This is a genomic window from Pedobacter sp. BAL39 (genome assembly GCF_000170795.1).
In the GTDB taxonomy this organism is placed as follows: Bacteria; Bacteroidota; Bacteroidia; order Sphingobacteriales; family Sphingobacteriaceae; genus Pedobacter.
Window position 1 is genome coordinate 1 of sequence record NZ_ABCM01000006.1, and the last position, 56,577, is coordinate 56,577.

The window sequence follows — 56,577 nt, forward strand, 5'->3', positions numbered from 1 at the left end:
ACATCATCTTATCATAAGCATTTCTGTTGCGCTGCGCAAAACGGACCATATTTGCATATTCTTTCTTCAGCTGTCCCAGTTGTCCCTTCAATGAACGCACTTCATTGCTGTTTTCGTGGATCTGGTTATCCAGGTTTTTCACTTCAGAGTTGATTACAGAAATCTTATTTTGCATCAGCCTGATTTTTGCATTTACTGCCCTGATCTGACCAAGCGTCATCCGCTTCGTGCTCGATGTGGCATTCAGGTTTTTCTGTAACAGATCGATCTCACGCTGTAAAGCTTCCTTGTTCCTTTTGAGCTCAGCACTGGTCTGGGCAAAGGTAAGCTGAGCAAAGCAAAGAAAAATGAATAGTAAGATTAGTCTCCGGAACTTCATGATCAAATAATATCTCCATATCCACGTCTTATGAGACGCATTATACACAATGTATTTTTAAAACTATCGAAAACCTCAATGAAATGCAAATAGATTCATTCTGAAGATGGAAAAACAGTGATAAACAAAGGATTATAAATCTGCATTTAATTGATAAAAACAAATCCCGGCCCTTGCTGTTATTTTTTGACACCATAAATATTGCAGCCATGGAAAATCAAAAAGATCATACAGAGCCACGCAAAGAGTTTGGTTCAAACCTCACAGGAACAGCTATCCACGGAAAACCCGGACATGAAAGGGATGTGATTACAGAGGACGATTTCGTTCCACATAAACACATGCCTGAAGAAGATGCCCCCGATGCGGAAGCACTAAAAAAACATATAGAAACAAAAGAAAGTGAAAATCAGACGGCACGGCAGCCTGGAGAAAAAGGTGTCAATTAATCTCTTTCGTAGATCAATAGTTCCCCCTGTCCATTTTCTGCGTATTCTTTAATGATCTGATTTCGTTTCAATAATAAGTCTTCCATATAGTTATACAAAAACAGGTAGTTTGCCAGCCTGCCCAGCAGCCCAAAAGGCGCGTCATAGCTGAAAATGTCGGTCATTACCGTAAAGTCTTCACGCAGGATAAAAAGATGTTCGTGTCTGAACGACTTAAAAGCACCGCGTACCATCTCGTCTACAAAATAATCAGGGCGGTCAAAGGAGGTGATGCGTGAAGTCAGCCGTTGTCGTATCCCAAGATGCCTGGCTTCCCAGGTAACACTTTCGCCCATTTCGATCATACCGGATTTCCGTCCTCCCACCACCTGTTCGCCGGTTTGCGAGGTGGAAATCCGGTGAAGGTCTACACTTCTTGATAAATCAAAAACAAGATCTGGCGCAGCCCTTATGCAGGTTTTCAAGCGAATTGTCGGCATGGTTGATATCAATTTAAGTCAATAACAGCAGCCTGCCCAATTTCGATACAGGAGAGCGCGTTATCAAATCAATAAGTAATGGTAAATTATCCTTCCCCAAGATAGTATTTTTTTATGGCTAAAAAATAAAGATGGATAAAATCAGGCAATACTTCCCCTGATTAACAATTACATAACCTACAAAAGATCTATAAATATTGTAATTAAATAATAAATTCAAATAAATGAAAATAAATACATTTTGTTGAATACAAAATCAATAAGTAACTTAGAAAAATGTATACATGTATTGTAGTTGATGATGAAAAATATGCAATTGACGAGATTTCAGAATATATTCATTCCCTCAGCACGCTTAAGTTAATCAAAACTTACTCAGATCCTATCCAGGCATTGAACGAGATTCTTGCGGGAGAAAAAGTAGACCTGATCTTCATGGATGTGGACATGCCGGGCATGACTGGTGTGGAACTCTCCCAAACCATCCGTCAAAAAACGGACAAGCTCATCTTCACCACCGCACATTCCAAGTATGCATTTAACGCCTTTGAGGTTTCTGCTGATGCCTTTTTACTGAAGCCATTTTCATTGGCCAAATTTGCCACGACTGTAAATAAAGTACTGCCTGCAAAGACAAGCCCTAAGCCTTCAGTGACTGAAGATCCCCATGATTTTTTCTTCGTGAAGGATAAAAACAACCTCAAACTCATCAAAATCCGGTACCAGGATATGATTGCGGTGGAGAGTCTTGGCAACTATGTTCAGATTCATACCGCCAAGGATAAGGTCATTGCCTACCTCAGTCTGCAGGAAGTCAACGTCCTCTTACAGAACAACAACAACTTTGTGCAGGTGCAGCGCTCATTTATCATTTCAAAGAATAACATTGAAAGTATCGACGGCAACATTATAAAGATGAGCAATGAACTGCTCATTACGATGGGTGGGCATTACAAGGAGCGTCTCGCCAGCTTCATCAAAGCAAAGACTATAAAAACAAATAGAAAATAATCGCAAGATCCGGTTTTCCGCTCAGGAGTTTTTGATCTTATTCATAAACAGGGCGAGTTCCCGTGTATAACTGTCCAGAGCGAGGGCAGCTCTTCTGATAGAGCTCAGCATCATGCGGAATTCCTGCTCCGAGGCCGCATTCTTTTCCAGCAGCTCTGAGAGCCCCAGAATCTGGGCCACCGGTTGCCGCACCTCATGGGAAACCTTAAACAACATAGACTCAATTGCAGCCACATGTTCTTCATGAGCCTTCTCCTCCTTTGCCTTTCTTTCTGAAATCAAGGTCCGCAGCGACAAATATTGGATTGGCTTTCCCTGTTTGTTCTTGATAGGGACAATGACACTATCCACCCAATAATGTCCGCCATCCTTCGCTTTATTCTTAATCTCCCCATGCCACACTCCACCATTCGCGATCACCCTCCACATCTCCCTGAAAAAGTCCTTTGAATGAAAATCAGACCTGATGATATTGTGGTCCTGCCCAATTAGCTCTCCTGCCGTATATTTAGAGACGTCACAAAACCGCTCATTGACAAATGTAATCCTTCCCTTGACGTCGGTGATGGAAGAAATCACGCTCTGATCCACTGCCTGCCGGTAAGCCGACAAAATTGACAACAATTCTTCCTGTGAATCTGGCGCGCTACTAATTCCACTCATTATGGCTGTTATGAACAGTAAATTTACATTTTTAAAATAAACATTTAGGGAGTAAAAAACAAAAAACCATCCTACGCTATGGCTGTTTATAAGATGATACATCAGGATGAACCCTTAAAAAAATAGGATGAACAAAGCAAAACCACAATCTACGAAGGCATTACTGCTGCTGCTTGCAGCTGTGCCTCTGGCAGTTGCCTGTACTTCAAATCAGCAACAAACCAATACACAAACAGATTCGCTGCAGGCAGATAGCAGTCAGCAGTCCAGTTTGCCAGAACCTGACACCAATGCCTCAAAAAACAAATTCAGTAAAGTTATCGGATGGCCTGAAGGCAAAACACCTGTTGCACCTGCAGGTTTTACGGTAACGAAATATGCCAGTAACTTCAAAAGTCCGAGAAACATTTATGTAGCGCCCAATGGGGACATCCTCGTAGTACTCTCCAACTCTGAACGTTCTACAAAGGAAAAGATCGCCAATGCGATCAGTGGAAAGGCAAAAGCTGAGGTTGCCGGGGAAAGTGCAAATAGTGTGGTACTCCTACGCGATAAAGACCGCGACGGCAAACCTGAACTACAAACAAATTTCCTCAGCGGACTGAACCAGCCTTATGGCGTGCTGATCATCGGAAATAATTTTTACGTGGCCAATACCGACGGCTTATATCAATACCCTTACAAAGCCGGTGACACAAAAATTACCGCACCAGGCAAAAAAATCCTTGAGCTCCCGGCTGGAGGTTATAATAACCACTGGACGCGTAACCTCATTGCCAATGCGGATAACAGTAAGATTTACGTTTCTGTGGGTTCGGGAAGTAATGTTGGTGAAAATGGTATGGAACATGAAGTACGAAGGGCAAACATTCTAGAGATCAATCCTGATGGATCGGGCGAAATCATCTATGCATCAGGTCTGAGAAATCCGGTAGGCATGTCTTGGGCACCGGGAACATCTACTTTATGGACGGCAGTCAATGAACGTGATGGCCTCGGTGACGACCTTGTTCCGGACTACATCACCAGCGTTAAAAAAGGCGGATTTTACGGTTGGCCTTATGCTTACTACGGACAACATGAAGACCCAAGGATGAAGGGCCTAAAACCTGACCTGGTTGCCTCCACCCTGGTACCTGATGTAGCTGTTGGTGCGCATACCGCCTCATTAGGACTTGCCTTTTATACTGGTAGCAAATTCCCTGAAAAATATGAGAACGGCGCATTTATCGGTCAGCATGGCTCCTGGAACAGATCTGTAATATCAGGTTACCAGGTGGCCTTCGTTCCTTTCAAAGATGGCAAACCTGCTGGCAAGCCAGAGGGTTTCCTCACCGGCTTCATTGCCAATGAAGAAAAGGCGGAGGTATATGGCCGTCCCGTGGGTGTAGCTGTTGCTCCAGATGGTGCACTCCTCGTTGCTGATGATGTGAGCAATACTGTATGGAGAGTAGCGGCCTCAAAATAAGCCAAAATAAAAACCTGCAGCTTTACCTTTCCTGATGGAAAGTGTAAAGCTTGCAGGTCAAAACAACACTCCTATGAAAAATTTTTAAAACTCAGATTTACACACTGGCGGAAACACCAGCAATGGTATCTTTGATCTTCTGGCCATCTTCTGACTTTGACTGCCTTTGAAAATCTGATCCAGCAGGTCATGCCTCCTGTGCACCATCACAATCATGTCTACCATCCCACTTTCCGTCAGCTGATATAACCCCTCGGAAATGTGGTCGTTGAGCAAGTGCCGAAAATAGATCTCCGAATAAGCTGTGCGCTCCGAAACGGCTTTCAAAAACTCATCTGCTTTCTGTTCGTAAGCAAACTCGTTAAACCGGTTATCGGTAATATTCACAATGAGGATTTCGGCTTCAAAATGTTTCGCCAGCTCCGCGACTTTAGCAATCAGTTCCGCATCCCCTCTGCTCATATCCGTAGCAAAAGCAATCTTTCGTATCTTCGAGAATACCGCATTTGCTGGCACCAGCAACGTAGGCAGGATATAAGCATCAATCAGGTCGCGGCTGGTACTACCCAGAAAGAACCTGCTCAATGAGCCCGCGCCAGAGGTCCCCATCACAAGTAATGGAATATCCTGCTTGCAGGCCTGCACCTTGATGATGTCCGTCAATGAACCAATCTCACATATATGTTCAACAACAGGTTTACGGTTTTCATGTACGGGAATCTCCTGTAATGCGGCTGATAAAACCTCCAACTCCTCTACCGCATCACTCTTCAGGCCGTCGTAGTCCACCCAGCCATACTGTGGAGCAACCGGCGTCTCCATTGCAATCTTTACAGCATGACACAGAATGACATCCGATCCAATATTTTTTGCCAGGTGAAAGGCATACTGTGTGGCCGAATCAGAAGCAACTGAAAAATCCGTGGGTACCAATATCGTTTTCATCAATCAAAGATTTAGTTCTACCATTTGATAAGATGAAGTTCCGCTAAAAACCCATCCTGCCAAATGACGGAAATCACCTCATCTGCTGATCTAAAACATAACTGCAAAAAAAAGACCGGGCCATAAGCCCGGTCTCCGTATGTAATTGAAAGATTATCCTAGAATATAGGATCGGCATCCATCTGAAAATCTTCGTCATGCAGGTAAACAACCTCCATACTTTTCTCGTAGTTGGTAGATTTCTTGGAGAAGAAATCGTGCTGCGTGGTCTCCACATTCAATCCATTCAAAACAATTGCATTGATGGGCTTCACCTCAAAAAGTTCCTCAAACCCAAGGTTCATCATCGCCTTGTTTGCGTTGTAACGCACATATTCCTTTACTTCAGCAGTCAGGCCCACTTCAGTATACAATTCATCCGTATATTTAAGCTCATTCTCGTAAAGCTCCATTAACAGGGCTTCCAGCTTCGCCTTGCATTTCTCCGGATTTGGCAGTTTCTTATAAACGTCCTGTGCAAGCAGCCCTACAAACACACCATGGATAGACTCATCGGCAACAATCTTTTTGATAATGTCTGCACTAGCTACCATCTGCCCCTGGCCAGCAAGCCATAAAGGCATGAAAAAACCGCTGTAGAACAAGAAGGATTCCAGCAATACCGAAGCTGCAAGTCCCATAAACAACACTTCATTGCTCACCTTGGGCACATCCAGCGCACGGTAATATTTATCAATCGTCGAAGCCTTGAACTGCAGGAGTTTATTGTTCTCCACCCAATCAAATAGCTCGTTGATTTCCGGAGTGCTGTTTACTGTCGTAAAAATTGTGGAATACGACTTGGCATGGATGGCTTCCATCATACACATGAAAGACAACACCGCCTTGTTCTGTAAACCATCGATATGGTCCAGTAATTTCGGCATTCCGGTATGGCTCTGCAGGGTATCCAGGAGAGTTAGTCCGCCAAGCGCTCTTTTATAAACCTGCTGAATTTCAGGGCTCAGCGATTTCCAGCTGTCGATATCTTTGGAGGGGATATATTCGGTATCCACCCAGAACTGGCGAAGGTTCTGCTCCCAGAACATGCCTGCATAATCATTCTCAGGGGTATTCCAGTTTACTGCTTTATATTGATTCATTATTTCTTTTTAATTATGCTGATGGTTGCTTAAAACTAAACGGAACAGGATACACACTCATCAATAGATGCTTTCCTTGTACGGGTATAATACAGAGATTTCAATCCCATCTTATGCGCATAGATGTAATATTTCGCGATGTCCCTGGTATTGTCCTTTGTATTGGTATGGAGAATCGTAGAGATTCCCTGATCTACGTGTTTCTGAATCACGGAAATCAGTCGCAATACATTCTTCTGGTCCATGTCATAAGCTGATTTATAGAAGAAGTAATTATCATTATCCAGGTATGGCATTGGATAATAAGTAGTACTATCGCCATACTCACGCACCTCAATCACATCCACCACTGGCATTACAGAAGCCGTAGCATTCATGATGTAAGAAGTCGACTGGTTTGGTGCGATCGCCAGGCGATACGCATGGTACAAACCAAATTCCTTTACATTTGCCATCAGCTGTTTCCAGTCTTCCGCAGTAGGAATTGCCATGCCTTCAAAAAGTTTCGCAATCTTATCATTTACCGGCAGGATGTCTTTCGCAATGTACTGGCTAAAATAATTGCCATTTGCATATTCAGACTTCTCAAAACCAACAAAAGTTTCTTTTTTCTCTTTTGCAATTTCCATAGAACTCTGAATAGAATAGAAATTGACCATCATAAAGAATACATTACAGAAGTCGAGGGCCTCTTTACTTTCATACATGATGAAATTCTTTGTGAGGAACCCATGCAGGTTCATTGCACCCAGCCCAACGCTGTGCAGCTCTTTATTCGCTTTCTGCACAGAGGGCACCATGGCAATATTGGTGAGGTCGGAAACTACGGTCAATGACCTCATTGCTGTCGTCACCGCCTCTTTTATCCTTTTGTTCTCCATCACCGTAGCGATATTCAATGAACCCAGGTTACAGGAAATGCCGTATTTAATCTGGTCTTCTCGACCATAGATCTCGATATCCGATACCTCAGACACCTGCATGATTTCTGTACACAGGTTAGAGAACTTTACATTACCGATGTCTTTCAGGGCGTGTCCTTTATTTGCATTGCCTTTGAAGAACAGGTATGGATAACCACTTTCTTTCTGTGTCTGCGCAATTTTCACCATCAGGTGACGTGCGTTGATCTTTTTCTTTTTGACAGCAGAGTTGGTCAGCAGCTCCTCATACATTTCATCCATGTCCATCTCATCCAGGTACTTGCCATAAGCTTTGTAAACTGTATGCGGCTGGAACAGGTAACAAGCCTCATCTTTTTCTGCTAGTTCCATGAACTTGTCAGGAACAATCACACCAATAGACAAGGATTTGATCCTTACTTTTTCATCGACGTTTATCTTTTTACAATCCAGGAACTCTTCAATATCAGTATGAAAAACGTTCAGGTAAACCGCTCCTGCACCGGGGCGTTGCCCTAACTGATTGGCATACGAGAAAGTATCTTCCAGGATTTTCATGATTGGTAATACCCCACCCGCACGGTTTTCGACATCCTTAATGGATTCGCCCCTACCACGGATTTTAGAGATATTGAAAGATACACCACCTCCGATAGAAGAAAGTTTCATTGCCGAATCAATCGCATAACCGATCCCGTTCAGGTTGTCGCCGATTTCATCAAGGAAGCAGGAAACCAATTCTCCGGAACGTTTCTTACCTGAGTTCAGGAAGGTCGGTGTTGCCGGCTGATACTCCTGGTTGATCAACAGTTCTGCATATGCTTTGGCGTGGTCCACATTTCCCTGACCAAGGAAAAGGGCTACGGCCACTACGCGGTCTTCATACCGCTCCAGGAATTTCTCACCGCTGTCATCTCTCAATGCATAGCTCTGAAAAAACTTGAAGGCGCTCATGAACGACTGGAACCTGAATTTCTTGGCATATACCATATTGTATACTTCTTCCATCTGTTCGAAAGTATACCATTGGTAAAAGTCTATATAATATTCCTGCTCAATCAGGTAGTCGATCTTTTCCTTTAAGGTGTAAAAGAAAACCGTATTTTTATTTACATAATCGAGAAAATACGAACGTACGGCTTCTTTGTCTTTGTGAAGGCTGAATTCGTCATCTTCTTTGGTCATGATCTCGTTGTTCAACAAGATCCATTTTTTTGTTATCATATATTTAGCCTTCTATATTTTCTATAAATTTTCTGATGTCTTCACCAGTACCACTCAGCTCAAACTGCATGAGTACGGGAAGCTTAAACTTCGCTGCAATCTTGGTTGCAGCCATCGCAAAATTAGGGCCCCAGTTTTTATTGCCACTGGAAGAGACCGACTTGATCATGCTGCTGTTCTCCTCTAAAAAACGAAGTGTCGCAGCGGGGATCTCGCCGATGCCTGTGGTATAAGTAATCAGGTGTCCTTCCTGCAAAGGCTGCGATATCTGGTCGATCTTTTGAATGTCCCAGTCGCGCTGCAGCCTCAAACGGTTAATGAAGCGTTCAACATTACCCGTCTTACTATCGTAGTAGATACAGGTCATCGCCATAATTCCCTATTATACCGCCAGTGCAGATAATTCTTCAGGTTTGAAGCCGATGATGCGGGACATCTCCTGATCCTGCTCCAGAACAATCACCGTAGGAACGGAACGAACTCTGAACTGCATCGCAACTTCAGGCTGATTGAAAGGATTGATGGTTTCGTAAACTACACCTTTTCTATCCAGGAACTCAGAGACCATATTGCAAGGGCTGCAATCGTCTTTCTCAAATTTGATTATTCTTTTTGTACTCATCTTAAGGGGTCTTTATGATTAAAAATATCAGCGTACAAAGCGCTGTTTTTTGGAGCTTCAAAAATGCAAATTAATTAGGTAGGCTCGCTCCAGACATTATCAACATCCGGTGGAAAAGCAATTGAAATTTATGACAGACGACTTACTTTACTCTCTGATATTATAGGTATCCTAAATCAACAGTTTTCCTAACCCTTTCTCATCAAGTAGTTTGCGAAAATAAAATGAAAGAAAAGATGCCACACGCATTTTTCATTTAACAATAGTCATGTCTATAACTACCCTGTGAAAAACTTAATTTAAGGTCTCAATCCCCCTAGTGCGAAGGCAGTCCCGGTTCCCAATGCAGCACCTGCCACTACGTCCGTAGGATAGTGTACCCCAAGGTAAAGTCTGGAAAAACTGACCGAGCCGGCCCACAAATAGGAAGGTGCGATAATGTACCATTTCGGGTAGGCCCTGGACAATGCCGTAGCGGTAGTGAACGAGGTAGAAGTATGCCCGGAAGGGAAAGAATAATGACCTGGCTGATAGACAGAAACGATCTTCACATTATGAAAGGGTCTTGGGCGTTTCACGATCTTTTTAATGGCCATGGTCAGCAAGGTATTTACCGCTGAGCTGCTGGCTACATATAATGCATTCTGACGCATCTCCTTGTCGTTACCGATGACACCGGCAGCAAGCAGGCCCACCGGCACACCAACATTTACCAGATCGTTGTGTTTCGACAAAAACATAAAAAAGCCCGTGCGTTCTGGTGTACGGTGATGAGAAAGGTCAATCAGGATCTGGTCGTCCAGCTGCTGAAGTTTATTCTGTGCGTGTCCCCGCAAAGGTAAAATGAATAACCAAAAGGATAATATCGGGAAGTATCTTAGAAAGGTAGATTTTCTAATGTTCATGAAGTAAAATTACGTTATTTTTTTTTAAACCATTTTCAGCATCCGTTGTTTTTACTACACAATTACATTGAACATCATGAAAAGTAACTCCACTCCGCCCGCACAAAAGGAAGCTATTCCTTCAGAAAAAAGCTTAGCAACTAAGCTTCAAGATAAAACAAAATCCGTTAAATCTGCAACACCTAAAAGAAGAGTAAACCCGCGTCTTTTAATTTTGTAAATGATTTATTGCCGTACTGCTCCTGAAATACAATGAAAACTCAGGAGCAGTAATTTGCAGGTCTGCATGCCAAACGCCTCCCCGCAAACACTAGTTTAAAATCTTGAATATAGTGCCAGCTGCAGGATATTGTTCATCGTATTGCGCTGCACACCTTTTGACGACTGGTTCATATATCCCAGTTCAACATCCAGTTTTTTATGAAACCGGTAACCTAGAGCGCCATAAGCCCTGTTCTGGTCGAACACTTTCGTATTCAGCTCCTCCTTATTCTGAAGATTCAGAAAGACCTCATTCTGAATGGCCGCGAAAGGGCCCTTTTCAAAAGCCGCAGTCTGTTTTTTCAATGGTACAATAAAACGGAAAAAATACCGGAAGCGTTGTGAAAATAGTTGATCATCACCATAACGTTCGATGAAGCGTTGCTCCAGGCGGAACCTATGACTACCACTAATGCTGGCAATATTATGTTTAAAAATATACTGCTCCCAGATCCGGTGTTCCACCAAGGTGTAGTCGTCGGCAGCATCAGGTTTATTATGGGTAGTATTCAGCAGATAGCCCAGTGTAAGGTCATTTTTATCGTTTATAAAATAGGTAATCCCGGGTCGGAACATAAAATTCCTCAGGTATCCCCATTCGTCGGCCGACCGGAGTTGCACATCGAGGTGGCTACCCCATTTCTCATTGAATTTATGACTACTCATGAGAAACAGCCAGCCGCTGTTCTGTGTAGTCGTCTGCGCCCTGATCGCAGTGCCCCATAAAATGAGCAGAAGTAAGGGATAAATGGAATAACGCATAAATACTGTTTAATTCGTATGTGTAATCCGCAAATTAACAAGATTTAGGAGAACACAAAAAAAGCACCGTCTAAAAGTATCGTACTTTCAGGCGGTGCTCCTCAGCTTTATCGCTCAAACACGATCAATTTAAAGCTTTTTTTATTTCCTTTTGATCTCAACGCGACGGTTTAATGCCCTACCTTCTTCGCTGTCATTTGTAGTGATTGGCTTGGTAGCACCGAAACCTTTAATGCTCAGGTTTGCTGCAGGGATCCCCGCATTCACCAGGTAAGATTTTACCGAATTCGCACGGTCAACAGAAAGCGAAAGGTTGTGTTCAACACTACCTTCGGCAGAAGAATTGCCATTCAGCACGAAACCGACAGTAAGGTCTTTTTTCATTTCTCTAACCACCTGGTCGAGAATTTCAAACGAAGCCGTTTTCAATACATCAGAATTGAACTCGAACTGGATATTGTTGAAATTGTAGCTGGCTTTTTCAGGAACTGGTGCAGGCTCAGGTGCCGGTTCCGGTTCAGGCTGTTTTTCTTCAACAGGCTCAGGTTTAGGCGCGACAACAGGAGGTGTAGGTTTTGCCACTACTTTTTTTGATTTACAAGATTGTAGGGAGATGCCGAACAGCAATACCGCTGCCAGCAATAACTGTGGTTTAAAAAACTTCATTTGTGATTTATTTTAATTGTGTCCGTAAACATAACTAACGTTCTTTATTTCTGTACCATTAAACTTGAAATAATTAGGAAAGTATTACCAACTAAACGCATGATCAGGTAAAATAGTACCTTATTTTTTTACATCCGGAGCAACCCCATCATCATTGTCACCGTTGCCGGCATTGCTGATGTTTAGTTTCAGTCCGAGGTCCTCTGCTTGTTTCTGATGTGCTTTCAGTGCGGGCAACGCCTTGGCAGCGAACTGTTTGACATCAGCGTTTTCATAGGTGGTGGCGCGATCAAAAAGATCCACCGCAGTACGGTGTTCATTGATCAGCATCACCAGATATTTTTTATCCAGCTCGTCTGCAGTTAGTGTTTCCAATCGACTCAACTCATCTCTTTTGGATTGCGGAAGTGCTTCCGGCAGACTCATTCCTTTGCCATTGGCAATCAGCGAAAGGTCTGTTGCCATCTTTGTATGGTCTTTGATCATCATTTCAGCAAGAGACTTAATTTCCGGGCGCTTCGTTTTTCCGATAATCATTCGGGCGGCGCTGATCTGCGTCATGCCGGTCACTGCAGCGTTTAAGAGAAATGACTTTTCATTACCAGTAAGGTCCACATCAGCCGTGGCTGCCTGCGCGCGCAGGGTGGTATCCAGTGCCGTATCCGCCTGGACAGTTGCCGGGTCGTCACGATCTTTTCTTTCGCTATTTTGGCAGGACTGCAAGGCCATGAAGGCCGCAGCACAAAAAGCCAGTTTCACATAGTTTTTCATAGGAAGTTGTTTTTTATTTAGGATATTCTCCATGAATAACAAGCCATCTTAGAAATCGTTTTCATTTCCAGCTTTAAAACCAGACTTTAAGGGGCTGTCCGGGCGTGTTGTCCCTTTTTCGTTTGCACCGGTATACTCAATTCTTTTCTTTGGCAATGCTTCCGGGAAGTTACTCCGGATGAAATCAATCATATGTTCCCTCACATCGCAACGCAAGTCAAAAGCCTCTCCGGAACTGCGGGCACTCATCAAAAAACGGATTTCTATATAATCTGCTTTATTATCGGTCACCTGCACCACATTGACCCTTTTGTCCCATAGCGGATGTGCAGTCAAGACGGCGCTAAGTTCCTCCCTTAGCGGCGGAACTGGCACCGTGTAATCCAGGTACAAGAAGACCGTACCGAGGAGTTCTGCAGAAACCCTTGTCCAGTTTTGAAAAGGTTTTTCTATAAAATAGGTAATCGGCAGAATGAGTCGCCGCTGGTCCCAGATGCTCACCACCACATAAGTAAGTGTAATCTCCTCTATCCTGCCCCATTCCCCTTCGACGATTACGACATCGTCAATCCGGATAGGTTGTGTAAAAGCGATCTGAAAACCTGCCAGCAGGTTTCCCAGGGATTTCTGTGCAGCGAAACCAATGATGATACCTCCGATCCCGACTCCCGTCAACAGTCCTGCCCCCACCTTCCGCATACTTTCAAAGCTTAGCAGCACAATACAGATGGTGATGATGATGATCAGGGAAACGGTAAACTTACGTACAAACTGCATCTGCGTACGTAACTTCCGCTCCTTGAGGTTATCAATCTTGTTCAGATCATATTTATGATAAAAATAATCTTCAAGCACTTTGATGATGCGGATCAGCATCAGAGAAATTAAGATGGTAAGGGTAATTTCCAGTAATTTATCAAATGCCGAATGCCACTGCGGGCGCATTTTCATAAAGCTCAGCGAGATATTGAGCATCAGCAGGGGCAGGAAAACATTTACCGGACCCTGAAGATGTTTGATGATGGAATTGATCACAAAAGTCAGCCAGAACCGGGAAAAGATCATGAAGATCTTCCGGATAAGAAAGCTGATCAGCATCCCTGCGAGAATGGCGGCAGCGGCGGTGATCAGGTTATGTAATATCCCGGAAAACTGATAGTTAAGTAGTCGATCCAAATCCATAGGCTGTTCAATAAAAAGAGGAGTAACTGCCCCCTGTAAATGAACAATCCTGAACCAGGATAGTTTGTATTTTTAAAACGAAAAGCGCTACTTTCTGATGTTAAAGTTATATAAAGACGAGGTTTTCCATCGGATGTACCCCAGCTTATCACATTGATCAGCCACGGCCTGACTGATGAAATCAGGAACATCATTTACAATCTTCCACCTGATGTTATACTTGCTATTGTAACTCATGTAAACTACTATATCCTGCATCAGGGGTTCAACAGATTCCAGTTCCTTCAGGTGCACCTTTTGTAATTCTGCAGCAAGACGCTTCAACCTTTCATTCATTACGGTGGACAGCGGAGCAGCTAGGGAAACGTCAGTTTCTGTAATTGCGAGTACGGTAACGGTCATATCTATCTGGGTGTAATACTACAAATATTAGCAAATATAAAAATTCTAATTGAGTATTATCCTTCAGAACGATAAAAAACAGAGTTTAATGACACTGCTCAGCTATTTTCAAGAGATAAAAATCGCTTAAAAACTACGAAAAACACCTCCACATCAGGCATTAAATACCTGACAATGAACGTACAAAATCATGTGCCTTGTGCTGCACGGGGATTCCTTTCTGAGCCATATTTTTCATAGTCTTACTTTTTGGTGAGACTTTCACGTAACCATTTGAATCTGAGTACGCATACTCAGAAATTTTCTTTAAGAGTTTGATATCGAGCATTTTCATAGAGCTAAAGATACAAACTTCGATTTAATCATTCCCAAAATGTTTAAAAAAAATATCTGTTTTTTCCATATTTCCGAAGAAATAACCATTACCAAGAAGTGTCCTAAAACTGAACGTCACTGTGCAGCTCAGTGTGCAGACCAAAAAATAGAATAGTATAAATTTTGATATTTTCAAATCTTTTAAAAAAAATAAAAAAACATTCAAAAAACCTCTTAAAACGCTTTAAATGGCAACTAAGGCATAATAACGCTCCTAATATTTGTAAAAAAATGTTAAATAATTATAATTTCTATATTATTTTCAGTAAACAAATCCTATTTTTTTCTCGAACTGGTACACAAATTGTAAGTATTTTGTTGAACAGATTTAAACAATCCATCAACAAATTTCATCTACCTATGAAAAACATCACCTTCAATTATCAGATTTATGACCACAAGTCATCTCTGCAAAATTTCGCCATGAATTTCACAAAAAATGTTGAAGACGCTAATGATTTGGTGCAGGATACGATGTTAAAAGCCATCCGTTATTCCGCCCTTTATCAAAAAGGTACGAATTTGCGCGGTTGGCTGTTTACCATCATGAGAAACACTTTCATCAATAACTACAGAAGGATGTCCAAAAGACAGTCGGTCATTACCACGACTGAAGACCTATCCTCCTATCAGCTGACCAGCAGTGCCTCCAACAATCAGGGAGAAAATAAGATGATGATGGAAGATATTCAAAAAGCACTGGAAAAACTGCAGCCTGAATATTACACGCCATTTATTAAATATTTTGAAGGATATAAATACCATGAGATTGCAGACAAGCTGGGCATTCCAATTGGAACAGTAAAAACACGCATCCATGTGGCACGCCAGGTACTCAAAGGAAATTTAAAAATGTACAGCGAGGAATTTAAAAGGACCAGCAGATACGCATAAGACACCATACATCATCTACCTAGAAGGCAATTGTTATGAACGACATTGCCTTTTTTCATTTTAAGCCCATCATGAGACAGCCTGTTCATCCGATCAGAAATAATAAATCCATTTATAGTGCCCTGGCGGCCAACCTGCTGATTGCCATTACCAAATTTATCGCAGGGGCTTTCAGCAACAGTTCTTCTATGATCTCTGAAGGCATCCACTCCCTTGTAGATACCATCAACCAGGTGCTTCTGCTTTACGGATTGAAAAGAAGCCGCAGACCCGCGGATGCCGGTCGCCCTTTTGGATACGGTAAGGAACTCTATTTCTGGTCCTTTATTGTGGCCATCATGATCTTTGGACTTGGCGGCGGAATCTCCATCTACCAGGGTATCGATCATATCATCGAACCTGAACCACTCGGAGATCCTACATGGAACTACGTTGTCATCGGACTTTCCATTCTCTTTGAAAGCTCTTCCTTATATATTGCCATCAAAGAATTCAATGCGCTTCGCAATGGACTAGGATGGTGGAAGGCGATTGTCAAAAGTAAAGACCCTTCCAGCTTTCTAGTTCTGTTTGAAGACAGCGCGGCCGTTATGGGTCTGCTGATCGTATTGGTCTTCATGATCATCGGGCACCATTACCAGCTGCCGTTTATGGATGGCGTAGCCTCAGTCTGTGTGGGCCTATTATTAGTGTTGGTTTCAGCAATACTGGCCCGCGAAAGCCGCAGTCTGCTCATGGGTGAAGGGATCGCCCCTGAGACTCAACAAAAAATTACCTCCATCATCACCGGGCATCCCGCTGTCGAGAAAGTGCTTCATATCATGTCTACCTATCAATCTCCTCAGGATGTCTTATTGATGGCCATCGTTGTTTTTAAAAGCGAAATGAATACAGCAGCAATTACGGATGCCATCACCGTCATCAAAAAAGACATCGAGGCCAGCTTCCCCCTGGTACATTACATCATCATCCAGCCCTCTGCAGATCAATAAAAACAGGGAAATAAAAAAATGACAATAAAGTCTATAATATTAGTAGACTTTATTATATTTGTATCGGAGGCACCGAACAATGATGCCTTCAATTCTATAGTCATGTGGCCGAGTGGTGAGGTGAGGGTCTGCAAAACCCATAACGGCGGTTCGAATCCGTCCATGACGTCAAGTAACAGAAAAGAGGCTTTTGCCTCTTTTTTATTACTACATCCTATCGTCACATTAGCTTTATTTACAGATTGCTAAGTTCATCAATGGGGAATTTCTGTTGGTCTGTATATCCAAGGACAAATCACTCATCAATCGTCAAACAGACGCAAAAATATCTGCTGGGTACGCGTGCGAAATCTGAATGGCAGCCAAATTGCGTAATAACAATTACATACAGACTGATGAAGAACGATAACGAAAAGGACAGATCGCTGGCTGCAGAGCGTTTTATGTCCCTGCAAACCAGCAGGGAAGAAGAGTTAAAAGAGATTGTAACGTTTGCCTCAGTGCTCTGTGGAACGCCTATTGCCCTGATTACGATGGTTGGCGAAGACACGCAACATTTCAGGATCAGCTTTGGTACCTCTCTTGAAGAAACACCAAGGGCACACGCTTTTTGTGACCACACGATACAACAGGATGGAGTTATGATGATTTCCGACACAGGAAAAGATGATAGGTTCGTAGAAAATCCACTTCGTAAAGGGGAAATAAATGTACAATTTTATGCAGGCGCCCCTTTAAAAACGAAAGACGGATTAAATGTTGGCAGTCTTTGTGTAATTGGACACCAGCCCCAGATCCTGGAACCACAGCAACAGCAGATGCTGAGTATCCTCGCCAAACAGGTAGTCAGTATATTTGAATTGGAATACAGCATGAAGCTGCTACAGGAGCAATACCAACAGGCAAGGGAGAATGCGCTGAAGCTACAGACATTTTCCGAAAGTTCCGGCGCATGCCAGCTGTTGCTCGATAGGAACCTGAACATTATCCACTTCAACAAACCACTGTCGGACTTCATGACCGACATACATGGTATGAAGATGACAAGCGGTGCGCCCATTGAAAATTACCTCGGGCCGGATTTCAAATCTGAGTTCCTGGAAAATGTAAAAAGGGCGGGTCTCGGTGAGCACATCAAAAATGAAAACCAATTGCAGCACAATGACCTGAAAATCTGGTGGCAGTTCAATTACGCGCCCGTTTATAACACGGACCATGAAATTGTTGCCATAGCCTACAGCGCCTGGAATATATCAGAACTTAAGAATTCACAGGAAGAAATCATCAAAAGAGAACAGGCACTGCAAACCATTGCCTACATGCAGTCACATGAATTACGCAAACCTGTTTCTTCGATTATGGGACTAATGAGTATCTTTAAGGCCAATCAGTACCTGGCCAGCAAAGAGGAACTCATGATGCTTGAACGCGCGGTTGATGAACTGGAGGAGAAGATACAAGACATGATCACGCACGTTAACATTTAAACATGAAATTCAGTGAAAGGTGGAGCATTCCGCCAGTTCTGGCTGTTCTATTGGCCATCATCAGCGTACAAGGTGGCGCAGCAATTGCTAAAGGACTGTTTCCCATATTGGGTCCCACTACTACCGCTACTTTACGCATTGGCTTGTCAGCCATCATCCTCCTGGCTGCCTACCGTCCTGACTTCAGAAAAATCAGCAAGGTGCAATGGCAGGCTGTGATTCCTTACGGACTCACCCTGGGCGCCATGAACATCATCTTTTACATGGCCATCAAACGCGTCCCTTTGGGTCTGGGTGTAGCACTTGAGTTTGTCGGCCCCCTCCTATTGGCCATATATGGATCAAGAAGAGCAATAGATTATTTCTGGGTACTACTTGCAGCAGGTGGCATTGCCCTCATCAGCCCATGGTCTGCCAATGGTGTGGATTTGCTCGGCGTACTACTTGCGCTTACTGCCGGTGGATTCTGGGCAGCATATATTGTCCTGGGTGGAAGAATCTCAAAACTGATGCCCGATGGGCAGGCCGTAGCTGTAGGAATGGTTTTCGCCACAATGCTGGTGTTACCCTTTGGGATCAGCAGCGGCGGATTTCCTAAAGTCACCCCTCAGTTGTTCCTTGCAGGAGCAGCATTGGCACTGTTGTCGAGCGCCATCCCATTTACCCTGGAAATGAGTGCGCTACGTCGAATTCCCATGCGTACCTTCAGCATATTGATGAGCATGGAACCTGCAGCAGCAGCGATCTGCGGCATCATCTTTCTCAAAGAACACCTGAACTTCTTTGAATATACAGCCATCGTCATGATCATCATTGCCAGTGCAGGATCTGCAATGAGCGCGAAAAGCAGTAAGCTACACGCTACAGATTAAACAAGGATTTTGGTACTGGTACCAAGGAAGCTGGCAAGCTCCTCCTGTTCTTCCTGTTCCAGCTCGACAACGCCAGCAATGATGTGGAACAGCTGATCGCGCCCGGAGGAATTCAGCAATACCGAGATCAATCCAAATAAAGTCTTTTTCTGATCAATACTGAGTCCGCTAAACAATTTGGGCTGGATCTCATAGATCACCTTCAGGGTCTCAATAAAATCCACTCTTTTTGGATCGTCAGGATTGCTGTATTTGGGCAGCAGACCGTCAGACTCAAACTTGTCAATCAGCCTGCTGGAAAATTCTTTCAGGAAAGGTTTCCTCCTCGACCGCAGCAGCGCATTCACCTGCTTGATCAGAAATTTATATTCGGGTGCAGATTTCGTGCGACTGTACAATTTTACCTGCCGCTCATGCTCCGTACTACTGAAATCAAATTCTTCAAAAAACTCGCTTTCAATAAATACACTATGGTAATATTCATCCGCTTTTTTATTCAGGGTGGTGTAATCCTTGTGCACCTCCTCCCCTTTCCTATTGATGAAATAGTTCTTGGACAGTTCCTTATGCACAGATTCTTTCCATTGGATAAATTTTACCTTAAACAGCGTCTGGCTCTCGGGATAACGAAACTCAATCTGATCATCATAATCAAGGATATTATCCTCATATGATAATGGTGTACCATTGATCACTATTGAGAACCCCCTGTTTTTATTGAGCTCCAGGAACCAGCAGAACTCCGCTTGCAGATAGGGAATGATGACCTGCTCCAGGTCTTCTTTAGAAATCTTAATATTGGAAAAAGAAACCGTTGTCCCTGTTTTTGTAATGCCCATGTTCTCCTCCAGCAGTCTGGAATCATAGTCGTTCAGCAAACCACCGGAAACCTTGATGCTTCCATTTTTAAAAACTCCGTTGTCTTCATAAGTCGTATTCCACTCCGCATCATAAGCAAATGTAAAAAACGTAAGCCTACCCACACCATTTTTGCCATGCATGGTCGACTTGTGACGGTGTACCCTTTGTTCTATGGCCTTCTCCGATTCGTAAAATGGATTAAACTTGTCCTTCAGCAGGGAAAAATTAATGCCATAACCATTGTCCGACACACTCAGGCTTTCCAACGTACCCAGCTCATTATGCGCGTAATCAATATGGATGGTATCTGCCCTGGCATCAAAGCCGTTCCATATATATTCCGCAAGTGACTGTTGTTCATTGTATAAGCGAAGCACCTTCTTGATGCCTGTAGAAGTAATGTTGACCTGATTTGACATAGTTAAGTGGTATAATGATAAAGTTAATGATTTTTCATTTCTGTTTGTCGAATAAATCGGCCAGTTGATCGATTTCTTTCCACAACTGGTATAAAGAAGCAGAATCACTTGCAACGTTCTTACATATACCGCGTCTTATCAACAAAACGAATAAAAACTTATCACTTAAATCATAGAAAGAAATGAAAACTGCTATCAAAAAATTAATCGCATCAACCTTTGTCGCTGCTGCCATTCTAACCACCACAGCAGGCAGCTTTGCCCAAAGCAAAATCAAAATGGAAAAAGGCCCCCTTCAGCCATTCAACAAAGTAATCGTCACCGGCAACGCCAATGTAGTTTTGGTACAGTCGGAAAAAGAAAACATCAGGATCCACGACTATTCCGACAGGGAGCAGATCAAGATCAGCCAGAAAGGTTACAATCTTTACATTGATAGTAAAAACAACGATCCGGCGGTAATTTATGTATATGTAAAAGACCTGCACAGAATTGATGCCTCCAGCAATGCAAAAGTAAAAACTCAGGGTAACTTCAACCTGAATGTACTTCAGATCTTTTTGCAGGACAATGCCAAAGCCGATGTCAATGCCAACGTAGCCAGCCTATACACCAACATGAAAAACAAATCTAACCTGAAACTGGCAGGCTCATCAAAACATCATACTTTAATCAAAACAGATGTCATCAAATTGAAAATGTCTGATTTCGCAGCCTTAAAAACCGACAGCACCACAGTTGCAGAAACACAAAATATTGCTGCCATCACTTCGGTGAGTAAATAGCCGTTCTCTCCCTCAATGCCATTAAACAGCCTGTATTCTAGCGAATGCAGGCTTTATTTTTATCTACGCTGTTATTTTATCATTGCCGTCCTTAGAGCAGGTCATTGGCCAGGTTAGCCAGTTCACTTCGCTCTCCCTTATCCAGCGTAATGTGTGCATACAATGGATGTTTCCTGGCATTTTCAATCAGGTAAGAAAGTCCGTTACTCTCCGCATCCAGATAAGGTGTATCAATCTGATAGATATCTCCTGCAAAAATAATCTTGGTATCCTCTCCTGCCCTGGAAATGATTGTTTTGATTTCATGGGGTGTCAGGTTCTGCGCCTCATCTACAATAAAGAAAATCTTGGTCAGTGTTCTTCCCCTGATGTACGCCAATGGGGCAATGACGATCTTCTCCTTACTCACAAATTCATCAATGCGCGCCTGCATCCTCGTATCTTCTGCATATTGTTCTTTAAGGAACTTCAGGTTGTCCCAGATGGGAGCCATATAAGGGTCAATCTTCGACTTAATGTCGCCGGGAAGGTAACCTATGTCCTTATTGCTGAGGGCCACAATCGGGCGTGTCACATAAATCTGACGGTAGTCCTTACGCTGTTCAAGCGCCGTAGCAATCGCCAGCAACGTTTTACCGGTTCCCGCCTTCCCCTGAATGGTGATTAGTTTTACGGAAGGATTCATGAGTGCTGCGATCGCCATCGCCTGCTCCTGGTTTCTGGGTGCGATGTTAAAAACTTTCTGAGCGGAGACTACCGATAAACTGTTTAGTTCCTGATCGTAATATGCAGTGAGCATCTTGCGGCCCGATTTCAGCACGTAAAAATGATTCGCATCTTTCACGGGTAGGTCAAAAGCCTTGGCATCCAATTGCTGTCCCGCCCTCAGTTGCTCAAAAAGTGGCACCGGAACTTTCAGCACGATGCTCTTCCCGGTGTAGAGGTCATCTACATTTTTAACCTTTCCCGTTTCATAATCTTCCGCATACAGGTCAAGCGCCTTAGCCTTTAACCTCAGGCAGATGTCTTTGGATACCAGCACTATCTTTTTCTTTGGAAATTCTTCTTTGAGGCTCAGCGCCGCATTGAGGATGCGGTGGTCAAATTTATCGCGACCGAAGATCCTTTCAGCGTCCGCTAGATTGGGTTTGTGGTCCATCACTACCTTGAACTTACCCTGCTTCTGCCCCTTTAGGGAAATCCACTTGTTGAGCATTTGCGTCGATGAAGCCTCGTCCATCAGGCGTATGAAACTGCGGGCCTCGGCATTGCGGGTTTCATTTCCGTTTTTCATGTTGTCCAATTCCTCCAGCACCTGGATAGGAATGGCCACATCATGTTCCTGAAAGTTGTTGAAGGCATTGTGATCGTAAAGGATCACAGAGGTATCGAGCACAAAGATCTTTAGGGATTTACTCATAGCACTTAAAAATAGCAATTTTTATGTATCCCGACAATGCCTGTTTCTCATTCCGGCGTATATCAGTTTAGCGGTCCAGCCAATGTTTGAACAGCGCGGCTTTTTCGCGACTGATCAGGATCTCCACCTCAGGATGTTTGTGCAACACCACCTTCAGCTTGCCATTAAAAAAATTATGGATGTCCCTGATGCTATGGACACTGATGATGTGCTGTCTGTTGGCCCTAAAAAAAACACCCGGATCCAGCTGCTCTTCGAGCTCATCCATGGTCTGCGACACTGTATATACCGTATCATTTGTCAATACCAGATGTGTAACTTTAAATTCCGAATAGATATATTGAATGTCATCTACATGAACCGTCCGATAGCCGTCGGGCACCTGGATCAGAAACCTGTTCCTATAAACAGGTTCCTGCTTTTTGATGATTTCCACGAGGTTGGCAATCATAGGGTCTGCCTGATGCTGATTTCCTGAAATCTGTCTCAGCTTCGACAACGCAGCTTCCAGTTCCGGTTTGTGCACCGGCTTCAGGAGGTAGTCAATACTGTTTACCTTAAAGGCACGGATGGCATATTCATCATAGGCCGTGGTAAAGATGACCGGCGCCGTAATGGTGCAGGCCGAAAAGATCTCGAAGCAAAGTCCGTCTGCAAGACGCACATCCATCAGGATCAGGTCGGGCTCGTCATAGTGTTTAAACCAGTCTATGCTATCGGCCACGCTCTCCAGTATGCCAGCAATGACCACGTCGGGACAAATCTCCCTGACCATCGACTGCAGCCTGTTTGCGTTATGTATCTCGTCTTCAATAATCAATATCTTCATGTGCTCATTTATAGGTTCATTAGCGGCAGTTTCACAACAAACAGCTGATGCTGCTCGGTAATTTCCGGCAGGCGGTCCGACAGCAGGCGATACCTGCTTTCAATATTCTTGAGTCCCGTGCAGGTAGAAGGGATGTTGTAATTCAGGCGCTGCAGAGAATTCATAATCAGCAAGTTGCCTTCCTCATCCTGAGTAATCTTTATGGTCAGTGGTTTGGACCGCGAGGCCGTATTGTGTTTTATTGCATTTTCTATCAGCAGCTGTAAAGTAATGGGTGGAATTCCTTTCCGGAAAGTATCATCCTTCAGTGACAACTCCATCTTCACATTCTCACCAAGCCTGATCTTGATCAGGTAGAAGTAGGCTTTTGCAAAATGGATCTCCTCCTCTACAGAAATCACATTTTTATGCACGTTGATGATCATGTAACGGTACACCCTGGATAGGTTCTCCAGAAAATGCTGAGCAGCATTCTGATCTTCGGCAATCAGGGCGGAAAGCGTACTGAAGTTGTTGAACATAAAATGAGGGTCCAGCTGCATCTTCAGCGACTGCAATTCTGCTTCCAGTGCAATCTGCTTCAGCTCTGCTGCACGCAGGCTCAGATTGGAGGTTTCCAGCATTGCCGCCTTCCATTGTTCCAAAAAAAAATTACCCGTATAAATCAGACTGATCAATACGGAAAGAATGACACTCACCACGAATTGCTGCCTCAACGCGATTGCATTGAGCTCACTAAACTTAGGACCATCAAAAAGCAGCAGTGTAGTGTTCATATAAACATACAGAAACAACACTGTGGCAAGGATCTGTATACTAAACTGGAGCAAGAACCTTTGCGCAGGGAAAGATACCCAGGGCACTTTTTTATCCAGCGCACGTGCGATAGACAAGCTGATCTCCGTAAGCAGGAAACAGAATACCAGCACAAATATCCACTCTTTAACAATGTGTGAAACATCCCTGTTGAAGAAACTTGCCCAGGAACGATATGGATCGATCATGAAAGCCAGCAGATAAAAACTGATAAATACCGCAGATACGATAATCACTCTGAAATACTTATAGAAATCTTTTGGGTTTTTGGTAAACATATTGTTTATAACTGCTTTTTGACAAGAATATGATTTATATTTAGAATTCTAAACGCAAACTTTACCGAATAGACAAAAACACAAGCTAAAACGGATAATATGCACACTCAACATCTTCGTTTCCTTTAAACAAATCTTAGGAAAACCCCTTCATTTGGGTGACGGTTTAGTGCGCTTCAGTCTTTATTATATTGTGTTCGGTCACTTTCTCCATATCAACCAAAACAAATTAGTTATTTTTACCTTATTCAAATTTCAATTTTGCAATTATTTATGAATTTCAATAAAATAACGAATACGCTCCTTGCCGTGGGTCTCATACTCATTCCTGGACATATTCTAGCTCAAACAGACAGTGCCAATGTCACTTTGTCGAACGCGACCCTCCCGGAGGTCATACGTTATGCCCTAAAAAACAAACCAGGTGTCAAACAAGCAATCATTGATCAGGAGATCGGTGAACGTGACATCAAGTCGGCCCTTTCCGGTTGGCTGCCCCAAATCAATGCTGACGGAACATTCAACCACAACCTGAAACAACAGGTGCAGGCATTGACTACCAACGGAGAAACATCTTTCATCACATTTGGTACAAAAAACACCTCTTCTTTATTGTTGCAGGCAGATCAGCAGTTTCTGAATGCAGGTCTGATCCAGGCGTCTAAATCTGCCAGATACTACAGGCAACAATACAAACAGGCCACTGAAAATACGGAGATCACTACAGTAGTAGATGTGAGTAAAGCATTTTATGACATCCTCACCAGTCAGGAGCAACTGAAAATCACTACCGAGAACATCGCACGTCTGCAGAAACAGCTGAACGATGCCAAAGCACAATACGGTGTAGGTCTGGTCGACAAGACGGATTTTCAAAGGGCACAGATCAGTCTGAGCAATTCGCTGGCCGACAAGAAAAGGACGCAGGAGCTGTTGAAGTACAAATATGCATACCTGAAGTCCATCATCGGTTATCAGGCAGACAAAGACCTGAGTCTGACCTTCAACGGACAAGCGATGGAAACGGAAGTTCTAATTGATACCAATCAGGTACTGAACCATCAGAACAGGATTGAGTTCAGACAACTTGAAACCCAAAGACAATTGCAGTCGATTACTACGAACTATAATAAGCTGGCTTATATGCCTAACCTATCTGGATTCATCAACTACAACTGGAACTACCAAAACAATGACTTCAGCAACCTCTACAACCAATCTTACCCAAGCTCGGTTGTTGGTTTGAAGCTCAACATCCCTATTTTCCTCGGAACAAAGAGGATCCAGGAAATTCGTAAGTCACAGTTGCTGGAAAAAAGAATCGACCTGGACCTGGAGAACACCAAAAATCAGATCAACTCTCAGTATGAGCAGGCAATGGCAACGTATAAAGCAGGACTGAACGACTGGAGAACAGCGAATGAAAACGTAAACCTTTCAAAATCTGTATACAATACCATCAAACTACAATACGATGAAGGCATAAAATCTTACCTGGACCTGATGACTGCAGAGACAGATCTGAGGACCTCACAACTGAATTATCTCAATGCATTATACAGTTTGCTATCTGCTAAACTGGATGTACAACAAGCTTTAGGAACTATCACCGTAAATCAATAACCATAAAAATGAACAACATCAATTACATAAAATCAGGCCTCGTTATCATCAGCGCTTTAACCCTGGCATCCTGTGGTGGCGACAAATCCGCTCAGCAACAAGCAGGACCTCCTCCTGCCACACCAGTATCTACTTATACAGTAGCTACAGAGGCGGTGACCATAGTTGACACTTACCCAGGGGTAGTAGTCGCTTTAAACGAAGTAGAATTAAGACCGCAGGTGAGCGGTTACGTAACTGCAATCTTCATTAAAGATGGTCAGCGTGTGACGAAAGGACAGAAATTGTATGAAATCGATCGCACAAAATACCTGGCGGCCTACAATGCATCCAAAGCCAACGTCGCTGTAGCAAAAGCAAACCGTGATAAGTTCAAAAAAGATGCAGATAGATATACCAAACTTGCTGAGCAGGATGCGGTTGCCAAGCAACGTGTAGACTATGCTGCAACAGACCTTGCCAATGCAGAATCCCAGCTGGCAGCAGCGCAGGCTGAACTTGCATCAGCAGCGTCAGACCTGCAGCGTGCAGTAGTGGTATCACCGCTAACGGGAACCATCGGTATCTCGCAGATCAGACTGGGTGCTTTTGTTACAACCGGCAGCAGCATCTTAAACGTGGTATCTACAAACGATCCTATCGCGGTAGACATCGCTGTAAATCAAGCTGACATTCCTCGTTTTGTAGCCTTGCAGAAAGATCCTGCGGCATTGAAAGATTCTACTTTCAGCGTACAGCTTCAGGATGGATCTATGTATAAAGCTGCAGGACGCATCACGTCAATTGACCGTGCTGTAGATCCTCAGACAGGAACGATCAAAGTGAGAATTTCTTACCCTAACCCGAACAGCAAGCTGTTCGCTGGTATGACGGTCAACCTGCAGGCAAAAAACAGATCTGAGGGTGAGCAAACGGTTATTCCTTTCAAAGCTGTTCAGGAACAACTTGGTGAGTTTACCGTTTACATTGTCGGCGACAGCAGTAAGGCGGAACCACGCATCGTTAAGCTCGGCAAACAGTTCGACTCGCGAGTTATCGTGAGCAATGGACTGAAACAAGGTGAAGTGATTGTTGTAGACGGCGCACAGAACGTAAAACCTGGTGCTGTAGTCAGCACTGCTCCTCCCGCACAGGCGGGCGCACAACAACCGGCAGCACAACCTAAGAAATAGTTTTTAAAAGAATTTCAGCTTTATGATTTCAGAAGTATTTATAAAACGACCGGTCACAGCCATCGTGATCTCCATCCTCATCGTACTCATCGGTACGATTGTGATCACGACGCTCCCGATCAGTCAGTATCCCAATATTGCACCCCCAACGGTAACCGTAAGTGGTACCTACACGGGTGCTGATGCCGAAACGGTGGAGCAGACGGTAACCACCCCTATCGAAAGTCAGATCAATGGTACACCAGGCATGAAATACCTTCAGTCAAACAGTACTTCGGATGGTCGTTCAGCGATCACCGTTACGTTCGACGTAGGTACCAATATTGACATCGCTGCCCTGGATGTACAAAACAGGGTGGGTATTGCCGAGCCAGCCTTACCGGAAGCGGTAAGACGTTTAGGGGTAACTACTAAAAAAGCAAACAACGACATCCTGATGGTGGTAGGTCTCTACTCACCAAACGGCACGTACGACCAGAAGTTCATCTCCAACTATGTCAACCTTTACGTAAAGGATGCCTTGCTGAGGATCCCTGGTGTGGGTGACGTGCAGGCTTTCGGACAACCTTTCAGTATGCGTGTATGGCTCGACGCCAACAAACTGGCCAGACTTGGCCTGACACCTGCTGATGTATCTACCGCCATTGCAGAACAAAACTCGCGTATTCCGGGTGGTACCGTTGGTGGTCCTCCACAGGCAAACAGCCAGACCTTTGAATTCTCAGTGGTGCTAGATGGGGACCTGAACACGGAAGAACAATTTCGTGACATCATCATCAAAAATGGTACTGACGGATCTCCGGTTTACCTGAGAGACGTTGCCAGAGTGGAGCTTGGAGAGTTCTCTTATGCAACAAGGTCTAAAATCAATGGTAAGGTATCTTCCATGATGGCCATCAACCAGACGCCGGGCGGTAACGCGGTACAAACGGCAGATGGTATCGAAAAAGCATTGAAAGAGCTGAAAGCCTCTTTCCCTAAAGATCTGGATTATGCCATCGGTTATGAAACTGTATCTATTGTAAAGGTATCTATCAGCGAGGTGATCCATACACTGGTAGAGGCGTTAATATTGGTAACTATTGTGGTATTCTTCTTCCTGCAAAGCTGGAGGGCTACCCTGATCCCTGTATTGGCGATCCCGGTATCCATCATTGGTACTTTCATCCTGTTCACCGTTCTTGGTTTCTCCATCAACGTACTGACAATGTTCGGTTTCGTACTGGCCATCGGTATTGTGGTGGATGATGCGATTGTGGTGGTGGAAGCGGTGCAGCATTATATGGACCATGACGGACTTTCTGCTCCCGATGCGACACGCAGGGCGATGAAAGACATCACAGCGCCGGTAATTGCGATCGCCCTGATCCTTGCAGCGGTATTTATCCCGGTAGGATTTATCCCCGGCATGGTGGGACAGCTCTATCAGCAGTTTGCCATTACCATTGCGGTTTCGGTATTGATCTCGGCCTTTATTGCCCTATCACTTACACCTGCTTTGTGCTCCCTGTTGCTGACGCCAATGAACCTGACGAAAGAATCGAGAGGTCTGAACAAGTTCTTCTACAAGTTCAACATCTGGTTTGCCAAAGTCACGCATAACTATTCAAATGGTGTGAAATGGTGTTTGAAAAAAGCACCTTTGGTGATGGTGATCCTGGTATGTCTTTATGTAGGTACCGTAGGTTTATTCGCTAAAAAACCAGGTGGATTTATCCCTAATGAGGATGCCGGTATCTTCCTAATGGGGGTTACCCTTCCTGAGGGTGCTTCTGCAGCCCGTACGGATGCTTTCATTAAAAGAGTAACAGAAACCATTCAGAAAAATAGTCCTGAGGTTAAAAACATCACTTCTATTGGCGGTATCAACATCCTGAACCGTTCCTTCAAATCCAACGCAGCTACATTCTTCGTGCAGCTTAAAGGATGGGATGAACGTGAAGGTGATGTGAATACGGTAATTGGAAGGGTAATGCAAACCTTCGCCGGTGATAAAGACGGTAGCGTTCTTGCCGTAGCACCGCCGCCGATCCCTGGTCTGGGTATCAGTGGAGGTTTCTCCCTGCAGATCCAGGAGAAACAAGCCGGAGACATCAAAACTTTCGAAGCCAACGTAGGTAAATTCCTGATGGCAGCAAATCAGCGCCCGGAAATCGCCATGGCGTATACCCTCTTCAACGCAAGGACACCAAACTATAAGGTGGAAGTGGACCGCGAGCAGGTGAAAAAAATGGGCCTTTCTATTGGTAATGTTTATAGTACCATTTCCACTTATCTTGGAAGTAGCTATGTCAATGACTTCACCAAATACGGACGTAACTTTAGGGTCGTTACACAGGCAGACACCAACTACCGTGCGAAGATTGAAAACCTGAGCCAGCTGTACGTTAGAAACGCAGCGGGAACATCAGTACCATTGAGCTCCGTATTGAAATACAAAATTGTCGAGAATGCCTCCATCATTAACCACTATAACCTTTTCAGGTCGATTGAAATCAGTGGTTCAGCCAAACCAGGATTCAGTTCCGGTGATGCACTGAATGCATTGGAAGAAGTGGCAAAACAAACCCTTCCGGCAAACTATACTTATAACTTCTCCGGACTAAGTTTGGAAGAGCGTGAGGCAGGAAGCAGTACCACCCTGATCTTCGCGCTGATCATCGTGTTCGTATTCCTGCTCCTTGCCGCATTATACGAAAGCTGGTCGGTACCATTCTCAATCCTGTTATCAGTACCATTGGGATTATTTGGTGCCATCCTGGCCCTGACCTTCCTGCCTAAGCTGGACAATAACATCTATGCACAGGTAGGTCTGATCACCCTCATCGGTTTGTCGGCAAAAAATGCGATCCTGATCGTAGAGTTCGCCAAGGAACGTGTAGATTGGGGCATGGAGCTGATTGCGGCAACCATTGAGGCAGTGAGACTAAGGTTACGCCCAATCGTGATGACCTCCCTGGCCTTCATCCTGGGTGTTATTCCATTGATCATCTCCCATGGCGCTGGTGCCGTATCCCGTATGACCATTGGCTGGACAGTAGCGGCAGGTATGCTTTCCGCAACACTGCTGGCGATCTTTATCGTTCCGGTTCTGTTTGTACTAATTACCAAACTTGCTTACGGTAAAAAGAAACTTGCTGAACTTCAGGCAAACTACAAACCTGAAGACCATGCAGATACTTTACATGCCGATGATGATGAGGACTTAGCGGCAAAACCTGCGCACTAATTAATCGTTAAATATTCAATTGAGCGCGTGTCCCCCCGGACACGCGCTTTTTTTATGCAACTATCCCTGTCTCCATAAGGTACCCTTTTACCCGCACCCCACCTGTTAACACAAACGATACTAGGCAGCAAGTGTGCAGCCCGTAGTTATCCCTATATCTAATCCACGACAAATCCACATATACTCCACGTCAAGTCCACGTTTTTCAAATAAAATATAGATTTGATGTTGTGTATATGTAAATCAAATTTGGATTTGATACCTATTTATATTTAACTTGCCATAAATTAATACACTCTTATTTATTGATAATAACATGGCACGAATAATAAACAAAAATATAATAGGCGCATTGGGGCCAGCGGTATTCAGTGTGCACCGGGGTACAAATACCCTAAGAGGTAAACCAGGGCCGATAAAACAAAGCGAGTCCACTAAAAAGGCAGCAAACCGATTTGGCGAAGCGAGCAAATTTGCCGGGCATATACGGAATCATCTCCAGTACAAGCTGAAATTTACGGCAGATGCCGACATGATCAACCGCCTGAACAGGCAAATGGGCGTCATTTTAAGGAGACACCTCGATCAAGATACCGGAAATTACGATTTCCATACCCGGACATTCAAGTCATTGAACGGCTTCGAATTCAACATGAAATCGCAGCTGAAGGAATTGTTGTGGACATTGCCCGAAACGAGACTGATGAATGGCAAATTGCGGGTAACGCTTCCGGAAATGGAAATCAAAAAAAACCTTCATTTTCCGGAAAATGCCAATTCCTGTACCGTATTTTTATCTGTACATTATGGATCTCTAAAAACTGAAGATGAGAAAATAGGCTCACATGAGATGAACCCGATCATGGAGATTTCAAGAGATCATAGCCACACCACCAAGCAGGAATGGACCTACGATATCCCTGAAGGATGTTATGTGATCACCTCTATCGCCCTACATTATCACGACAAGTGGGACCGCTACCAGCTGTCTGTGAACACCCCGGAGATGAGTCCGGCGATGATCTGTGACGTCAGTGTAAACCCGGGTAAATTTCCAGGCAGGCCGAACCGCGGTTGGGCACGTAAAAATTTCTCCTTCGCAGATGAAGAACCAGAAACGAGGGCAACAGAATCGGAAGGAAATGATGGCTCAGACATCGCAGGGAAATCTCATCAATCAGCTCAGGAAAACGCATCAGCTCCCCAGACATGCTGCATATATGAACCGTTAAGCTCAGGGAACCCATTTATTGACATAAGCCCGGAACAAATCCCGATACCTGATGTTACGATCCAGGTTACAGAGACGAGGCCGCAATATGCCATCAGTAAGTCGGAGAAAGAAAGTCAGGAGCAACCAGGCGCTGAGAAAGGCACTTCAGAACCGATAAAGAACCCTTTAGAAACGAATAAGGTGGTCAAATTCAAGACTAACCCCGACGAAAATATTCAGGGAGCTGAACTTGGTATCGCAGCCCCTTTCTCGCATCAAACTGGGACAAATATCAAAGGATTGACGTCAGATAAATCCCCCTCCGTTTACGAAATCAGTTTTAAAACTACCGACCAGCCAAGGAGAGAACCATCAGCATCAAAATCCAGCGACAATGCGGATTTTCATACGGACGATGATGGTTGATGATCGTTTTATGCGGAGAAAAAAACTTAATTTGCTTTGCAGACGTTCAAATATTTGTCCTTCGGGCAGAAGATTTGGGTCTGAAGGGAATTCCTATTTTTTTCAGCACCGAAACCTTCGAACGGGCCTTAAAAAGAAAACGGAGTCCTCTTCTAGCGAATTGGTTCTCCGTTTTCACCTTTTCATTGCCGTAGCACCGAAAAAGCATCAAATGAATTTTACTTTACCCTTCTCCGGAATCCTGGCTCTCGCAAACCCTGATCCTTTGATAACAATACCTTGATACATTTTTCCTTAGAATAACATACAGGCTATTGCGTCTGTTCCGGAATCAGCCGATACATCTCGCTTTTCAGCGTCTGTTGATCATTCACAATCCATTTCATTGCTGAATCTAATTGTGGCTTATCCTTCGAAACCTCCAGAATCTTTCTGCCCTGAGGCTAAGTGTTCTTTTTGGATGATTTCTTTCAAACTGTTAAAGTACTTCGTATTTGATAGATCTAATATACGACATATAACCATTTGATCCAAAGATATCTACATATTTTTTATTCACCTCTTTCCACACGTTATCAACAGGCTTCTAACATAGTTTTCCACAGTTACTGACAGCCTTAGCCACAGGGATCAATTACCATTGATCTTCGATTGCGGTAATCTTGGCCAGTCGTTTCACATGACGTGTTTCATTCGTGAAGCTGGCTTTGAGGAAGGAAAGTACAATTTCCTTTGCGAGGGCAGGTCCTACGACACGCTCGCCGAGACAAAGCACGTTTACATCATCATGTTCGACCGCCTGATGCGCAGAATAGGTATCATGACAAACACCTGCCCTGATGCCTTTAAATTTATTTGCGGCTATGCTTACCCCTACGGCACTGCCGCATACCAGGATGCCACGATCGCCTTTTCCTTCCTGGAGCGCCACTGCAACATCTTCAGCATGGTCCGGATAGTCGCTGGCCTCTTCATTAAATGCGCCCAGATCGAGCACTTCATACCCTTCGGTAGTCAGCAATTCACTAAACATCTGTTTATATCGATATCCTGCATGATCTGACCCTAGAATGACTTTCATAAGTTTTTTATTTATGTTTATTGATAAATTGTTCCCTAATTTAGCCAAAATCCGCGCAATGCCAGGGCAGAGCATCAGCTTAAAGACAAACATGACATTTGCTCCATTTTAGGAACAAGTGTGGTGAGTTTTACCACAGCCCACTGTAGCGTTCGCAGGAAGATACCCGTTTAATAGAATAAATCAACAACAATTAAGATATGAAGCTTTTTACAATTGCAAAAACACTAAAAAACAAACACTTACTAGCTATAACCGCCCTTTGTGCAGGCACGATCATGATGCAGTCTTGTGGAAAAACAGAGACGCCGGTACAAGAAGCCGCATCAGTTACCATCATTACCGCAATACCCACCCTGGGAACTAATAATGTTTATTTCGGATCAGCAAAGGCCAACACCAATGCACTGCCTTTTGGTGGCAGCATGCCCTATTTCACAGTTGCTACAGGTACGCAGACCGTTAAATTCACTACTGCCAGCAGTACAGAAAGCCTGATTAGTAAAGATGTATCATTTGAAAATAACACCGCCTACACACTAATCCTGACCGGTCGCAGCGCAAATCCGGAATTCCTGGTACAAAGTGATGCTGTGGTTGCCCCAGCAAACGGCAAAGCACTGCTGAGGTTCATTAACCTTTCACCTGACGCACCTTCACTGGACGTATTTGTAAAAGACGGAGCAAGTGTGATCACCGACAGAGCTTACAAAACATCCAGCAGTTACATCGAAGTAGATGCAAAAAAGTACATCTTTGAATTGAAAGAACATGGCAGTGGGACATCAAAAACTACCCTTGCAGAAACTACACTGACTGCAGGTAAAGCTTATACGGTGTTTGCAAAAGGATTGCTGAGCCCCACGGAAGCAGAACAACCCTTCTCAGGGCAGTTGATCAGCCACTAGTTCCAAAATCAATAATTCATCAAATCGATCATTCAGATGAACTGATTTAGTTAATCGACTTAGATCATTCAAAAAAACAGCGCGTTCAGAGATCCTGATTCGCGCTGTTTGGTTAGCGGCCCCTAACCGACCGTAACCTATGGTTGGTTTATTTGGTGTGTTTAATGCCTGCCGCGGCCATGGTCGCGCCCCCTGTCATTTCCACGGTCACGACCCCTATCGTGTCCTCTTTCATGATCACGACCGCGATCTCCACCTCTTCCCCAATCATTTCCTCGGCCTTTCCCCCCATTACGGTAGTCATCCCTGCGGTGATCCCTCACCTCATGTCTCACGCTTCCGCGGTGTCCATAACCAGGATGTCCTTTGACAACATAATACCTGGAATCGTTGCTATGTCTGATGACAGTTTGTGTCCTTACATTCCTGTAACGTCCGTACCTTGTCCTATCATTGTAGAAGTTGCGGTAGGGATCGCGCCCGTTCACCACTACCTTGTATCCGCTGTACAGATCATAATGTCTGTATCTCGAAGGCAGGCTGGAAGAAAAAATCCACCTGCTGCCGCTGAGGTATACAAACTGTCGGCGTGGGACATTGTAGTAACACTCTATATCGGGCATGTAATAATAGTCTACATAATCATATCCTACAGGGCCCCACAATGGCTGTGATCCGATGTTGATGCTCAAACTTACCTGGGCTGCCGCATGGTGCGGAATGATCCCAATCGCACCCAGCAGACTTAAGAATATTAATTTTTTCATGGTCGTATATATTAAAAGGTTTCATTTGTGTATTTCAAATCTCCATACCGAACATGAAAACAACATGAAATTTTCAAACTATTTTCAATAATTCAGGATTTCTTTTTTCTTTGCTTTTTTCATCTTAAATTCATGTTTAGTGTGGATCTTGGCAGGTAATTACCATAAAAATGTGGCACAGATACAGGCAAACTTTACCTATATTTACACAAATGAAAAGTAAAGCTGATTTCTTACGTTCATCAATTGCGATACTACTGGTTGCCCTGCTCCCACTGGGCGTTTATGCCCGTGACACCGCCGCCCATACTGGGCACGAATTCAGATACTCCTTTCAGGACAATAAAAAAAGGCAGGAAAAGAAAAAACCTGATGTCAAGGAAGTGCCCAAATCCAGAAAACAGAGTAAACCTGGAAAACCAGGCCGGGGCTGATCAGCAAAAGACCATCTATGAAAGTACTCATTGTTGAAGATGAAAAAACACTTGCATACGAAATGGAAGACTTCCTTAAGAAGGCCTTCTATGTGTGCGATCTAGCCCATACGATCAAAAGCGGACTGGAGAAAATAGGCGTCAACAGCTATGATTACATTCTGCTGGACCTGGGCCTGCCCGATGGCGATGGCCTGAGCCTGTTGCCTGCCGCAAAAAAACATAATCCTGATGCCGCCTATGTCATCCTTACCGCCCGTGGTAACCTGGAAGACCGCATTGCAGGTCTTGACCTGGGGGCGGACGACTACCTGGCAAAACCTTTTTCTTTGCTTGAGCTCCAATCCCGGATGCAGGCCATTGCGCGCCGCAAGTTCAACATTAAAGAAGAGCTGCTCAGATTAGGTGACTTCAGTATTGACCTTCAGAAAAGAGTCATCCACTGCGGCACCGAACAGATAGAACTGTCGAGAAAAGAATTTGACTTGTTCAGCTACCTCTTGCTGCACCAAAACCGGGTGCTGACGAGGATGCAGCTGAGTGAACACATCTGGGGCACCTTTGCGGATGACGATTACGATTCCAACTATATTGATGCACACATTAAGAATATCAGAAAGAAGCTGAATGTCCATGCCCCCACAGATTTCCTGGAGACCGTAAGGGGTGTCGGTTACAGAATAAAAAACTAACATGAAGTTATCCACCAAGCTCATCTCCTTCATTACCGGCTCCAAGCTCGCTGTGGTGTTACTGTTCATCATTTCATTGCCTTTCCTTGTGGATGGATTGGTATCGGAATACACGAACAACTCCCTTCGCAGACAGCAGGATAAGGTAATCCGGAACGTCAAAAAGAATGGGATACAGCACTACCTGCAGGGTGACGATAGCTATGGGAGTTATACCATGCTGAAGGAGGAGTACATCGCGCTGGAGCCTGCAAAATCTGACCTGCGCATAGACACCATCAAAACGGAACAGCGGGTGGTAGAACAGGACACGCTTACCTACAGGATCCTGATGCATACTTTTGTGGTAGACCAGAAAAGTTACCTGATGGAAATTGGCAAGACCATTGCCAGTATTAACCAGTACAATAAACCACTTCAGCGCATCGCCCTTTACGTGCTGATGTCACTGATCGTCTTCACTTTGATCATCGATCTGATTTTTACCCGTATCCTCATCCAGCCCCTGGGAAAGATCATCAGCACCAGGCTGGTGAACAGGAAGTTTCCTTTCCGCGACCATTCCCCGGCAGTTGCGACCTCAACACAGGATTTCAAATACCTGGATGAATCGCTGGTCTTACTAATGGAGCAGATCAATGACGCTTTCGAGAAAGAACGAGAGTTTACCGCCAATGCCTCTCATGAGCTGATGACGCCGATCAGCATCCTTCAGAATAAAATGGAAAATATGCTGAGTGACGAGCACCTGCCGGACCATATGGCCATGAAGATCGTGGAGATGATGAAAACATTGGGCCGCCTGAAGAAAATATCCAACTCTTTGTTGCTCATTTCGAGAATTGAGAATGAGCAGTTTGCGAAAAGTGCTACTGTAAACCTGAAAATACTGATCATCGAGGTAATGGAAGAGATCAGCCACAGGCTGACGGATAAAAACCTGCGTATTGACATTAACATCGACAGGGATACAAAATTGAAGCAGGTAAATCAGGACCTCCTCTTTCAGTTATTCTACAATCTGATCAATAACGCCATCAAATACAATAAGGAAAATGGCAGCATCAGCATCACAGATGAAATGCGGGGCAATGACTATCTCATCAACCTCCAGGACACCGGCATAGGCATTACTAAAGAAGAAGTACCGTTTATCTTTGACCGTTTCCGAAAAACAAACCTCAGGGAACAGGTTGGGTATGGACTTGGACTGGCCATTGTGAAGAGTATCGCCACCTATCACCATATAGACATAAAGGTCGTCTCCGCCTTACAGCAAGGGACAACCTTTACGCTTACGTTCAGAAATGTAATTTCTGCCCATCCGTAAAACCAGTATTTGAAATGTTTGCCACCTGAAGTCGGCCTTCAGGTAGCATCTCCATCAATTCTTACTGATCGATCCGGATAAACTCACCAGCTTTTGTAAATTTCAACTCCAGTCCGTTAGATAACTTAACCTCCTGATCATTTGTTTCCAGCTCCCATTCAATGATGTACTGATCCGGATAATTTGCCTGTACATAAGTCAGAATGGATACCGGAATTACACTGTCGGGAAGTTGCTTCAGGCTTTCGATGTTCTCAATCGCACCATTGACATCAAACTCCAGTTTTACGCCGTTGGATAGATATACTTCATATTCGTTTAAGGCGCCCTCACGATCTTTTTCTACCCTGGTAATGGTTGCATCTCCAAAATGTGTGTTGATATAAGTTTTCGCATTGGCATGCAGCTCATCCTGGCCGACGACCTTATCGTCGTCTTTTTTACAGCTGGAGATTGTCAGGATTAAGGTCATTGCCAATAAGATGTTTTTAATTGATTTCATAATTTGTGTTTTTAAATAATAAGTAATGTGATATAGATAGATTTTGAATACTCTCTAGATGCGTTTATTGACGCGTTTACCCTCCTGATCGAACACTGCATGTTCCTCATCAGTAAATGTTTTCAGGCAGAGTTTATAGTAGAAGCGTTGGGCGAGCTCAATTTTCTCCACCTCATCGACGCGATATCCGGCAAAGTACTTCTTTGCACCATTTCTCACCACTTCGGGTAGCTGATCCGTTCTGAGGTCCTGTTTATGCTTCACAATCGCACCACGGTTATTGATCCACAATTCGTGCTCCCTCCTGTTGATTTCGAATTCCGCATTGAAAAGTCCGTTCTCCATTTCCCACTCTACCTTCTCCGCTTTAGGAAAAGCTTTGTTCATAGAATTGATGACGATCGACGGAACATTTTTCGCTTTTAAATTCTGAGCATAGGCACCAGCGCTTGTCAAAAGGCATGCTGATAATATCAATTTATAAATCATGACTATTTGCTTTAATTGTTAATGACACAAAGAAAGCTGACAAATCTGAAAACAAACGGGAATAGTACAATCTGCTTGACATGCCTCGCAGTGGGTACTAATTCAAGCAGAAAGATTAGCTGATTTTTTTCAGGCAGCAAATTGTTCAGTCGATCATTCAGTCGACGTTGGATATTTTAGTTGGAAAACGGATGCTGAAGTTATGCTGGCCGTCATAGCGGTAACTTACTTTAAAATCATAGAGGTCGGCAACAGCTTTTACAATTGCAAGTCCTAGTCCGGTGCTGCTCTTCTGCTTACTTTCTTTTTGAAAACGCTTAAATATACGTTTGGCATCCAGTTCTTCAGCACCTCCAGTATTGCTAAAGGACAGGCTGGTTTTATCGATGCTGATTTCGATTGTTCCTCCGGCTTGGTTGTGTGTGATGGCATTTTTAAAGAGGTTGGAAAGCATGATCAATGCCAGATCCCTGTTCATATCCACTTTCAGGATATCCGTAGCGGTTACATTTACCTGCAGGGATTTCATCTCGGTAAAATCACTCAGGTCATATATGACCTGATCTACCAGGCTATTTATAGAAATAAGTGCCGTATCGCCATACTGCCGGTTTTCAATCTTGGAAAGCAGCAGCAGGCTTTTGTTCAATTTTGAGAATCGTTGGAGCGCATCGATCACACGGCCGATAGATTCCAGCTGATCATCAGAAAGACCTTCCGTTTCTGCCAGCAATTCCAGTCGGTTCATGCTGATGGCAATGGGCGTCTGCAGCTCATGTGCTGCATTTTCAATGAATTGCTTCTGACTATTATAAGTGACCACAGAGTGATCGATTAAGGCACTTACCACCTCATTGAGTTCGTTGAATTCCCTCACTTTGGTATGGGGTGTCTGGATGTGGTCATCCTGATCGAGCCGAAATGTTTTCAGTCGGTTGAGCAACTGGTAAAATGGTGTCCAGGCCTTCCTCAGCAGCAGATTATTGATCAGTAATACGCTGATCAGTATGACCACATACAGACCTATCATACTGTACAGCAGGTTCCGTACCAGATCGTCTTCCTCCACTGTTGAAGCCACCACCTTCATCTGATAATATTTACCATCCTGATCGAAAACTGTAGTCAACATCCGGAAGGGCTCGTAATCCTGTTCATTGAGCGTATACATCAGGGTATCCTGATACAGGTCTTTAAAGGTAATGCCTTTATGCTCCGGAATCTGAGTAATGTAATAGTTATGTTCGGAAAAACCAGATCTGGTAATGGTTCCCAGATCTTTGGCAACCCGCTGAATAACAAGCATCTTATTGTTCTCCAGTCCATCATCCAGACTATCGTGCACCTCATCAATCATGTTGAGGTAAAACAGTAGCGCCCAGATACTGATCACGAGCAATAATGCTATAGATAAATATTTGAGGGTATAATTGAGCAGGTTCATGTGGCAATCAGTTTATAACCTACGCCATACACCGCCTGGATCTCTATACGTGGCGCATGATCCTTCAGTTTCTTCCTTAGGTTCCTGATTTGAGAATACATGAACTCATAATCGTCGGCCTGATCCATGTAATCGCCCCACACCTGTTCCGCGAGGGCGGTTTTATTGACGAGGCGGCTACTGTTGACGGCCAGGTAAACGAGAATATCATATTCTTTTCTATTGAGCAGCAGCTCTTTCCCATCCACAGTCACTACCCGATCAGATAAATTGATATACATATCGGCCAGTTCCAGGGTTTGGTTACCATCCAATGATTTCCTGCGCAATACCGAATTGATGCGTGCATTGAGTTCAGCGATGTGAAAAGGCTTAACGAGGTAGTCGTCTGCCCCCATGTTCAGCCCGGTGATTTTATCTTCCAATGAATCTTTGGCAGAAATAATAATGACGTTATCAGATTTCCTCGCCGCTTTCAGTTCGGCAAGCACATCAAGGCCATTACCATCGGGCAGCATGATGTCCAGCAGAATGCAGTCATATTCAAAAGAAATAATTTTATGCATGGCTTCGGCATAACTGCCGGCAGTCTCGACAATGTATTTTTCTTTTTCCAGGGATTGCCGGATCACGTCCAACAGATCAGCTTCATCTTCTACCACCAATAGTTTCATAAATACAAATCTGACAAATAAAACTGAAAAGATCCGGGATTAATCGAGACTTAGAGATCAGACAAAAGCACCATCGGTCTGTTCTCTTCTGAGAACCGAATTGATAAGGATCAGTCCCATCCCCAGCATGATGGACATATCCGCGACATTAAATACGCCAGTTTGGAAAATGCCGAAGTCAATGTGGAGGAAGTCCGTTACCGAGCCATACACGATGCGGTCGTAAAGGTTACCAGCACCGCCACCAATAACACAGCAGATGCCGATGAGCACATACAGAGGCATCTGTTTTCTGCTGAGCACAAAATAAAGGGCGCCGACCAGAACAGCCACTGGCATAACGATCAGCACCAGGAGCTTCCAGGTATCGTGCATGGCATCCCCAAGACTTAGAAAAGCGCCGGAGTTTTCGACACGGGTAAGCGTAATACGGTCGCTAATGATCCTGATCTGGTCGTGGTCAGCCACATACATCCTCACCAATTTTTTAGTAAACTGATCGAGACCTACATTGAGCAAGACAATTGCCGCTATCAGGGCCCTGTGGCCAAAATCTTTCCAATACATTTTTCGTAATTTGCTTTTCCCGGGTTCCTTAACTTGCTTAAGTGCTAAATATAGCCAATAGTATTTTTGAATTCAAATGACATAAATTAATGACAAGAATCAGATATTAGCAACATCATGAAAAAAATACTGTTCAGTTTTATCATTACCGCTTTTTCGTTGACTGTCAATGCACAAACACAGGCGCCGGTCCCAGGTACAGCCATGCCCAAAGCGGTGTTTTACAAGGTAAATGGAAGTTCATTCTCCACCGATCAGATCCCGTCAGGAAAACAATCCCTAATCATGCTTTTCGACGCTACCTGTGAGCACTGCCAGAAAGTAGCTAAAGAGCTTTCCAAACGCAATAAGGAACTGTCGAACATCAATTTTTACATGGTTACGATGGATGAAACCAGGTCCATAAATTATTTTATGGACCATTTCGGTGTCGGCCTTAAGGGAATGAAAAACCTGAGCATCCTTCAGGACAAAGACCGTGTATTTATTCCATTGTTCCACCCTAAACAATACCCATCGCTTTATCTTTATGGCAGGGATAAAAAGCTGACCTACTATTCCAGCAATGAGAAAGATGTAACCAAGTTTTTCAAGCTGATCAACCCTTAGTCGGGTCCTGGTCCATCCTTGGTCAATCGACAATTAATCTGAAAGATCCATTGAGGATCATTTTGTTCCCATCTGATGGAACAGGAAAGACCAGCGATCGGCAATTTCCTGAATGACCTTATCCATAGGTTTTCCCGCACCATGTCCCGCATTTGTCTGGATGCTGATCATTGTTGGCGCATCCCCTTGCTGCAGTTCCTGGAGTGTCGCCGCAAACTTAAAAGAATGTGCGGGTACCACGCGGTCATCATGATCAGCAGTTGTGACCAATGTTGCAGGGTAGCTGACTCCCGCCTTCAGGGCATGCAAAGGAGAATAACGATGTAAATATTCAAACATTTCCTTGCTGTCGTCTGCCGTCCCATAGTCGAACGCCCAACCCGCACCAGCGGTAAACTGATGATAGCGCAGCATATCCAGTACGCCTACTGCGGGAAAGGCAACTTTAAAGAGGTCCGGACGCTGGGTGATCACCGCACCAACCAGCAGACCACCATTAGACCCACCCATCACGGCAAGATATTCTTTAGAAGTGTACTTCGCCCCGATCAGGTATTCAGCGGCAGCAATGAAATCATCAAACACATTTTGCTTTTGCATCTTTGTTCCGGCAAGGTGCCAGGCTTCGCCATACTCTCCGCCTCCACGCAGGTTTGCGACCGCGTACACGCCTCCCCGTTCCAGTAGCACAATGTTTCCGGTACTGAATGCAGGGGTCAGGCTAACGTTGAAACCTCCATACCCATACAAAACCGTTGGGTTTGTACCATCCAGCACGAGCCCTTTTTTGTGCGTAATGATCATCGGAACAGCAGTACCATCTTTTGAACGGTAAAATACCTGTCTGGATTCAAACTGTTGAGGATCGAATTGCAAACCAGAATTTCGGTACAAAGCGGATGTGCCTGTGACCGTATCATATCTGAATATGGTTGCCGGATAAGTATAAGACGTAAACGTATAATAAAGCGTCGTTTCAGTTGCTTTTCCGGAAAAGCCAGTGGCCGTTCCGATACCAGGGAGTGCTACTTCATATTCCAGTTTCCCTTTGCGGTCATACTGTATTACCAGTGAAATCGCGTCTTTGATGTAGTTGGCAAACAATTTCCCTCCGCAGGTACCCACTGAAAGGACATGTTCTTTTTCCGGAATGAGGGTCTGCCAGTATTCAGGCTGTGGTTTTGACGCATGGACCGTCACGACACGTCCATTCTGGGCGTCCAGATTGGTATAAAAGAAAAGTGTATCCCCATCGTTATCGACGAGGTCGTGGTTTTTGTCAAAATTATCCACCACCGTAACAATTGGGGCATTAGCTACACGCAGGTCTTTGAGGAAAAGCTCATTGCCCGATGTAGAATTTGCGGCAGAAATGATCAGGAAGCGTTCATCTTCCGTAAGACCTGCACTGATGTACCTTCGAGGGAGGGATGGACCACCAAAAACCAGCTGATCGTTTGCTTGCGGTTCGGTCAGCTGATGGAAATAAAGTTTATGCTGCGTAGTCATTCCCGACAGCTGGCTGCCTTCAGCGGGCTTATCATAACTACTGTAATAAAAACCTTCGTTACCCTGCCAAGCCACACCTGAGAATTTAACATCCTGTAGTACGACACCCATCTGCATACGGTCTTCAACATTCCAGACCAACACCCTGTTCCAATCGGAGCCGCCGTCAGACAACTTAAAGGCCACGAGACTCCCATCTTTGGAGAAGCTCACACCCGTTAAAGATGTACTGCCATCACTGGAAAAAGTATTGGGGTCAAAGAAAACTTCCGGGACGGCTTCTCCTTGCTGACGATATAGGACGCTTTGGTTCTGCAGTCCGGTATTTTTATAGAAATATGTATAATTCCCTTCCTGAAAGGGAGCTGAGAATTTTTCATAGTCCATCAGTTGTTTTAACCGGGTATTGATTTCAGTCCGGTAAGGGATTTCGGACAAATATTCCTGGGTTAGCTCATTTTGTGCCTCCACCCAGGAATGGGTATCCGCGGAACGGTCATCTTCCAGCCAGCGATAAGGGTCAGGAACAGGAGTATCAAAATAGGTGTCAACAACAGTTTCTTTTTTAGAATTCGGGTATATCATATATTCAATTCGTTAAGGTAAATAGGTAATCGTGCACCACAGGAATATCAGCTTCCGCCCAGTCGCACCCACTCAGTTGAGGAGCTTCAAGCCAATGTACCGCAGCATGCTCACGGAGCTCAATTGCTCCCGACTGCAATTTACAGATGAATGGCATCAAGCGGATCGCGAAATCCGGATATTGATGTTCATGAACGGGCAGCGCCTCTACAGGCAGAATATGGAGGTTGAGTTCCTCCTGTATTTCCCTCACCAACGCAGCTTCAGGGCTTTCACCAGGTTCCAGCTTCCCTCCCGGGAATTCCATTTTGAGGGGCAATCGCATGACTGCGCTGCGCTGAGCCACCAGCACCTGCTGCTCGTCATTGACAATTATAGCACAACAGACATCGATCATGACCGAAGGTAAAAAAATAGGGAGCGTGGTCAAACTCAGGACAAAAAAAAACTCCGTTCCCGGAGTTTTTTTATAATCAGATTATAACTTGTGTGTATTGATAACGACTACAGATTAGTTGTGGGTAGTTTGTCTTACCGAAATTGCATCTGCAGAAGTTCCCGTAATATATATAGTATATACTTTATCTGCCTGCAGTGCTGTTAAGTCAAATGTACCGATACTGGTGGATCCACCTGTAGCGAACACCTGCAATGACAATACACCCGGATCCAGATTAACGTAGTTACTGGATGTGTTTCTGCCAATGTTTACAGCAAGGTTTGTAGTTGCACCATTCCGCACATCAATTTGAGTCGGAGCGCCGTCACTAAGGTGAATGAAGCGTACTTTTGCTTTTCCGCTAACCGGACTGTTGTCGTCTTTAAAGATATTAACTCTGGCTTGCGCTCCATCGCCAGCGAGGAAAACGGTATAATTAGATCCGTTGTCCAGGTCGAAGTCACCTGAAGCATATACCGCTCCTGAGCTTTCTGTACGGAACTCCGCCTGTAAGTTATTACCAGAGCTGAAAGCGATGTAGTTAGAAGCCTCGCCAAAATCCAAACCCGTGGCTACAGATTTATCAGCGATAAATAAATTTTGGGAAGCTGATGATGGTGCGGCATTAACCACCTTGATATTGGCTGTTCCCGATTCGTCCACATCATTATCCTTACATGAGGTCAGTCCTGTTGTTAATCCTAAAACGGCGGTTAGCATTAACAGATTTTTTAGTGATGATTTGTTTTTCATTTCGATAGATTTTAATAGGTAATCATTTTTGTTAAGGTATCTGTGCCAATAGCTTTACAAAAACCAAACCTTTAAAGAATAAAGCCAAGGGGAATAAAACGTCAAAACCACAAAAAAACACCTAAAAGTGTCCCTAAGGATCAGACTTTCAGGTGTTCTAAAAAAAAATAGATAAATAAAAATATCGAAAAGCGCTGCTCTAAATCTGTATCTTTTTCAATACACTATTTTTAATCCATAGAAACAAACAACTCGGATTGTGTCAGCCAGAGGCCATCAATTTTGCGCCACATGGCGGAGTAATTACCTCTGTAAGGTGCATCCTTATAATTCCAGGTACCGGTTTCCCAAGCCAGGATACCACTATCGCCGATTTCTATTACCGAGGGCAAACGCTCAAACAATGGTGACTTTTTATTGAACATTTCCTTCCAGGTTTTCAATAATTTGGCCTTACCACAATATTGGCCGCCTTCACCAGAAATCACAACGATATCTTCCATCCAATATTTGGCAACTCCCGCCACATCCTGATTGGAAATGGCCATATTGGAATCCATCCTTGATAAACGGATCTTCTCTTCTTCCTGTCGTTTGAAAAAGACTGCAGAATGCACTGAACTCATAAATAGAATAGTTATTTGGTTATTATTATCCTGTGGTAAATATCAACAAAACTTTATAAAGATTGGAATCTCCTTTAGTAACATTGATCAGACAGCGGAGCTAAAACTCAATTAAAAACACACAACGAACTTAAGATCAACATCTTATAAATACATCATTCTGACTATTGAATTTATGTTAACGATTGCCATAATTACGGACTTTCATTTAGATACAGTAAAAACTTAAATTTCATCAATATTATTACAGCGATTAAATATATTTAATTATGTTTAATGCAAAAAAGGATTAATGCTCCATGAAATACAACGAATTTGATATCAGATATGATGGTGTTTGTCTTTATCTATCTATGAAGATGAAGGCTTCAATTTTTGCTAAGCTGATATTAGGAATACTAAACTTCCTGTTGATTCCCATTATCGCACTAATGATTACCGAGCATATCATTCCGGGAGCTATAATCTTCGGTGTATTGCTGATCCTGTTGCTCCGTTACACGATGTGGAACTTCTGGGGCGGAGAGTACCTCATCATCAACTCAAAGAGCATCTCTTACCAATATGACTATGGTTTTCTGCTGACCAACCTGACGACAAAAAAGATAGGAAAAGTACTGAATACAGAGAAAATCAGCATCCACCAACATGGAAAACCAGAGCAGGTGACTATACAATTTAGCACCTACGATCAGGATGAACTGCCCGAACTGGTTTACCAGCTGGCCATCCCGATTTCAGATAAAGACGCCGAATCGCTGTTGATGGGCGTAAACATCATCTTTCTGGATAAGGTGGCAGACGATTACTCGTTGCCTCCCCTCTATCTCAACTGATTTTTGCGGTTTACGATCGCCTGATACGCACCATCCCAGAGTGTGATGCGTTGTTGCAATGCCGCCATAGTCATGGTTGCTGCCGCAGTCCATTTTTCTTCGTCTTCCCCACACAGTGCAGCGGTCATTTCCAATGCAAGGTGGCTATGGTGGTCGCCATCGACTTCAATGTGACGGTCCAGGTAGTATTTGAACAGCGAAATCTGATCCGGAAACTTCTTGTTCATGTCATTAACGATGGAAAAGAACATATTAGGGATCAGGTCTTCGCGACCGAAAGTGAAGGTGCTTGCCTGTACGTGGTGCTGATTGGCAGCGATCACCTCAAAGGTAAAGTTAACAAAGGAGATGGCGGCCGCCGGTGTTCCAGCAAGGGCATACGCCTCTTTAAAAGTAGCACCGCCCTGAAGGGCACGGATGAAACGGTTAATTTCTTCAATATCGGCACCGCATTGCTCCATTGCCTCAAGGTACATCTCAAAATGGCTTTTTTTGTCCCCATTGGCATCGACGTCTGACTCCTCACCTGCTACAATCTCATTGATGAGTGATCTGGTATTTCCCGTGCCTACGGGAAACCATGGGAGGCTGGTACAGGTCAGGTTGATCTGAAGGGCTTTGAGTAGCGACATGAAATCCCATACCGCATATACATGATACTGCATGAAGATACGAAGATCTTCCAGGTCGTTGATGACACTATAAACTTTGTGATTGATGATTTGCTGCCTCAAAGGCTCAATATCCGCCTGTATGTGCTCCAGCTTCTGATTCATTGCTTTTTCCTGAATAATTTTTGCGCAAATGTATCAATCAGGAAGTTTGCTTTTTCCATCTGGATGTCAACTTATTCGAGCTACACTCCAGATGTCAACTTCTGGGGCTACTTGGTCGCCACTACAATAATGATGTCCCGGATCACTTCCGTTCCAAGGTTGCTCGTGGTCACATCTTTCTCTTCGAGGACCTCCCAACTGGAAAAGCCAGCATTATTGATTAATGCCACCGCGTCCGCTATATGATATAAGGTAAACTCCCATTTGGTGAAAGGCAGCTGCTCCATAAAGTCCTTGGCAGCAAATGCCAGCGAGAATTTACCACCTGGCTGGAGTACACGAAGGATTTCCCTGGCATAGGCTACAGGTTCTTTCCAGAAGTATAAGGTGTTTACCGTGAAGATACGGTCGAAGCTACCATCAGTAAAAGGGATTGCATTTCCATCTGCAAGGACAAAATTTGCAATGCCGCTTTCTACGACGGTTGAATTGATGCGCAGTGCCTCTTCTACCATTAGTGAGGAAATGTCGATGCCTGTATAATTGACTCCTTCCGCCAGATGTAATAACGCAGGCAGATGGCTCCCATTTCCAGGGCCAATTTCCAGTACGCGTTCTTCTCCATGAAGCTGCATACTTGTAATGGTCCTGTTGATCATGTTTGCATTGGAGAAAGCCATGCGCTCTCCGGTTTTTATGCCCTCCGCCCCCTGAGGCTGACTCAGCTGACTGGCGACGGATTTCAGTTCATCGTTACTCCATGTTTTCATCTTACACTATTTTTTAGTTCAAATCGGACATATGGGTAATCATCCTTATGTCTCACATTCGAACCTGCAAAAAATCAAATCTGCAGAAAGTGTTCGACTTTAAGAAGCTGTGCTTACAGAAAGTGCCGGATTTCTTTGTTTCAGGATAAACACCCAGGCGATCCCAGCGCCAATCAGCGCCATCAAGGCGCCTACCCAGACAGGGGAAGTGTAATCATAGCCAGCTATAAGCGGAAGGCCACCAAAAAAAGCCCCAAGGGCATTGCCAATATTGAAGCTTGCCTGACTGACCGCACCGGCGATCATTTCTGATCCCTTTGCCGTGTTGATCATCAGTATCTGTATCGGTGCAACTAATGCAAAAGCCGCAGCACCAGTGATGAAGGTCATGATGAGCGACATGGTCTGGTTGACGGAAACGTAGTGAAGGATAACCAGGCATAGGGTCATTACCAGAAGCAGTGCCATGGATGCTTTGGAAGGAGAGAAACGATCGGCAAGTTTGCCACCAATGAAGTTACCCACCAGCATTCCAAAACCAGCCAGTGCCAGGATATAAGTGATGGACTGCTCACCAAATCCGGAGACATCCGTAAGCAAAGGGGCAATATAACTAAACCAGGCAAACAGACCTCCAGTACCAATGGCAATCATAAAAATAATCAGCCATGCTTCAGGCAGTTTGAAAAAGCCCAGCTCCTTTTTAAGGTCCCTGTTTTTCGTTGCCGGCAGATTGGGCATCCAGAACTTGAGACTCAGGAGCGTAATGATGCCTACGAGGACGATGATGACAAAGGTATATCTCCATGAATAATGATGCCCGATATAGGTACCAAAGGGCACGCCGATCAGATTTGCAATGGTAAGTCCTGCGAACATTAGTGAGACAGACTGCGCTTCCTTGCCTTTGTCGGCGATGCGGCTGGCGACAACCGATCCGACACCAAAAAAAGCTCCGTGAGGAAGCCCCGCAAGCAATCGCGCAGCAAAAAGGGAGATGTAATCAGGTGCAAAGGCAGAGAAGGCATTAAAAATCGAGAACATCAGCATCAGTGCCATGAGGATCTTTTTAGGAGGATAACTCCCTGCGAGCATAACAAGCAACGGTGCACCGATGACGACCCCGAGGGCATAAGCAGAAATCAGGTGACCTGCCTCAGGAATGGTGATGTGGAGATCTCTTGAAATGTCAGGCAGCAACCCCATCATTACAAATTCTGTAATGCCTATTCCTAACCCTCCAAGTGTGAGGGTAATTAAACTCTTCTTCATATATTGACTGATGGTTAGTGTAAAAAATACACATTACAAAAATAACCATTTAAATCAGAGATTTGGCCCTTTGAAAGTAAAGAGAATGCCATTAATTTAATTTTTCTGAAACAGTTTGAAAACTTCAGTGTTCGTATACATAAAGATTGTAAATCATCTCATTAAGAGGATAAAAACAAACACTATGAAATACAACAGCTTAAAAAAGACACTTTCCGCTTTATCATCTGCACAGAAATCAGACGCCACCATGCCTGTAGTGGCACTATTGGCAGGGCTTGCCGTTGGAGCCGTACTGGGTGTTTTATTCGCACCGGACAAGGGTGCAGACACGAGGGGTTTGATCTCCGATAAAGCCAAAGACCTTTCCGAACTTGCAAAAGACAAACTGCAGTCGCTGAAAGACAAATTTGCATCGGCACATGAAGAACTGGAAGCTGCTGCAGAAGAAACGGTTGCCAAAGCAAAATCAAAAGCTAAAGAAGTGAGAAACGCCGTAGAGGCAACCGCCGATAAAGCGGCAGAAGAAGCCAACGCGATAAGCTAAGCCTCATTCGCTTTTGATAACGAGGCCTGGTAATTAAAAAACAAACGTGTTACCGGCACTAACATTAATCCGCATATCGCAAAAATTACGAATGACGCGCGCAGGTTCAATGCCTGCGCGATATAACCTATTAGGGGTGGTCCCAACAAGGTACCCGTAATGGAATAGGTGGCAATGATGGAAATGGCCATTCCCGGCGAGTACTTTCTGGAGGCACCTGCCAGAGCATACGACATTGGGATGATGGAAGCTGTACCGAAACCGACCATGGAAAATCCGGCCATGGCGGTCCAGAAGCGGGGCAATGTGATTGCCAGCGTGACACCAGATACGATGCAAACCGAACTCATGATGTAAGTTTTTGGCATGCCAAAGCGGGCAATGATGGTATCCGACAGAAATCTGGAGATGGCCATAAAAGTCATGAAGATTAGGTAGCCATAGGTAAAGATCTCCACCTTCACCACCTGCTGAAAATAAATTCCGCTCCAGTCAAACATCCCCCCTTCACATATCGCACATAGAAACACTACAATTCCCAGGTATAGGATATAAGGATCCGGCTTATTCAGGATGAGCTTATTGCCGGTTGTCGAGCGGTCGCCCTTAAGCAAAAACTGATAAGAGTACAGGGTGATGAGTAGCATGGCTATACCTACTACCGCAAAGTGGGTATGCAGTTCGTAATTGAGACTGAGAAACAAAGTTGAGAACAGGATACCTGCGATCCCTCCCATGCTCCAATAGCCATGAAATGAACCGATAATTTTCTTATCATATTGCTTTTGCAGCGTTAATCCCTGTGTATTGACGGAGATATTGAAGATTCTGGTGGTGAAAGCGTATAGGATCACTGCGATGATAAGGGTGAAGACATTGGGTGCGAAGCCGATGAAGACAAGGGAGAAAGCATTTAAGCCATATCCTACCGCCAGTGGTACCCGGCTGTTGTATTTTGACACGAGCCAACCGGAAATTGGAAGCCCGATAAGAGACCCTACAGGCATTGCCAGCAGGATGCTGCCCAGTTCTGCATCATTAAAGCCGAATGCCATCTTTATGGTTGGAATCCTGGATGCCCAGGTCGAGAAACTGAAACCAGACATGAAAAAGAAAAGGCTTAGGAAAAAACGATGTTTGGATTTTGAAATCATCAACAAAAAATTTTACGGCGCAAATTTAGCAATCAATTGATCGTGTTGGTCTAAAACGCGATTTCTTTTTTGTTAAAAAAACAAAGACGCGTTTCGCGACTGCAAAGCTTACGTTGAAGGGAGCAAACATTTCTAGGCCGCTCCAAGCATCTTTTCTTCTTTTTTTAGGGTGCAGAAACAGGCGTTGTAGCGAAAATCAGGTTTTATGCGTTTTTGTGCTGGAGGGTAAGCTATATTCTGTTGAGTATGCTTACCTTCATAATTACATCTTTAGATTCATTTACGATCACTATGAAATTAATTACGACGATTGCCCTGCCAGCATTATTACTGATCGCAGGTAGCCAGGATGCCATTAGCAAAAGCAATGTTTTACCATCCGGTCCGATGTACTGCGGGCAAATCATGGAGCAGTTAACCGGGGACCTTGACGGCGTTTTGCTACAAAGCAAACTTAGTTATGGACGGGGACTGGATATGATTGTTATGGGGCTGGGGCTTAACATTGACAACATTCGTTTTGTAAAGGAGCCTAAGGCTACCGATTATTTTATCCAGGCGAATAACAAGGCCGCTTATGCACAGTCTTTGATCATCGCGGCAAACAATGGCATCCAGCTAAAGCGTAGCATCAATCCTGAATGGGCAATGACCAGGGAACAGTTCGCTCTGGCACTGCATCAGGCCATTCAGGGCACGGGTCAGTATATGACCAATATGATGTGGATCATTGTTTCGGACGAGTCGAGCTTTTCGGAGGGGAGCCTGGCCGCGGTTCAAAATTTGATTAAGTTTAACGTGATAACGCTGCAGAACGGGAAGTTCAGACCAAAATCTTACATCACGACTGCTGAGGCCAACGCAATGGTAAAAAAAGCAGCCACATTCATACAGCGGTCCAAAGCCAATCAGGCACCCGCCGCTGATGCAGAGACAACCTTTACGAGCACCCCCGTGAATGAGGCCGTGAACCGTGTGGTATTGTCGAGGGGAAGCAAACCCAATTCCGGTTATCAGATCAGCATCAGCAAAATCATTTTTTCCGAAAATAAGGAGGCTGTGATTTACTACGTCGTTAAGGACCCGGAGGCCGGCAACTCTTATATGCAAGTGATTGCCGAACCTACCGCGGAAACTTTTATTTCATCTGATTACAAAGTGGTACTTCAAAAAGAGCAATAGCAACACATTGTAAAGGGGTTGCTCCCGGAATTGGTGGCCTGACTGCAGAATTATGATTTGCAGTCAGGCCATTGCGATTTTGGGGAATTTCGTTTTTTAAAAAATAACCATTAGTTTTACAAAAAACTTTAGGGGTGCCTTGCGCTGAGATATACCCTTTGAACCTGATGCAGTTAGTACTGCCGAAGGGAAAAGTAGAAGCAACTTGATTGCTGTCTTTTCATACCTGTAACAGGTCATGCCTTTAGTTTTTCCAAATTTTTATAAAATGGAAATAACTGTAAATCACGAAAACTACCAGATTAATGAGCACTGTTCTATCACAGAGCTGCTCCATGATGTGCTGACCATCCCTGTTCAGGGGATCGCCGTCGCCATCAACCAGACCATCATTCCGAAGACCGAATGGCCGTCTCAGCGACTTTCATCAGGCGACCGCGTGATGGTCATCAAAGCCACCCAAGGCGGATAACCCTGTAATTCTGCAACAACACATTCAACACCGAAAACCACCCATATGAAAAAGGAAAAAACACCTGATGCACAAGTCATCAGTCGCAGCCCCTTCCCGGCTTCCAGAAAAATATTTGTCAAAGGTCAGTTGCACGACATCAGTGTCGCCATGCGCGAGATTACGCTTCATGACACAAAAATCCACAACGGCTTTGGCGCGACAGAACCGAATCCACCAGTGACGGTTTATGACACCAGTGGGCCATATACGGATCCTAATGCAGCGATAGATGTAAAACAGGGCTTACTCAGAATGAGGGAAGCCTGGATCAAAAAACGCGAAGACGTAGAGCAGCTGGAGCAGATCTCTTCCGACTACGGTCTGCAGCGCCTTTCAGATGCAAAGCTTGACGAGCTGAGGTTTGCCTACGCAAGGAATCCACTGAAGGCCAAACCGGGGATGAACGTGTCACAGATGCATTATGCGAAGAAGGGCATCATCACGGCAGAGATGGAATACATTGCCATCCGCGAGAATCAGCGTATAGACCTGCTGAACGAGCAACTGGGCGCGCAGTATGGCGTTATGTCACACCAGCATGAGGGACACAGCTTTGGCGCAAACACCCCAAAAGGCTACATCACGCCTGAATTTGTCAGACAGGAAGTGGCGGCCGGCAGGGCAGTCATCCCAAGCAACATCAACCATCCTGAGCTAGAGCCCATGATCATCGGCAGAAACTTCCTCGTGAAGATCAATGCCAACATAGGCAACTCCGCAGTGACCTCTTCTATTGAAGAAGAAGTAGAAAAGGCCGTATGGGCCTGCCGTTGGGGTGCAGATACCATCATGGACTTATCTACCGGCAAGAACATTCATGAAACCAGGGAATGGATCATCCGTAACTCGCCGGTACCGATAGGGACGGTTCCGATTTACCAGGCACTGGAAAAAGTGAACGGCAAGGCGGAAGACCTGACCTGGGAGCTTTTCAAGGATACCCTGATTGAGCAGGCAGAGCAGGGTGTTGATTATTTCACCATACATGCAGGGGTATTGCTGCGCTACATTCCTCTAACCGCAAAAAGGGTAACAGGAATCGTATCACGTGGTGGCTCGATCATGGCGAAGTGGTGTCTTGCCCATCATCAGGAAAGTTTCCTATATACTCATTTTGAAGAAATATGTGAGATCATGAAAACCTATGACGTCGCCTTCTCACTTGGCGATGGCTTGAGGCCGGGATGTATTGCTGATGCCAATGATGCGGCGCAGTTTGCAGAGCTGGAGACACTCGGCGAACTGACGAAGATTGCCTGGAAGCATGATATACAGACCATCATCGAAGGACCCGGACACGTTCCGATGCACCTGATCAAGGAGAATATGGAAAAACAACTGGAACATTGTTCGGAAGCACCCTTTTATACCCTGGGTCCATTGACCACCGACATTGCGCCCGGTTATGATCACATTACGTCAGCTATTGGTGCCGCAATGATCGGCTGGTTCGGAACGGCGATGCTCTGCTATGTCACGCCAAAGGAACACCTCGGACTACCTAATAAAAAAGATGTAAAAGATGGTGTGATCACTTACAAAATTGCTGCACATGCTGCTGACCTCGCTAAAGGACACCCGGGGGCACAGTACCGTGACAATGCCTTAAGCAAGGCTCGCTTTGAGTTCCGCTGGGAAGACCAGTTTAACCTTTCTCTGGATCCGGACACAGCAAAGGAATTCCATGATGAGACCCTACCCGCAGAAGGTGCGAAAATTGCGCACTTCTGTTCGATGTGCGGCCCTAACTTCTGCTCGATGAAGATCACCCAGGATGTGCGGGAGTATGCAGCTAAGGAAGGCGTAGATGAAGCGGAAGCGTTGAAGCAGGGTATGGAGAAAAAATCCAGGGAGTTTACCGAGAAGGGTAGCGAAATTTATTTGTAGATGAAACTGAAGGTCATTTCAAGTCCGGCATTTTTTGAAGGAGAAGCAAAGATCATCAACCAGCTTTTCGAAGCTGGCATGTCCTGCTTTCACCTCCGCAAATCGCGACCGGAAAAAGCAGCTTACCTGAGTTTACTGCGACAGATCAATCCGGTTTACCATGACCGGATTGCCTTGCACCAGTTTCATGAAGTTGCGCAGGACATGGGCATCAGCAGACTCCATTTTCCGGAGTACCTGAGGCCATTGGCTCAGGACTCTATTGCTGTGCTTCACAAAGACTTCACATTAAGCACATCTACACATAAAATCAGTCAATTAACTGATTTAAAATACTTTAATTATACATTTTATGGCCCAGTGTTTCATAGCATCTCAAAAAAAGGATACCTGTCGACCTGCCAGAACGACTTTCGTTTACCTTTGAACACACCTTTACAAGTGATTGCACTTGGCGGTGTGAGCGCCAGCAGAATTGAACAGTTGAAGGCTATGAACTTTGAGGGAGCAGCAATCCTGGGTTGCCTATGGACACGATCAGATAATGCACTGCAGACCTTCCAGGCGATCCAGGAAAAATGCCGGGCAGTAGCAGCTGTAAAAACTGTAAATGGTTATGGAAATGACTGAAAACAATTTTAGACCTTCAGAGGGAGACCGCCCCTTTGTATTGAGCATTGCGGGACTGGATCCAAGTGCCGGAGCAGGCTTACTCAGCGATGTCAAATGTTTTGAACAACATCAGGTATATGGATTTGGGATCTGCACGGCGCTTACCCAGCAGTCTGACGACGAATTTCTGCAGCTACAGTGGCTGGATGCCGGACAGATCATTGATCAACTCCAACCACTTTGCCGCAAGTTCCGCATTGCAACTGCAAAAATCGGCCTGATCGAAGACCTGGACACGCTAACATCAGTACTCAGCTATTTGCGGCAATATCAACCGACAATAAAAATTGTATTAGACCCAATTTTAAAGGCTTCTGCCGGTTTTAACTTCCACAGACACACCAACGATCCGGGAAAAATAATAAAAGCCTTAAAATCGCTTAATTTGATCACCCCCAATTACGATGAGCTATTGCACTACGCCGGAGCGCAAAATGTAGCAGTCTTCTGCAGGCGCTACGCAGCATATGCCCCCATCCTTCTTAAAGGTGGCCACCATCCGGAGCTACCGGGTACCGATCAATTGTTTGTGCGACATGCACATCACGAGATTCCTCCGGGAACCGGTAACGTTCACCAGAAACATGGTTCCGGATGTGTACTTTCTGCGGCAATTACAGCCAACCTGGCCTTGGGTCATGACCTGCTGAATTCATGCAGGAACGCTAAGGTTTATACCGAACATTTCTTGAACAGCAACACCAGCCTTTTGGGTTACCACAACCGGCCGTATCCAAAGCGCAAAAAACACCAGATTTAACATCAGACTTATCATGGTAGACAGACTACATTACATCTCTCAGGAGAACGAAAAAACAGACCATATCACTGGAATTTTAAGCGCGCTGAATGCGGGTGTAAAATGGATCCAGCTGCGCGTTAAAAATAAACCTCAGGATGAGGTACTGGCACTCGCAGAAGCTGCAAATCGACACTGCAAAAAATTTGCAGCGCATCTGATCATCAATGATTTTCCCGACGTAGCAAGGGCTGTTTCGGCCTATGGATTACATTTAGGATTAAATGATATGAGCATCACAAATGCCAGATTAATAGTTGGAAAAGAAATTAAAATTGGTGGAACAGCCAACACCTTCTCAGAGGTTCAAAAAAGATTGCAGGCAGGTGCCGATTACATCGGCCTCGGCCCTTTTCGTTTTACAACAACCAAGCAGCAGCTGAGTCCGATTCTGGGTATTTCGGGATACACCAAAGTGATGAATCAAGTCCGTTCGGCCGGCATTACTACCCCCATTATTGCCATCGGGGGGATTGAAATTTCAGACCTTCCAGCGCTTCTGAAAACTGGCATCTATGGTGTTGCTGTTTCCGGCACTTTGACCCATTCTAAAGATCCGGAGGAAACGGTCAGACTGATGTATCAGCAGCTCGAAAAAGCTGCATTTATTTTTCCTAAAACAACTACATTATGCTAACCATTGCAGATCAGAAATTCAACTCCCGACTGTTCACAGGAACGGGAAAATTCAGCTCTCCAGAATTGATGGAAGCTGCGCTGAATGCCTCCGGATCAGAACTTGTGACCGTGGCCTTAAAACGTGTAGACTTCCAACAAAAAGACAACCACATCCTGGATCACCTGAGACATCCGCGACTCAGGCTACTACCTAATA

The 56,577-nt window shown here is 44.5% G+C and carries 59 protein-coding genes, 1 tRNA gene, 1 pseudogene and 1 riboswitch (1 of these 62 only partly in view); of the genes and pseudogenes, 28 read left to right on the forward strand and 33 right to left on the reverse strand.

All coding sequences use genetic code 11. The features are described from left to right. Positions 1-379 (reverse strand): annotated as a pseudogene (locus PBAL39_RS09430) (peptidase M23); the annotation flags it as partial. A gap of 209 nt (positions 380-588) precedes the next feature. Between PBAL39_RS09430 and PBAL39_RS09435 the strand changes: the two are divergent. Continuing rightward, the gene (locus PBAL39_RS09435; RefSeq protein ID WP_157273970.1) at positions 589-828 is read left to right on the forward strand and encodes a hypothetical protein; all 240 of its coding nucleotides are present in this window, start codon (positions 589-591) and stop codon (positions 826-828) included. Here the strand turns inward: PBAL39_RS09435 and PBAL39_RS09440 are convergent. Further along, positions 825-1,307: an SRPBCC family protein gene (locus PBAL39_RS09440; RefSeq protein WP_008240704.1), complete on the reverse strand. Its 483-nt coding sequence runs from the start codon at positions 1,305-1,307 to the stop codon at positions 825-827. The genes PBAL39_RS09435 and PBAL39_RS09440 overlap by 4 nt on opposite strands. Positions 1,308-1,583: 276 nt before the next feature. Here PBAL39_RS09440 and PBAL39_RS09445 point away from each other — a divergent pair, with 276 nt between their 5' ends. Beyond that, positions 1,584-2,318 (forward strand): LytTR family DNA-binding domain-containing protein, encoded by a 735-nt coding sequence (locus PBAL39_RS09445; RefSeq protein WP_008240705.1) that lies wholly within the window; start codon positions 1,584-1,586, stop codon positions 2,316-2,318. 21 nt (positions 2,319-2,339) lie between these two features. On the opposite strand, the gene PBAL39_RS09450 is transcribed toward PBAL39_RS09445, so the two are convergent. Then, entirely contained in the window at positions 2,340-2,981 is a 642-nt protein-coding gene (locus tag PBAL39_RS09450) for a PAS domain-containing protein (protein WP_198139808.1), read from the reverse strand. A gap of 127 nt (positions 2,982-3,108) precedes the next feature. On the opposite strand from PBAL39_RS09450, the gene PBAL39_RS09455 reads away from it, so the two are divergent. Next, on the forward strand, positions 3,109-4,449 hold the full coding sequence (locus PBAL39_RS09455) for a sorbosone dehydrogenase family protein (protein WP_008240709.1): 1,341 nt from the start codon (positions 3,109-3,111) through the stop codon (positions 4,447-4,449). Between the two features lie 84 nt (positions 4,450-4,533). Here the strand turns inward: PBAL39_RS09455 and PBAL39_RS09460 are convergent, their stop codons facing one another. From PBAL39_RS09460 to PBAL39_RS09485, 6 genes are all read right to left on the reverse strand, one after another. After that, positions 4,534-5,394: a universal stress protein gene (locus tag PBAL39_RS09460; protein ID WP_008240711.1), complete on the reverse strand. Its 861-nt coding sequence runs from the start codon at positions 5,392-5,394 to the stop codon at positions 4,534-4,536. A 158-nt stretch (positions 5,395-5,552) separates the two neighbouring features. Next, the gene (gene nrdF / locus PBAL39_RS09465; RefSeq protein WP_008240713.1) at positions 5,553-6,536 is read right to left on the reverse strand and encodes a class 1b ribonucleoside-diphosphate reductase subunit beta; all 984 of its coding nucleotides are present in this window, start codon (positions 6,534-6,536) and stop codon (positions 5,553-5,555) included. A gap of 35 nt (positions 6,537-6,571) precedes the next feature. Further along, positions 6,572-8,662 (reverse strand): class 1b ribonucleoside-diphosphate reductase subunit alpha, encoded by a 2,091-nt coding sequence (gene nrdE, locus PBAL39_RS09470; protein WP_008240714.1) that lies wholly within the window; start codon positions 8,660-8,662, stop codon positions 6,572-6,574. Between the two features lie 4 nt (positions 8,663-8,666). Then, positions 8,667-9,035, reverse strand: coding sequence for a class Ib ribonucleoside-diphosphate reductase assembly flavoprotein NrdI (nrdI, locus tag PBAL39_RS09475; protein WP_008240717.1), 369 nt, complete (start codon positions 9,033-9,035; stop codon positions 8,667-8,669). Between the two features lie 9 nt (positions 9,036-9,044). Next, positions 9,045-9,284 carry a thioredoxin family protein gene (locus PBAL39_RS09480; protein WP_008240720.1) on the reverse strand — a complete coding sequence of 80 codons (240 nt, stop codon included), beginning with the start codon at positions 9,282-9,284 and terminating at the stop codon, positions 9,045-9,047. 299 nt (positions 9,285-9,583) lie between these two features. Beyond that, a complete protein-coding gene (locus PBAL39_RS09485) occupies positions 9,584-10,189 on the reverse strand; it encodes a phosphatase PAP2 family protein (protein WP_083801728.1) in 606 nt (201 codons plus the stop codon). 76 nt (positions 10,190-10,265) lie between these two features. On the opposite strand from PBAL39_RS09485, the gene PBAL39_RS25315 reads away from it, so the two are divergent. Next, positions 10,266-10,409, forward strand: coding sequence for a hypothetical protein (locus PBAL39_RS25315; RefSeq protein ID WP_157273971.1), 144 nt, complete (start codon positions 10,266-10,268; stop codon positions 10,407-10,409). A gap of 95 nt (positions 10,410-10,504) precedes the next feature. Here PBAL39_RS25315 and PBAL39_RS09490 read toward each other — a convergent pair whose 3' ends face one another. The 5 genes from PBAL39_RS09490 to PBAL39_RS09510 all read right to left on the reverse strand — a co-directional run bounded on the left by PBAL39_RS09490 (position 10,505) and on the right by PBAL39_RS09510 (position 14,233). Beyond that, complete coding sequence (locus PBAL39_RS09490; protein ID WP_008240723.1) at positions 10,505-11,212, reverse strand: DUF2490 domain-containing protein; 708 nt, start codon at positions 11,210-11,212, stop codon at positions 10,505-10,507. 141 nt (positions 11,213-11,353) lie between these two features. Beyond that, a complete protein-coding gene (locus PBAL39_RS09495) occupies positions 11,354-11,878 on the reverse strand; it encodes an OmpA family protein (RefSeq protein WP_008240725.1) in 525 nt (174 codons plus the stop codon). 120 nt (positions 11,879-11,998) lie between these two features. Next, entirely contained in the window at positions 11,999-12,649 is a 651-nt protein-coding gene (locus PBAL39_RS09500) for a DUF4142 domain-containing protein (RefSeq protein WP_157273972.1), read from the reverse strand. Between the two features lie 48 nt (positions 12,650-12,697). After that, positions 12,698-13,831: a mechanosensitive ion channel family protein gene (locus PBAL39_RS09505; protein WP_008240730.1), complete on the reverse strand. Its 1,134-nt coding sequence runs from the start codon at positions 13,829-13,831 to the stop codon at positions 12,698-12,700. Positions 13,832-13,918: 87 nt separating this feature from the next. Next, entirely contained in the window at positions 13,919-14,233 is a 315-nt protein-coding gene (locus PBAL39_RS09510) for a hypothetical protein (RefSeq protein ID WP_008240732.1), read from the reverse strand. 735 nt (positions 14,234-14,968) lie between these two features. On the opposite strand from PBAL39_RS09510, the gene PBAL39_RS09515 reads away from it, so the two are divergent. The 5 genes from PBAL39_RS09515 (at position 14,969) to PBAL39_RS09535 (ending at position 18,853) form a co-directional block, all read left to right on the forward strand. Further along, positions 14,969-15,502, forward strand: coding sequence for an RNA polymerase sigma factor (locus tag PBAL39_RS09515; RefSeq protein WP_008240735.1), 534 nt, complete (start codon positions 14,969-14,971; stop codon positions 15,500-15,502). Positions 15,503-15,537: 35 nt separating this feature from the next. Beyond that, the gene (locus PBAL39_RS09520; RefSeq protein WP_008240736.1) at positions 15,538-16,494 is read left to right on the forward strand and encodes a cation diffusion facilitator family transporter; all 957 of its coding nucleotides are present in this window, start codon (positions 15,538-15,540) and stop codon (positions 16,492-16,494) included. 98 nt (positions 16,495-16,592) lie between these two features. After that, positions 16,593-16,663 (forward strand) — tRNA-Cys (locus tag PBAL39_RS09525). Positions 16,664-16,889: 226 nt separating this feature from the next. Continuing rightward, a complete protein-coding gene (locus tag PBAL39_RS24610) occupies positions 16,890-17,981 on the forward strand; it encodes a GAF domain-containing protein (protein ID WP_008240740.1) in 1,092 nt (363 codons plus the stop codon). A 2-nt stretch (positions 17,982-17,983) separates the two neighbouring features. Beyond that, positions 17,984-18,853, forward strand: a complete 870-nt coding sequence (locus PBAL39_RS09535) for a DMT family transporter (RefSeq protein WP_008240742.1) — start codon at positions 17,984-17,986, stop codon at positions 18,851-18,853. Here PBAL39_RS09535 and PBAL39_RS09540 read toward each other — a convergent pair. Next, on the reverse strand, positions 18,850-20,133 hold the full coding sequence (locus tag PBAL39_RS09540) for an ATP-binding protein (protein ID WP_008240743.1): 1,284 nt from the start codon (positions 20,131-20,133) through the stop codon (positions 18,850-18,852). The two genes, PBAL39_RS09535 and PBAL39_RS09540, sit on opposite strands and share 4 nt — an antisense overlap. A 182-nt stretch (positions 20,134-20,315) precedes the next feature. Here PBAL39_RS09540 and PBAL39_RS09550 point away from each other — a divergent pair, with 182 nt between their 5' ends. Continuing rightward, positions 20,316-20,918 (forward strand): GIN domain-containing protein, encoded by a 603-nt coding sequence (locus PBAL39_RS09550; RefSeq protein ID WP_008240744.1) that lies wholly within the window; start codon positions 20,316-20,318, stop codon positions 20,916-20,918. Between the two features lie 91 nt (positions 20,919-21,009). On the opposite strand, the gene PBAL39_RS09555 is transcribed toward PBAL39_RS09550, so the two are convergent. From PBAL39_RS09555 to PBAL39_RS09565, 3 genes are all read right to left on the reverse strand, one after another. Beyond that, entirely contained in the window at positions 21,010-22,338 is a 1,329-nt protein-coding gene (locus PBAL39_RS09555; protein ID WP_008240746.1) for a PhoH family protein, read from the reverse strand. Positions 22,339-22,405: 67 nt separating this feature from the next. After that, entirely contained in the window at positions 22,406-23,167 is a 762-nt protein-coding gene (locus tag PBAL39_RS09560) for a LytTR family DNA-binding domain-containing protein (protein ID WP_008240748.1), read from the reverse strand. An 8-nt stretch (positions 23,168-23,175) separates the two neighbouring features. After that, the gene (locus PBAL39_RS09565; protein ID WP_008240750.1) at positions 23,176-24,261 is read right to left on the reverse strand and encodes a sensor histidine kinase; all 1,086 of its coding nucleotides are present in this window, start codon (positions 24,259-24,261) and stop codon (positions 23,176-23,178) included. Positions 24,262-24,534: 273 nt separating this feature from the next. Between PBAL39_RS09565 and PBAL39_RS09570 the strand changes: the two genes are divergently transcribed. The 4 genes from PBAL39_RS09570 to PBAL39_RS09585 all read left to right on the forward strand — a co-directional run bounded on the left by PBAL39_RS09570 (position 24,535) and on the right by PBAL39_RS09585 (position 31,924). Further along, positions 24,535-25,884 (forward strand): TolC family protein, encoded by a 1,350-nt coding sequence (locus PBAL39_RS09570; RefSeq protein WP_008240752.1) that lies wholly within the window; start codon positions 24,535-24,537, stop codon positions 25,882-25,884. An 8-nt stretch (positions 25,885-25,892) separates the two neighbouring features. Continuing rightward, on the forward strand, positions 25,893-27,056 hold the full coding sequence (locus PBAL39_RS09575) for an efflux RND transporter periplasmic adaptor subunit (protein ID WP_008240754.1): 1,164 nt from the start codon (positions 25,893-25,895) through the stop codon (positions 27,054-27,056). A 22-nt stretch (positions 27,057-27,078) separates the two neighbouring features. Beyond that, positions 27,079-30,285: an efflux RND transporter permease subunit gene (locus PBAL39_RS09580; protein ID WP_008240756.1), complete on the forward strand. Its 3,207-nt coding sequence runs from the start codon at positions 27,079-27,081 to the stop codon at positions 30,283-30,285. A 316-nt stretch (positions 30,286-30,601) separates the two neighbouring features. Next, complete coding sequence (locus PBAL39_RS09585; protein WP_039866376.1) at positions 30,602-31,924, forward strand: hypothetical protein; 1,323 nt, start codon at positions 30,602-30,604, stop codon at positions 31,922-31,924. A gap of 634 nt (positions 31,925-32,558) precedes the next feature. On the opposite strand, the gene rpiB is transcribed toward PBAL39_RS09585, so the two are convergent. Further along, complete coding sequence (rpiB, locus tag PBAL39_RS09595; RefSeq protein ID WP_039866402.1) at positions 32,559-33,005, reverse strand: ribose 5-phosphate isomerase B; 447 nt, start codon at positions 33,003-33,005, stop codon at positions 32,559-32,561. Between the two features lie 200 nt (positions 33,006-33,205). Between rpiB and PBAL39_RS09600 the strand changes: the two genes are divergently transcribed. Then, the gene (locus PBAL39_RS09600) at positions 33,206-33,913 is read left to right on the forward strand and encodes a DUF4397 domain-containing protein (RefSeq protein WP_008240767.1); all 708 of its coding nucleotides are present in this window, start codon (positions 33,206-33,208) and stop codon (positions 33,911-33,913) included. 161 nt (positions 33,914-34,074) lie between these two features. Here PBAL39_RS09600 and PBAL39_RS24615 read toward each other — a convergent pair whose 3' ends face one another. Next, complete coding sequence (locus tag PBAL39_RS24615; protein ID WP_050784335.1) at positions 34,075-34,680, reverse strand: hypothetical protein; 606 nt, start codon at positions 34,678-34,680, stop codon at positions 34,075-34,077. 212 nt (positions 34,681-34,892) lie between these two features. On the opposite strand from PBAL39_RS24615, the gene PBAL39_RS09610 reads away from it, so the two are divergent. Genes PBAL39_RS09610 through PBAL39_RS09620 form a run of 3 tightly spaced genes read left to right on the forward strand, consistent with a single transcriptional unit; the run spans position 34,893 to position 37,136 of the window. After that, positions 34,893-35,114, forward strand: coding sequence for a hypothetical protein (locus tag PBAL39_RS09610; protein ID WP_008240769.1), 222 nt, complete (start codon positions 34,893-34,895; stop codon positions 35,112-35,114). Between the two features lie 17 nt (positions 35,115-35,131). Then, the gene (locus tag PBAL39_RS09615) at positions 35,132-35,806 is read left to right on the forward strand and encodes a response regulator transcription factor (RefSeq protein ID WP_008240771.1); all 675 of its coding nucleotides are present in this window, start codon (positions 35,132-35,134) and stop codon (positions 35,804-35,806) included. A gap of 1 nt (position 35,807) precedes the next feature. Next, positions 35,808-37,136: a cell wall metabolism sensor histidine kinase WalK gene (locus PBAL39_RS09620; RefSeq protein ID WP_008240774.1), complete on the forward strand. Its 1,329-nt coding sequence runs from the start codon at positions 35,808-35,810 to the stop codon at positions 37,134-37,136. A gap of 61 nt (positions 37,137-37,197) precedes the next feature. Here PBAL39_RS09620 and PBAL39_RS09625 read toward each other — a convergent pair whose 3' ends face one another. The 5 genes from PBAL39_RS09625 to lspA all read right to left on the reverse strand — a co-directional run bounded on the left by PBAL39_RS09625 (position 37,198) and on the right by lspA (position 40,812). Continuing rightward, entirely contained in the window at positions 37,198-37,638 is a 441-nt protein-coding gene (locus PBAL39_RS09625) for a PepSY-like domain-containing protein (protein ID WP_008240776.1), read from the reverse strand. 54 nt (positions 37,639-37,692) lie between these two features. After that, positions 37,693-38,127 carry a hypothetical protein gene (locus tag PBAL39_RS09630; RefSeq protein ID WP_008240779.1) on the reverse strand — a complete coding sequence of 145 codons (435 nt, stop codon included), beginning with the start codon at positions 38,125-38,127 and terminating at the stop codon, positions 37,693-37,695. Positions 38,128-38,284: 157 nt separating this feature from the next. Continuing rightward, the gene (locus PBAL39_RS09635; protein ID WP_008240780.1) at positions 38,285-39,571 is read right to left on the reverse strand and encodes a HAMP domain-containing sensor histidine kinase; all 1,287 of its coding nucleotides are present in this window, start codon (positions 39,569-39,571) and stop codon (positions 38,285-38,287) included. Then, positions 39,568-40,245: a response regulator transcription factor gene (locus PBAL39_RS09640; RefSeq protein ID WP_008240782.1), complete on the reverse strand. Its 678-nt coding sequence runs from the start codon at positions 40,243-40,245 to the stop codon at positions 39,568-39,570. The genes PBAL39_RS09635 and PBAL39_RS09640 overlap by 4 nt, the downstream gene beginning before the upstream one ends. Positions 40,246-40,302: 57 nt before the next feature. Then, positions 40,303-40,812, reverse strand: a complete 510-nt coding sequence (gene lspA, locus PBAL39_RS09645; protein ID WP_008240783.1) for a signal peptidase II — start codon at positions 40,810-40,812, stop codon at positions 40,303-40,305. Between the two features lie 117 nt (positions 40,813-40,929). Here lspA and PBAL39_RS09650 point away from each other — a divergent pair, with 117 nt between their 5' ends. Further along, the gene (locus PBAL39_RS09650) at positions 40,930-41,421 is read left to right on the forward strand and encodes a redoxin domain-containing protein (RefSeq protein WP_008240785.1); all 492 of its coding nucleotides are present in this window, start codon (positions 40,930-40,932) and stop codon (positions 41,419-41,421) included. Positions 41,422-41,478: 57 nt separating this feature from the next. Here PBAL39_RS09650 and PBAL39_RS09655 read toward each other — a convergent pair whose 3' ends face one another. From PBAL39_RS09655 to PBAL39_RS09670, 4 genes are all read right to left on the reverse strand, one after another. After that, positions 41,479-43,515, reverse strand: a complete 2,037-nt coding sequence (locus PBAL39_RS09655) for a prolyl oligopeptidase family protein (RefSeq protein ID WP_008240788.1) — start codon at positions 43,513-43,515, stop codon at positions 41,479-41,481. Positions 43,516-43,519: 4 nt separating this feature from the next. Continuing rightward, positions 43,520-43,912, reverse strand: a complete 393-nt coding sequence (locus PBAL39_RS09660; RefSeq protein ID WP_008240790.1) for a (deoxy)nucleoside triphosphate pyrophosphohydrolase — start codon at positions 43,910-43,912, stop codon at positions 43,520-43,522. Positions 43,913-44,026: 114 nt separating this feature from the next. Beyond that, positions 44,027-44,707, reverse strand: a complete 681-nt coding sequence (locus tag PBAL39_RS09665; protein WP_008240791.1) for a DUF4397 domain-containing protein — start codon at positions 44,705-44,707, stop codon at positions 44,027-44,029. Between the two features lie 230 nt (positions 44,708-44,937). Beyond that, positions 44,938-45,333 (reverse strand): DUF4440 domain-containing protein, encoded by a 396-nt coding sequence (locus PBAL39_RS09670; protein WP_008240792.1) that lies wholly within the window; start codon positions 45,331-45,333, stop codon positions 44,938-44,940. 299 nt (positions 45,334-45,632) lie between these two features. Here PBAL39_RS09670 and PBAL39_RS09675 point away from each other — a divergent pair, with 299 nt between their 5' ends. Continuing rightward, entirely contained in the window at positions 45,633-46,169 is a 537-nt protein-coding gene (locus PBAL39_RS09675) for a hypothetical protein (protein WP_008240793.1), read from the forward strand. Here the strand turns inward: PBAL39_RS09675 and PBAL39_RS09680 are convergent. From PBAL39_RS09680 to PBAL39_RS09690, 3 genes are all read right to left on the reverse strand, one after another. Beyond that, positions 46,157-46,945, reverse strand: coding sequence for a DUF3050 domain-containing protein (locus tag PBAL39_RS09680; RefSeq protein ID WP_008240794.1), 789 nt, complete (start codon positions 46,943-46,945; stop codon positions 46,157-46,159). The genes PBAL39_RS09675 and PBAL39_RS09680 overlap by 13 nt on opposite strands. Before the next feature lie 107 nt (positions 46,946-47,052). Then, positions 47,053-47,715, reverse strand: a complete 663-nt coding sequence (locus PBAL39_RS09685) for a class I SAM-dependent methyltransferase (RefSeq protein ID WP_008240796.1) — start codon at positions 47,713-47,715, stop codon at positions 47,053-47,055. Between the two features lie 99 nt (positions 47,716-47,814). Further along, positions 47,815-48,987: an MFS transporter gene (locus PBAL39_RS09690; protein WP_008240797.1), complete on the reverse strand. Its 1,173-nt coding sequence runs from the start codon at positions 48,985-48,987 to the stop codon at positions 47,815-47,817. 184 nt (positions 48,988-49,171) lie between these two features. Here PBAL39_RS09690 and PBAL39_RS09695 point away from each other — a divergent pair, with 184 nt between their 5' ends. After that, entirely contained in the window at positions 49,172-49,534 is a 363-nt protein-coding gene (locus PBAL39_RS09695) for a YtxH domain-containing protein (protein WP_008240798.1), read from the forward strand. On the opposite strand, the gene PBAL39_RS09700 is transcribed toward PBAL39_RS09695, so the two are convergent. Continuing rightward, a complete protein-coding gene (locus tag PBAL39_RS09700; RefSeq protein ID WP_039866378.1) occupies positions 49,531-50,688 on the reverse strand; it encodes an MFS transporter in 1,158 nt (385 codons plus the stop codon). The two genes, PBAL39_RS09695 and PBAL39_RS09700, sit on opposite strands and share 4 nt — an antisense overlap. Before the next feature lie 291 nt (positions 50,689-50,979). Between PBAL39_RS09700 and PBAL39_RS09705 the strand changes: the two genes are divergently transcribed. From PBAL39_RS09705 to PBAL39_RS09735, 7 genes are all read left to right on the forward strand, one after another. After that, complete coding sequence (locus PBAL39_RS09705; RefSeq protein ID WP_008240802.1) at positions 50,980-51,870, forward strand: protease complex subunit PrcB family protein; 891 nt, start codon at positions 50,980-50,982, stop codon at positions 51,868-51,870. A gap of 120 nt (positions 51,871-51,990) precedes the next feature. Then, positions 51,991-52,078: riboswitch (TPP riboswitch) on the forward strand. A gap of 60 nt (positions 52,079-52,138) precedes the next feature. Next, positions 52,139-52,342, forward strand: coding sequence for a sulfur carrier protein ThiS (thiS, locus tag PBAL39_RS09710; protein ID WP_039866408.1), 204 nt, complete (start codon positions 52,139-52,141; stop codon positions 52,340-52,342). 45 nt (positions 52,343-52,387) lie between these two features. Beyond that, on the forward strand, positions 52,388-54,271 hold the full coding sequence (gene thiC / locus PBAL39_RS09715; RefSeq protein WP_008240804.1) for a phosphomethylpyrimidine synthase ThiC: 1,884 nt from the start codon (positions 52,388-52,390) through the stop codon (positions 54,269-54,271). Next, entirely contained in the window at positions 54,272-54,901 is a 630-nt protein-coding gene (locus tag PBAL39_RS09720; protein WP_008240805.1) for a thiamine phosphate synthase, read from the forward strand. It abuts the gene before it with no gap. Then, positions 54,888-55,703, forward strand: coding sequence for a hydroxymethylpyrimidine/phosphomethylpyrimidine kinase (locus PBAL39_RS09725; RefSeq protein ID WP_232282925.1), 816 nt, complete (start codon positions 54,888-54,890; stop codon positions 55,701-55,703). The genes PBAL39_RS09720 and PBAL39_RS09725 overlap by 14 nt, the downstream gene beginning before the upstream one ends. A 13-nt stretch (positions 55,704-55,716) precedes the next feature. Continuing rightward, a complete protein-coding gene (locus tag PBAL39_RS09730; protein WP_008240807.1) occupies positions 55,717-56,379 on the forward strand; it encodes a thiamine phosphate synthase in 663 nt (220 codons plus the stop codon). Next, a protein-coding gene (locus PBAL39_RS09735) for a thiazole synthase (RefSeq protein WP_008240809.1) crosses the window boundary here: on the forward strand, positions 56,373-56,577 show its start. It continues 560 nt past the right edge of the window; the window shows 205 of its 765 coding nt (coding positions 1-205); it begins with the start codon at positions 56,373-56,375; its stop codon lies beyond the right edge, outside the window. Before PBAL39_RS09730 ends, PBAL39_RS09735 begins: the two co-directional genes overlap by 7 nt.

Excerpts from the sequence above, each read along its gene's own strand:
- PBAL39_RS09435 (WP_157273970.1), top strand. The coding sequence starts at position 589 with ATGGAAAATCAAAAAGATCATACAGAGCCACGCAAAGAGTTTGGTTCA.
- PBAL39_RS09440 (WP_008240704.1), bottom strand. The coding sequence starts at position 1,307 with ATGCCGACAATTCGCTTGAAAACCTGCATAAGGGCTGCGCCAGATCTT.
- PBAL39_RS09445 (WP_008240705.1), top strand. The coding sequence starts at position 1,584 with ATGTATACATGTATTGTAGTTGATGATGAAAAATATGCAATTGACGAG.
- PBAL39_RS09450 (WP_198139808.1), bottom strand. The coding sequence starts at position 2,981 with ATGAGTGGAATTAGTAGCGCGCCAGATTCACAGGAAGAATTGTTGTCA.
- PBAL39_RS09455 (WP_008240709.1), top strand. The coding sequence starts at position 3,109 with ATGAACAAAGCAAAACCACAATCTACGAAGGCATTACTGCTGCTGCTT.
- PBAL39_RS09460 (WP_008240711.1), bottom strand. The coding sequence starts at position 5,394 with ATGAAAACGATATTGGTACCCACGGATTTTTCAGTTGCTTCTGATTCG.
- nrdF (WP_008240713.1), bottom strand. The coding sequence starts at position 6,536 with ATGAATCAATATAAAGCAGTAAACTGGAATACCCCTGAGAATGATTAT.
- nrdE (WP_008240714.1), bottom strand. The coding sequence starts at position 8,662 with ATGATAACAAAAAAATGGATCTTGTTGAACAACGAGATCATGACCAAA.
- nrdI (WP_008240717.1), bottom strand. The coding sequence starts at position 9,035 with ATGGCGATGACCTGTATCTACTACGATAGTAAGACGGGTAATGTTGAA.
- PBAL39_RS09480 (WP_008240720.1), bottom strand. The coding sequence starts at position 9,284 with ATGAGTACAAAAAGAATAATCAAATTTGAGAAAGACGATTGCAGCCCT.
- PBAL39_RS09485 (WP_083801728.1), bottom strand. The coding sequence starts at position 10,189 with ATGAACATTAGAAAATCTACCTTTCTAAGATACTTCCCGATATTATCC.
- PBAL39_RS25315 (WP_157273971.1), top strand. The coding sequence starts at position 10,266 with ATGAAAAGTAACTCCACTCCGCCCGCACAAAAGGAAGCTATTCCTTCA.
- PBAL39_RS09490 (WP_008240723.1), bottom strand. The coding sequence starts at position 11,212 with ATGCGTTATTCCATTTATCCCTTACTTCTGCTCATTTTATGGGGCACT.
- PBAL39_RS09495 (WP_008240725.1), bottom strand. The coding sequence starts at position 11,878 with ATGAAGTTTTTTAAACCACAGTTATTGCTGGCAGCGGTATTGCTGTTC.
- PBAL39_RS09500 (WP_157273972.1), bottom strand. The coding sequence starts at position 12,649 with ATGAAAAACTATGTGAAACTGGCTTTTTGTGCTGCGGCCTTCATGGCC.
- PBAL39_RS09505 (WP_008240730.1), bottom strand. The coding sequence starts at position 13,831 with ATGGATTTGGATCGACTACTTAACTATCAGTTTTCCGGGATATTACAT.
- PBAL39_RS09510 (WP_008240732.1), bottom strand. The coding sequence starts at position 14,233 with ATGACCGTTACCGTACTCGCAATTACAGAAACTGACGTTTCCCTAGCT.
- PBAL39_RS09515 (WP_008240735.1), top strand. The coding sequence starts at position 14,969 with ATGAAAAACATCACCTTCAATTATCAGATTTATGACCACAAGTCATCT.
- PBAL39_RS09520 (WP_008240736.1), top strand. The coding sequence starts at position 15,538 with ATGAACGACATTGCCTTTTTTCATTTTAAGCCCATCATGAGACAGCCT.
- PBAL39_RS24610 (WP_008240740.1), top strand. The coding sequence starts at position 16,890 with ATGAAGAACGATAACGAAAAGGACAGATCGCTGGCTGCAGAGCGTTTT.
- PBAL39_RS09535 (WP_008240742.1), top strand. The coding sequence starts at position 17,984 with ATGAAATTCAGTGAAAGGTGGAGCATTCCGCCAGTTCTGGCTGTTCTA.
- PBAL39_RS09540 (WP_008240743.1), bottom strand. The coding sequence starts at position 20,133 with ATGTCAAATCAGGTCAACATTACTTCTACAGGCATCAAGAAGGTGCTT.
- PBAL39_RS09550 (WP_008240744.1), top strand. The coding sequence starts at position 20,316 with ATGAAAACTGCTATCAAAAAATTAATCGCATCAACCTTTGTCGCTGCT.
- PBAL39_RS09555 (WP_008240746.1), bottom strand. The coding sequence starts at position 22,338 with ATGAGTAAATCCCTAAAGATCTTTGTGCTCGATACCTCTGTGATCCTT.
- PBAL39_RS09560 (WP_008240748.1), bottom strand. The coding sequence starts at position 23,167 with ATGAAGATATTGATTATTGAAGACGAGATACATAACGCAAACAGGCTG.
- PBAL39_RS09565 (WP_008240750.1), bottom strand. The coding sequence starts at position 24,261 with ATGTTTACCAAAAACCCAAAAGATTTCTATAAGTATTTCAGAGTGATT.
- PBAL39_RS09570 (WP_008240752.1), top strand. The coding sequence starts at position 24,535 with ATGAATTTCAATAAAATAACGAATACGCTCCTTGCCGTGGGTCTCATA.
- PBAL39_RS09575 (WP_008240754.1), top strand. The coding sequence starts at position 25,893 with ATGAACAACATCAATTACATAAAATCAGGCCTCGTTATCATCAGCGCT.
- PBAL39_RS09580 (WP_008240756.1), top strand. The coding sequence starts at position 27,079 with ATGATTTCAGAAGTATTTATAAAACGACCGGTCACAGCCATCGTGATC.
- PBAL39_RS09585 (WP_039866376.1), top strand. The coding sequence starts at position 30,602 with ATGGCACGAATAATAAACAAAAATATAATAGGCGCATTGGGGCCAGCG.
- rpiB (WP_039866402.1), bottom strand. The coding sequence starts at position 33,005 with ATGAAAGTCATTCTAGGGTCAGATCATGCAGGATATCGATATAAACAG.
- PBAL39_RS09600 (WP_008240767.1), top strand. The coding sequence starts at position 33,206 with ATGAAGCTTTTTACAATTGCAAAAACACTAAAAAACAAACACTTACTA.
- PBAL39_RS24615 (WP_050784335.1), bottom strand. The coding sequence starts at position 34,680 with ATGAAAAAATTAATATTCTTAAGTCTGCTGGGTGCGATTGGGATCATT.
- PBAL39_RS09610 (WP_008240769.1), top strand. The coding sequence starts at position 34,893 with ATGAAAAGTAAAGCTGATTTCTTACGTTCATCAATTGCGATACTACTG.
- PBAL39_RS09615 (WP_008240771.1), top strand. The coding sequence starts at position 35,132 with ATGAAAGTACTCATTGTTGAAGATGAAAAAACACTTGCATACGAAATG.
- PBAL39_RS09620 (WP_008240774.1), top strand. The coding sequence starts at position 35,808 with ATGAAGTTATCCACCAAGCTCATCTCCTTCATTACCGGCTCCAAGCTC.
- PBAL39_RS09625 (WP_008240776.1), bottom strand. The coding sequence starts at position 37,638 with ATGAAATCAATTAAAAACATCTTATTGGCAATGACCTTAATCCTGACA.
- PBAL39_RS09630 (WP_008240779.1), bottom strand. The coding sequence starts at position 38,127 with ATGATTTATAAATTGATATTATCAGCATGCCTTTTGACAAGCGCTGGT.
- PBAL39_RS09635 (WP_008240780.1), bottom strand. The coding sequence starts at position 39,571 with ATGAACCTGCTCAATTATACCCTCAAATATTTATCTATAGCATTATTG.
- PBAL39_RS09640 (WP_008240782.1), bottom strand. The coding sequence starts at position 40,245 with ATGAAACTATTGGTGGTAGAAGATGAAGCTGATCTGTTGGACGTGATC.
- lspA (WP_008240783.1), bottom strand. The coding sequence starts at position 40,812 with ATGTATTGGAAAGATTTTGGCCACAGGGCCCTGATAGCGGCAATTGTC.
- PBAL39_RS09650 (WP_008240785.1), top strand. The coding sequence starts at position 40,930 with ATGAAAAAAATACTGTTCAGTTTTATCATTACCGCTTTTTCGTTGACT.
- PBAL39_RS09655 (WP_008240788.1), bottom strand. The coding sequence starts at position 43,515 with ATGATATACCCGAATTCTAAAAAAGAAACTGTTGTTGACACCTATTTT.
- PBAL39_RS09660 (WP_008240790.1), bottom strand. The coding sequence starts at position 43,912 with ATGATCGATGTCTGTTGTGCTATAATTGTCAATGACGAGCAGCAGGTG.
- PBAL39_RS09665 (WP_008240791.1), bottom strand. The coding sequence starts at position 44,707 with ATGAAAAACAAATCATCACTAAAAAATCTGTTAATGCTAACCGCCGTT.
- PBAL39_RS09670 (WP_008240792.1), bottom strand. The coding sequence starts at position 45,333 with ATGAGTTCAGTGCATTCTGCAGTCTTTTTCAAACGACAGGAAGAAGAG.
- PBAL39_RS09675 (WP_008240793.1), top strand. The coding sequence starts at position 45,633 with ATGAAATACAACGAATTTGATATCAGATATGATGGTGTTTGTCTTTAT.
- PBAL39_RS09680 (WP_008240794.1), bottom strand. The coding sequence starts at position 46,945 with ATGAATCAGAAGCTGGAGCACATACAGGCGGATATTGAGCCTTTGAGG.
- PBAL39_RS09685 (WP_008240796.1), bottom strand. The coding sequence starts at position 47,715 with ATGAAAACATGGAGTAACGATGAACTGAAATCCGTCGCCAGTCAGCTG.
- PBAL39_RS09690 (WP_008240797.1), bottom strand. The coding sequence starts at position 48,987 with ATGAAGAAGAGTTTAATTACCCTCACACTTGGAGGGTTAGGAATAGGC.
- PBAL39_RS09695 (WP_008240798.1), top strand. The coding sequence starts at position 49,172 with ATGAAATACAACAGCTTAAAAAAGACACTTTCCGCTTTATCATCTGCA.
- PBAL39_RS09700 (WP_039866378.1), bottom strand. The coding sequence starts at position 50,688 with ATGATTTCAAAATCCAAACATCGTTTTTTCCTAAGCCTTTTCTTTTTC.
- PBAL39_RS09705 (WP_008240802.1), top strand. The coding sequence starts at position 50,980 with ATGAAATTAATTACGACGATTGCCCTGCCAGCATTATTACTGATCGCA.
- thiS (WP_039866408.1), top strand. The coding sequence starts at position 52,139 with ATGGAAATAACTGTAAATCACGAAAACTACCAGATTAATGAGCACTGT.
- thiC (WP_008240804.1), top strand. The coding sequence starts at position 52,388 with ATGAAAAAGGAAAAAACACCTGATGCACAAGTCATCAGTCGCAGCCCC.
- PBAL39_RS09720 (WP_008240805.1), top strand. The coding sequence starts at position 54,272 with ATGAAACTGAAGGTCATTTCAAGTCCGGCATTTTTTGAAGGAGAAGCA.
- PBAL39_RS09725 (WP_232282925.1), top strand. The coding sequence starts at position 54,888 with ATGGAAATGACTGAAAACAATTTTAGACCTTCAGAGGGAGACCGCCCC.
- PBAL39_RS09730 (WP_008240807.1), top strand. The coding sequence starts at position 55,717 with ATGGTAGACAGACTACATTACATCTCTCAGGAGAACGAAAAAACAGAC.